Genomic DNA, 57,671 nt, shown 5'->3' with positions numbered 1-57,671 from the left:
GGGGTAAGATCATGCGAAAAGACTGCGGTAAAATCACATAGCGATATAATTGTGTGGTGCTAAACCCCATAGCATAGCCGGCATTGATCTGCCCGGGTGGAATGGCTTCAATCCCGGTACGCACCTGCTCACAAACCCGCGCTGCGGTAAACAGTCCCAAACCAATACTGGCTGAAATCAGCGCCGTGGTATTGGCTCCCAGATCATTGATCCACCAGCTTTGAATGCTGTTCGGCAGAAAATTCGGAACCACATAGAACCAGATAAATAACTGGATCAGTAAAGGCACATTCCGAAAAATGGTGACATAAGCGCTACCAATCGCCCGGGCCGTTGGGCTGGGCAAGGTGCGCATGATGCCCAGCAGGCTACCCAAGAGCATGGCAATCGACCAGGCTACAATCGCAATGACCGCTAACCAGCCGAGGCCAGTCATGATCCAGTTGAGATAGGTGCTATCACCAATCCCGGTCGGTTGTAATAAGACACCCCAATTCCAGTTGTAATTCATGATCACTCCAAAATGGGCTTAAACAGGTGATGCTTAAGCAGATGAATAAGATTCAGAGTCTATTGATCGCGATCATGCGGGGTGCTGATCAGGGCCTTCAAGTCATCAGACATGGCAAAGTTCAGGTTGATATTTTTCGGTGGAATTGGCGACTGGAACCATTTCTGGTACATGCTATTGATTTCACCGGAGCTATATGTGGCTTTAATCGCGTCATCTACCACCTGCTTAAATTCGGGGTCTCCCTTACGTAACATACAGCCATAGATTTCATTGATGGGCGCTGTACCCACAATGTGCCATTGTTGCGGATTTTTAGCCTTGGATTTTTCTCCCGCCAGTAAAATGTCATCCATCATAAAGGCAGCAGCACGGCCACTTTGCAGCATTAAAAAGGATTCTGCATGGTCTTTGGTCGAAATAATTTCACCAATGCCCAATTCTTTTTCATGCTGACGAATATAGCGTTCCGATGTGGTGCCGGCAGTGGTCACCAGTTTTTTGCCTTTCAGATCGCTAAAATCTTGAATACCAGAATTGGTTGCGGTTAATAGACGGGAACCTACTTGAAAAAAGCCGACAGAGAAATCGACCTGTTGCTGGCGTTCCTTATTATTCGTCGTTGAACCACATTCCAGATCAACCGTACCGTTGGAGACCAGTGGAATCCGGTTCTGGCTGGTCACCAAGTTGTAGCGGATTTTTAAATCAGGAAGATTCAGCTTTTGTTTGACGGCTTCGACCACTTTTAGTTGCAGGTCATGGGCATAGCCGACCGGCTGATTCGGATTGTCAGCGATATAAGAAAATGGAATCGAGGAGTCACGATAACCTAATACAATCGTGCCGGACTGTTTGATCTTATTGAGCGTGCCAGAAGTATTCTGGCTGCCTTGCTGATTGCTTGGTGCCTGATTATCACTACAGGCACTCAGTCCCAAGGTCAGGGCACTGGCACACAGCAGCGTAGCGAATTGAGTCTTTGCTTTCATCGTGAAACTCCATTTTTCATTTTCAATTATTATGAGTACGCCCGTTTTCAGGTGCTGCTAAGACAATATTCTGATTATTGCTATAAAGTCTAAGTATTCGTTTATATTCATCTTAGTTGATGATTCAAGCATGACTCAAGCTGAATTTATTGCTGAAATGTTACTGAATCAGAAAAGGAAATCTGCGAGATGCTCAAAGGAATGCAAATAAATAAAGAGATTGAACTACAAGCATAAGAAAGAAAAAGTCATAAAAAAACCTCCAAACTGGAGGTTTTTTTATCGGTTCAAGCTTAATGCACAAACATATCCATCGATTCACGAATTTCTTGAATGGCCGTTTCGACATCGGAACTGAGCCAGGTCGGTTCAAAGAATCCAGCGTAGTGCTCAAGACGATCCGCAGGGACGACTAAGCGTACCGGACAATCCTCTTCCAATAAACGCCATGGAATAATTGGCACTTCATTGTCAAGCCATGCTGTTACATCTCGGATATCGATAATCATTGCGTTGACACAGTCCGGGAAAGGCATCACGGAAAACTCTTCAGTACGACGACGGAAATACTCCAGGTCTTGCCAGCGCAGTGCAAAACTCGGTTTACTGAATTCGATAATCCCGATCAGATGCTGATCGCGAGTATGATGCAAAGTGCATTGGTGGGTGACATCAGTGTCAAGATCCAACGATACACTTTGTTGACGATACGCCATAGAGCTCGATGAAATAAAAAAATGAGGGACACATTATAGCCCATTTTATAGAAACTGAGCAGTGCTATTGTTTAGCGCAAATTTTAGTGTTGGTTCTGCCCTGAGGTCGCGTACTGAAGCTCTTGAATTTCAAAGGACTGCATACCACTCAGGCAACTCAAGCAAACTGGGATTGGAAAAGAATGGAGAAGCTAAACCTCATTATCAGATTGATTATAGAGCCTTTTTCTTTTCTGATACGCTTTATATAGCTCTATAAGAAGGTTTAAGCGAATAGTGTTGCAATTATTCAAGCGATTAGATGTGTTGATCTGCCAGTAATTTTCTATGTCATTCACATGAGGGGAAAATGAATAGCAGGATAATACTGAGTTAAACCCATTCACCATCAACCAGTAGCGATCAGTGAATTAAAAATGAGCACGATTGCTTAAAGATTATTCTAAATATTATTCATACATATAACTTACATCCCGTCACCATCTCACCATGTTTTGTCACAGAAGCTGTTTTAACTGCTTGTTATGCTAAAAATCTACTTATGAATAACAAAGAGTGAGGATGGTTATGGTCGATGATTTCAATAAAAAACCACCTTTAGATCATCAGACAGCAGTGACGCAAAAAAAGCGTATTCCTGTTTATATCTTGATTTTGGTAGGTATCTTTTTACTGGCATTACTGTTCTATATGTTTGCTGACATGAATCCAGACGCAAATGATGCACCTGCTGGACATCCGAACCCTAATGTGCAACCTGCGACACCAAACAATACGACTCCAGTCGGTGAACCTACAGAAGCTACTGCAACGCTAGGCGATGGAACAGAAGCAACAGCAACTGCGACAGATGATGCACAGGCGGCTCGATAACTCAGACATATATCAAAAGCTCTAGTGAAACCACTGGGGCTTTTTTGCAATATATTGTGATGTTTAAGCTAATGATAGCTAGCTGGCTCAAGTCTAAAAACATCAAATCTGAAGGTGAATCCGAAAGAAGAAGGGGCTGAATGTTTCAAGGATAGGCTCCCGATTTCAGATAAATAGCTTAATAACAAAGAGGGTAAAACAACATGAATGATTATATGAGAAGTCCGCGTGGCGGCTTCGACGCCATGTATTATTGGGATCAGTTTCATCCCATTCTGAGTGCAATTGCCATATTAGTCATTGGTTGGATCATTGCATTACTGGTTTCGGCAGCAGTCAAGAAAGTCTTGCAAAAACTTGGAACCAATACACACTTAAATACGGCGACAGGCCATCGCTCTAATATCGAAAGTATTATTGCCCGGGTGGTGTTCTGGATTATTCTGATTATTGCCGTAATTGGTTCACTGAATGTACTCAACCTGACCAGTATCAGTGGTCCTTTCAGTAATATGATTCAGCAATTCCTGTTATTTATCCCGCAGTTACTAGGTGCAATTGCAGTCGGATTCATAGGGTGGATTGTCGCCAACCTGGTGAAAATAGGGCTACAAAAGCTACTTGACCGAACCCAACTAGACGAAAAACTCAGTGCTGAAGTGGGTGTCAGTCCCATTAGTCAGAACATCAGTGAAATTGCTTATTGGTTAATTTTATTACTGTTCTTGCCAATCGTACTGTCTATTCTGGGACTCAACGGTCTGTTGTTACCAGTTCAGAATATGCTGACTGATGTCGTAAGCTACTTACCAAATATCTTTATTGCTGCAGTGATCATTTTTGTCGGTTATATTCTGGCAAAAATTGTTCGCGGTATTGTTGAAGGCCTATTAAACAGTCTGAATGTACAACAACAAGCTGAAAAAGTAGGTATTTTCAAAAATTCCAATGTGGCACAGGTGATTGGTTCATTCATCTTCGCCGTCGTGATCATTACTGCATTGATTATTGCTTTTGAAGCATTGGGTGTCGAAGCGATTTCTCAGCCTGCCACGGCAATGCTGTATGAAATCATGAATGCCATTCCGAATATTATCGCTGCTGCCTTAATTCTGATTCTGGCTTATGTGGTCTCTAAACTGGTCGCACGTCTGGTGGTTGAAGTGGTATCGGGTACAGGTGTTGATGAAATTCCTGCCAAACTGGATGTACAGCGTTTTTTAGGCACCACTAAACTTTCGAGTGTGGTCGGTTATCTGATCGTATTGTTCACCATGTTATTTGCGGTGTCCGAAGCAGCAGACCGTCTCGGCTTTGAACAGGTGAGCGGCCTGATTGCGATGTTTATTTACTTCGGCGCCAACATCTTGCTCGGTGCCGTGATTCTGGTGATCGGTTTCTGGCTGGCAAATATTGTCGCGAACATCGTACAACGCGGTGAATATAACAGCTCACGCTGGTTAGCGAATCTGGTGCGTGTCCTGATTATGGGCTTGGTCGTTGCCATGGGTCTACGTGCCATGGGTATTGCCGACTCGATTGTGAACCTTGCATTTGGTTTAACGCTGGGTGCTGTCGCAGTAGCATTTGCTCTGGCCTTTGGTCTGGGTGGTCGTCAGCCTGCGGAGCGAGTTTTAACAGATCTGATTGATAAAGCAAAACGCGAAGCCAAAGAACCGAATCCAGTCAAAGATCAAGCTGAAAACAGCATATTTTCAGGATTAGGTGCTCAGAGTACTTCAAGTACAACGGACATGGCAGGCACGACAGGTGCAGCGATGGGGATGGGTTCTACAGATACATCAATGGGACAATACTCCGACCGTTCACAAAACATGACCGGTACTGCTGATTCTTCAACCACTACGCCAGGAGCAGGTATTGTGCCAAATCAAGATTCAGACGCAGAGGGTACTACGCCAATGAGTACGGACTTATCGCATACCACACCGGCAATCCTCACCACTGCACCGCAGGATGATGAATCATTGGGTATTGATCCGGTCAATCCGGATGCGGATCAAGCCGTACCTGATTCAGTAAAAGTCGATCCGACTCATCCGCCAGTCAATAATCCATTTGGTTCAACCGGAGAAAAAGAACCAAATGTCGATATTGATCGTTCCACTCAGAAAAAAGATGACCTGAAATAACCTGTCATTTTTAACCAAAATCGGCCACGCTCATGTGGTCGATTTTTTTCAGTCACGAGGAAAAATAAATGAATAGCAAGAAACCCAACAAAGTTCTGGCTCCTTTGGTTATCGCGGGAATTACCATTGGCTTTTTTACCGCGGCCTATCGATTTATTTTTGTGAAGAGCAAACAGGACGAGCAGTCAGAGCGAGCGCTGGATAGGAAAATACCTGATACAGACGAATTTAACTGAAAGAATTCTGCTGAATAACAAACAATAGAATTTGGCCTTTAAGAAATATATAATATTCAGGTGAATACTAAAATGATTTTGGTATTCTTCTTGCATTAAAAATATAAAAAAGGGAGATCAACATCATGTGGCAAACACTATCATATACATTCAAGAACACTTCAGCAGATGAAGCACCGCTATATTTGCGAGAAGCCACTCGAAAAATGCAGCTGACGATTGACCGTTTAGGAAATACGGCCAATCTCAAGCTGTTTAAGACAGATTATCTGGAATGAACTAAATATCAGTCTTGATGATCTATTGATTAAATATATTCCGATGCGGCATGCGCAGATGACCATGCCCATTGGAAATTATAGCCGCCCAAATGTCCGGTAACATCCAGCACCTCACCAATAAAATACAGGCCTTTCTGCTTTTGACTTTCCATGGTTTTTGAAGAAACCTCGCTGGTATCCACACCGCCCAAAGTCACTTCCGCAGTACGGTAGCCTTCTGTTCCGGATGGTTTCACTTCAAAACCATGCAGCCGTGTCGCAATCTGCTCCAGTTGATTATCACTGATATTGCCAATTGCGGTTTCAGTGACGTCAGTCCAGATTAGACTCTGTAATTCAGCCACGACACTTTTCGGTAAAAATTCATTGAGTAAAGTGCGCAATAACACTTTGGGCTGGCTTTGTTTTTTGGTTTTAAAGAAATCCAGTAAATCTACACTTGGTAAGAAATCGACTTGAAAGCTTTGACCGACATTCCAGTAATTGGACAATTGCAGGGAGCTTGGGCCACTTAAACCACGATGGGTAAACAGCAGTGCTTCGGTGAAACTGTTGAGCTCATTGGAGAGTGTCGCTTCTACGGCATTGCCACTCAAACGAGTCGTCACCTCCTTAAATCCATCAGAGAAAGTGAAGGGCACCAAACCGGCACGGGTTGGATAAACATGATGTCCAAACTGTTTTGCGATATCATAGCCAATGCCCGAACCCCCCAGCGTCGGGATGGACAAGCCACCTGATGCCACCACTACAGATTCAACCTCAAAATATCCAATTGACGTGGCGACTTGAAATCCTTGATCATCGACTGGATTGACTGCTTTTACTTCGCAGCTGGTTTTAAGATCGACCAGACCGGTTTTATCACATTCTGCCAATAGCATTGACAGAATATCTTTTGCACCATTGAGGGTAAACAGTTGTCCATGTTTGCGCTCTTCATAAGCAATACCATATTCACAGACCAGGCCAATAAAGTCCCAATTGCTATAACGCGTTAATGCTGAAATCACGAAATGTGGATTATGCGAAATATAATGGCTTGGTTCGACCTCCAGATTGGTAAAATTACATTTACCGCCGCCAGACATCAGGATTTTTTTGCCAACTTTATTGGCTTTTTCCACCACTACGACTTTACGCCCACGTTGTGCAGCCATATACGCCGTCATTAAACCTGAAGCACCGGCACCTATGACGAGAACATCGTATTGCTTGGAAGACATAAAACACTCGAGGGAGAACAAAAGGAAAGCATTATAGACAATTTTATTTCCGCTTTCTCTATTCCTGAGCAATCAACAGGCTGATTGCCGATTCGTATTAGAGTTTAAACATAAAATATTTGTAAGTCGGCTTAAAATCATGCATAGTTTTTGTACAGTTTTACAAAAATCACAATAATAAGGCAGGGCTTATGGCAACGTCAGAGGATCTAAAACAATACAACCTGATCAGTTATATTCTTTATATTCTGGGGTTTTTTCTGGGTGTGACCCCATTTATAGCCATTATCATGAACTATATTAAACGTGATGAAATGCGCGGCACCTGGCTGGAAAGTCATGTGGACTGGCAAATTAAAACCTTCTGGGTCAGTTTGCTGGGTTATATTGTTGGTGGCTTATTAACTATGATCTTGATCGGATTTCTAATCATATTTTTGGTCTTTATCTGGCATATCTACCGCTTGGTCAAAGGGATGATTGCGCTGAATAATAATCAACCGATTCAGGCTTAAGCAATTGTAGAAGTAGTATCCATGTTACGGCCTTGCAACCCACCGCTATGAATCACCAGCAGTCTAGATCCTGCTGGGAAATAATCTTTTTCAATCAAATCAAAGATGCCCATCAACATTTTAGCGGTATAGACCTGCTCTAGTGGAATGGCAAATTCGATTTCAAAATCCCGAATAAACTGCATGAGGGCTGTGCTGGTTTTGGCATAGCCGCCACAGCAATAATCATCCAGAATAGTCCAGTTGGTTTTGCTGGTTAGTTGCGCGACTTCATCTTTTAAAAAAGAGCCTTGCAGCGCTGAAAATCCTAAAACCTGCTGATGCGCCTGACTGGCTTCGATCAGACCGGTGATGGTTCCACCAGTGCCTACTGCGCAGCAAACCACATCAAATTGAGTATCTTGCGGGCTCAAAATTTCCTGACAGCCCTGAATGGCCAAAGCGTTGGTTCCACCTTCAGGAATGAGATAATGCTCAGGAAATTGTTGTGCGATTTCGGCCAGATACTCAGGCTGTTGCTTGCGACGATAGTGTTCACGACTGACAAAATGTAGCTGCATCCCCAACTGCCGTGCGGTGGCTAAAGTCGGATTGAGTGGCCGATGGGCCAGCTCCTCACCCCGAATAATCCCCACACTTTGAAAACCAAACTGCTGTGCGGCAAATGCAGTGGCCGCAATATGATTGGAATACGCACCACCAAAGCTGAGAATCTGCCGATAACCCTGTCTTTGTGCTTCCAGAAAATTGTATTTCAGTTTAAAAAACTTGTTGCCTGAAATTTGCGGATGTACCAGATCCAGACGACGTATTGTTAAAATAATATCGTGAAAATTAATCTGTTGATCGGGAATATTTTGGGCAATCTCTGCAAACATAAAAATTAACACAGTCAGTTATTCGGCCATTATAGCGAAAGCAGTAAAGATCAGGGATTGAGAATAAGTCATTTTCAGGCATGAGATAAAAATTGACGCAGAATGTCACAAATATTCTGCTGATTATTTAAGCAGGGATGCTAATCTAAATACAGGAAACCCTTGAGGAGGGTAGAATAATGAAAATATTGTCCTATGCTATTTTGGTTTGTGTAATGCTCAGTTTGTCGGGCTGTGATGATGCGATGAATAAGCCTAAAACAGAGACCCGTACCATGATTATTGGTGGTGTACCGGTACATGATCAGGATTACCAACTGTTAGACACGCAATTCATTGCTCAGGATCAGTTAAAACAGTAAGCCATTACAGTAACTAAAATTCCTGACCAATACTGAAATTTTTAGAGCAAATGATTCGGTTTTTGCTTAAAATAATCCTTCAATTTTTAAGTCAGGTTATCTCGTGGAATCATTCTGGATTTTAGGCTCAATTGCTGTTGCCCTGATGTTAGGTGCAATGAGTCCCGGGCCGACTTCTATTTATGTGGCAAAAAATTCAATTGCGATTTCACGTAAACATGGTTTATTTACTGCATTGGGGACTGGTCTAGGTGCTGCAATTTTCGGTTTGCTGGCAGTACTGGGTTTGCAGGCATTTTTGCTGGCTGTGCCGTCGGCTTATCTGGCCTTAAAAATTTGTGGGGGGCTATATTTACTTTGGCTGGCTTTTAAAATTATTAAGCATGCCAAAGATCCGATTGAGGCAGATTCGAGCATTACCAAACAGATGTCTTTACGTCGCGCTTTTACCACAGGTTTAATCACGCAGTTGTCGAATCCAAAAATTGCGATTGTGCTGGCCAGTATTTTTACCGCCTTATTACCAAAAGAAATTCCGAACTATTTCTATTTTGCTTTGCCCATTTTATGTTTTTTTATTGATGCTGGCTGGTGCTCACTCGTGGCTGTCGCACTTTCTGCTGAAAAGCCACGCCGTGTGTATTTAAAGTTTAAGGCATTGTTTGATCGGGCAGCAGGTGCGGTGATGACCGTGCTCGGATTAAAACTTATTTTCGGGATGAAATAGTTTCAACAGTTGAAGTCATCATCCTTGGAAAGTGATCATTCTTATTAGCTTTCCAAGGGACAGCTGATCATTTGAACTTAATCTTTAAAATGCACGGGAATCCATTGATAGCTTTTAGCATCTTTAGAATAAACATGCCCAATTCCCGGAAATGGTAAATGTGGTGCTGCCACCGTCTGGCCATTCTTTGCATATTCCGCAAAATACTTTAAGCGGGTTTCAACCGCTTTTTTCGGATCGATATCAAAATCTATAGCGGTCTGTGGACGGTCAAACTGAATGGTATGGGAGTGTACAATATCCCCAATAAATATCATCTCCTGACCCTTGGATTTTAAGCTAAATCCAAAATGCCCCGGTGTATGCCCCGCTGAACTGATCACATCAAAACCATGGATTTTATCGCCAGCTTTAAAGGTCTTTAACTGACCTTTGGCCTGATAAGGTGCGATGGCTTTCTTGATTTTATCGACTGTACCCAAAAAACCGGCCTGTTTTGCTTTTGGTAATTTTTCTACACTTTTAGGATTCATCCAGAAATCCAGTTCGGCTCGCGATACATAAATATTTGCATTGGCAAAATTGGCGACGCCGTTATTACTGATGCCGCAAACATGATCAGGATGTAAATGCGTTAATAAGATCGTATTGACTTGCTCAGGCTTTTGTCCAGATGCCTGTAAATTTGAATAAATAGACCCAAAGTTTGGCCCATTACAGCTAGAAGCACCGCTATCCACCAAGACCAGTTCTTTGCCTGTATTTACCAGGAAAGCATTGACGGAGGTCTGGATGCCTTTGCTTTGGTCAACATAATATTTTTTTAAAATCTGATTCACTTCTGCTTCAGGAATATCCTTAAACAAGGCTTTGGCTAAATAATTGGTGCCATCCAGCAGGGCAGTAATCTGGTAATCTCCAAAGCTGTATTGATAATATCCGGGAACCTGTTTTTGTTGTTCTAAAGTGGAAGGCGTTTGTGCGTGTGTTGGGGAAATACCTGCCAATGAACCTAAAGCAAGGAGTGATCCGACAAGAGAAGAGCTGAGGTATTTCATGGCTATTCTTATGTAATTAAAGTCAACTCTATGTATTAGCATGGATATTGATAAAAAAGAATATGAATATATTTACTATTTTTTTAAATCGAAATGGCGATTTAGCATCTGTACTAAAAATTCAGTGTGAATCTGTATATTGATTTTTTGAAAGTAAAGAATGTGTTTTTTGTAAAAATATTATTATAAATAAAATGCTTAGATGTATTTCACTTTTTATTAAAAGCTCGTTAACATAGGGTATTACGAACAAGCTTTGGGTGTCGCGATGAGTTTTTGGAAAAGAAAAAACAATGCCAGCTTTGTATTTTTCATTATTACCTTATATTCACTACTTGGTTTTGGACTGGGCTATGTGATTTGGGAATTTGTGTTGCAAGGCTAAGTGACCCAGCAATAAAAAAGCCTCTAGAGATAGAGGCTTTTTTATGTATTGATTAAGCCTTAAAGCATAGATGGATTGAGATAGTTTGTTCCATCAAGTAGTGCAATGATTTGGTGGTGGTAGTAACCAGCAACTTGTTTTTTTAGGGGATTAATTCGGTTTCTTGAGCTTGGGGTAGAGCTATAAATAAGCTAAGCGTTAATGCTGTTATGACGATTTTTTGATTGAATATTTTCATCGTTATTTTTATCTATTATAAAGACGTGTTTTTTAGCATGCTTCGACTGGGTCTTATAGGCAATAAATAAAAAAATTCTCAATTTAATAATAGAGTGTATACATGAATATTTTTTTAAGAATTAGCATATCAGGACTTTACTCAGTGTTTTTATAATTATTTTATAGAAAAAATCCTGTTATTACCAAGTTTTACTCGGTTATACAGGTGTATTTATTGACTATAAAGAAGAGTAAAGTTAATTATTTAAATGAATAAAAATTATAAAAAAATATTGTTAATTTGTTTATTATGTGGAGATATTGTTTATTTATTGTTAAGATTATTTTGAATTAATAAAAATTTTTTTAAGTCACAAGGATTAATATTTTGAAAAAAACAGCACTCGTTTGTTCTTTAACCTGCTTAGCTTTAACAGCGTGTTCAACAACTGAAACCTCAAAAACAATACAAGCACCGCAAGTAACAGCTGCAACCGCACAAGTAAAATATACGGGCGCTAAAACTGCAGTTTCTATTGGGAAATTTGATAACCGTTCAAGTTATATGCGCGGGATTTTTTCTGACAATGTAGATCGTCTGGGGGGGCAAGCAAAAACAATTTTAGAAACTCATTTGCAGCAAACGGGTTATTTCTCTGTTTTAAATCGTGATAATTTATCTGAATTGCAACAAGAAGCAGGATTTGGAAAATCAACACAATCAATTAAAGGCGCACGTTTTGTACTAACAGGGGATGTTTCTGAATTTGGTCGTAAAGAAGTAGGTGATCACCAATTATTTGGTGTATTAGGTCGTGGTAAAACGCAAATCGCTTATGCAAAAGTTAATCTTAATGTAGTTGATGTAAAAACTGCAGAAGTGGTTCACTCAGTACAAGGTGCAGGTGAGTATGCGTTAAGTGAGCGTGAAGTGCTTGGTTTTGGTTCGACCGCATCTTATGACTCAACATTAAACGGTAAGGTTTTAGATTTAGCTGTACGTGAAGCAGTGAATAATCTTGTGCTTGATTTACAGACTGGTAAATGGTCAAACAAGTAATAGGATTATTCTGTGAAAAATATTTTTTTATTACTTGGTGCTGTGATGTCACTAAGTTTGGTTGGTTGTGCAAGTGGTCCTAAATCTTTATATAGTTGGGGTACATATCCGCAACAAACTTATTTGTTGTTAAGTGTTCCTGAAAAAACCTCTCCTCAAGAGCAGATTGCTAAACTTGAAAAAGATATAGAGAAGGCTAAAGCTAAAAATGCGGCTGTGCCCCCGGGTTTATATGCACATTTAGGGCTATTAAATTTAAATCTTAATAATGGCCCACGAGCAGTAGAGTATTTTGAGTTAGAGCGTCAGGTTTATCCAGAATCAACTGTTTTGATGGATCGTTTACTGAAAAAAATGACAAGTCAAACTATTATTGCAGGAGCGAAAAAATGAAACAGTTAAAACATTTATTCGCTTTAGTTGCAGTAACATTGTTAGTTACAGGTTGTGCAGTAGCCCCTAAAAATACGCGTGATTTAAGCAGCTACACCGCGCATATGCCAAAGTCTATTTTGGTGATGCCACCTGTGAATGAATCTCCTGATACACGTGCAATTTATAGTTATTGGTCAACAGTAACTGTTCCTGTTGCAGAGGCAGGTTATTACGTTTTCCCTATTAGCGTTGTCGATACGATGTTTAAGGAAAATGGTATTTATAACGGTTCTGATGCTCAAACAGTAAGCACTCAAAAGCTACAAGAGATTTTTGGCGCTGATGCTGCTTTGTATGTGAAAGTAAAAGAGTATGGTTCGAAGTATCAAGTGATTCAAACGGTAGCTACGGTAGCTGTAGAAGCTAAATTGGTTGATTTAAAAACTGGTCAACTTCTTTGGGAAGGTTCAGAAAAGCAGATCCTTGCTAACAGCAATAATAATGCTGGTTTAGTGGGTATGTTGGTTGGTGCTTTGGTGGATCAAATCTCGAATCATTTAAGTGATAAGGCGTATGTACTATCAGGTACGGTAAGTCAATTGTTGTATTCGCCACGGTTGAATCAGCAAAAAGGTTTGTTATATGGACCAAGATCTCCGAATTTTTCACAGAATTCGATAAGTCCTCAGCAGTAAAAAATCCCCTCAATTGAGGGGATTTTTATATTTAGGTCTAAAAATTAAGACACTTTATCACCCGGTTGAGCACCAGATTCAGGTGAAATCACCCAAACGCCGTCGCCATTACCCGCAGCTAACACCATACCGTTCGAAATACCAAAACGCATCTTACGTGGAGCAAGGTTAGCCACCATCACCACCAATTTGCCTTTTAGGTCTTCAGGTTGGTAGAACTCACGAATACCACTGAATACATTACGTGGTTCAGCTTCGCCTACATTTAAAGTCAATTGAAGAAGTTTGTCAGAACCTTCAACGTGAGCTGCTTCTAAAACTTCAGCCACACGCAGGTCAACTTTCATAAAATCATCAATATTAATAATTTCAGCTTCGCCCACTTTCGGTTCAGGTTTAGTCGATGCTTTCTTCTCTTTTTTCTTTTCCGTTTTTGCTGTTTCAGCAGGGGCAGCCAAAGAATCTTTAGACGCATCGACCATTGCGGCAACCGCTTTTGGATCTACACGTTGCATCAATGGTTGGAACAATGCAATTTCGTGACCGACCAGAATCGTTTCACGAGAAGCGAAGTCGAAAGATTCTAATTGCAAGAAATCTTGAACTTGTTGCGCCAGTGTTGGCAACACCGGAGCCAAATAAACAGCCAATTGACGGAACAAGTTAATACCGACAGAACATACGTCATGTACTTGTTGTTCCTGACCTTCCTGCTTCGCCAGCGCCCAAGGCTTTTTCTCATCGATATATTGGTTCGCTTTATCTGCAAGTGCCATGATTTCACGAATCGCAGCAGAGAATTCACGTGACTCATATTGTGCTGCGATTGAATCACCCGCATCAATGAAGCTTTGAACCAATTCAGGCTCTGCACAGTTTGCACTTAACTTGTTATCAAATTTAGTATTGATGAACTTCGCACAACGGCTGGCAATGTTGACCACTTTACCAACCAAGTCAGAATTTACTTTTTGAACGAAATCATCCAGGTTCAAGTCCGAATCTTCAACTTTGTCAGAAAGTTTAGAAGCAAAGTAATAACGTAAATATTCTGGGTTTAAATGCTCTAAATAGGTTTCAGCTTTAATGAAGGTACCACGAGATTTTGACATCTTTTGGCCATTTACGGTCAAGAAACCATTCACGAATAAACCTGATGGCGTACGGTAGTTAGCACCTTCTAGCATTGCCGGCCAGAACAGCGCATGGAAATACACAATGTCTTTACCAATGAAGTGATACACCTCATTTTTAGAATCTTTTTTCCAGTAGTCATCAAAGCTTAAATCAGGACGTTTGGTTTTGATATAGTTTTCAAAACTCGACATGTAGCCAATTGGCGCATCGACCCACACGTAAAAGTATTTGTTGGGTGCGTCTGGAATTTCAAAACCGAAATATGGCGCATCACGCGAAATATCCCAATCATTCAGGCCATTTTCAAACCATTCATCTAACTTGTTGGCAATCGAGACCGGTAAGCGGCCTTCATCACGTGTCCATTTTTGCAGGTATTCACCAAAATTCGGCAACTTAAAGAAGTAATGGTCAGATGATCTTTCGACGGGTGTTGCACCGCTTAAAGTCGAATGTGGGTTCAATAATTCGGTTGCATTATAAGTTGCACCGCAAACTTCACATGAATCGCCATATTGATCTTCTACTTTACATTTCGGGCAGGTGCCTTTAATGAAACGGTCGGAGAGGAACATGCCTTTTTCAGGATCGAAAAGCTGGGTGACAGGACGAACCGCGATATTGCCGGCATCACGGTTTTTGATATAGATTTCAGATGCACGTGCACGGTTGGTATCGCTATGGGTAGAATCATAATGATCGAAGTGCACCGCAAAACCGTCAAAATCACGGATATGTTCCTTTTGCACGTTGGCAATTTGTGCTTCCGGTGAAATTCCGTTGGCTTCAGCACGTAACATGATGGCTGTGCCGTGAGCATCGTCCGCGCAGACATAAGTCACATCATGACCCATTGCACGCATCGCACGTACCCAAATATCAGCTTGGATATAACCGAGTAGGTGACCCATATGAATCGGGCCATTGGCGTATGGAAGGGCGTTAGTGACTAAGATATTACGCACGGATATGACTCTCTCATTCGTATATTATGCAAGGTGGATGATTTTACCTGATGCAGGTCCGAATACAAAGCAATCCTTTAAGCGAATCAATTCCATTTCACCGCGAATTCGTGTCGAAAGGTCTTTGTATTTACAGAATGTCTTGGAAATGTAGATTTCCCTATATTGCGTTGCCAATAACAGCGATAATAGGCCATTGATCTAAAAGCTTTGAGCTAGAAAACCATGATTGACGAAGATGATTTTGATTTTGACCAACCTGTCACGCGTATTAAACAAAATGCAGCGAGTCAAAAACAGTTGGGCAGTCAGATTTTAAAAGATGCAGAAGCTTATCTTGAAGACATCTCGGCAGATGAACATACACTTTTAATCAAAAACTTATCGGGTTTAGTCGCGCAAGATGCTTATTTCCAAGTACTGGCAGATCAGCTCGATCAACCGATTGGCGCGAAGTTTGCCAATGATGCTTTAAATTTGATGCATTTTTGGCCGGCCATTCACCAGCTTGAAGATATTGAGCAATTTAAGCTACTCGATATGATCAATAGCGAATATTTCCAGACTGAAATGCTGAAAGCCTTCGATGCCTTAGAGATTGATGAAGACATCAAAGCCAAGCGCCGTTTGGTGCTGCTTGAAAGCTTGAAAATGTACAAACTTGGCTTTTACAGCGGTTGTATTCCAAATGTTTATGCGCAGCTCGAAGGTATTTTGACAGATATCCTGATCAAAGCAGGTTTCCTCAAGCAAAATGGCACCAAGTTTGTCGATGTCTATAAAATCGTACCGGGTTTAAAAGGCAATGAAATTAAAAGCCTGTGGCATAAGTCTAAAATTGCGATTGAACTGAATCCGTATTTTGCTGAACTTACTGCCTATAAAATGGATTCAAGCTCAAATGTGACCATGAGCCGTCATAACATGCTACATGGCACAGATGTCGACAACTTCAATCAAGCACGCAGCTTCATTCTGTTGATCTGGTTGTTCTCTGCGCTCAGCTTTATGAGCACCTTGCGTGTCTGACTTGAAATAATATCTCCTGATGCATTTGCATCCTATAAACATCTGCTGTGAATTGGCAACACTGATTCTTTGGCTTTGGAAACTATGCTATAACGGCATTTGAATGAGAAGCCAAAGAAAATGTGCTGACAGGTTTACCAAGCCAGACTTTGTCGAAACCCCAAGTAATCGATGGACTTGAATCGCCAGAATCCAAAAGAGTTGGATTATTGACTTTGCAATACTGATTGGGCGCAGCTCATGCTACAGACTGCAAACAATAGCAACAACATGTACAGGCTTTGTTGCAGTTTGCTTACTGCGCCCGATTTGCCCCCACGCTTTGTGCTAAAAAATGGCTGATTGTTTATATGATATGCCTAAGGAGGGTACCTCATGACTCAGCAGAACCAGAGCAATAGTTCAAAGCAAAATCAAGACAAAGAACAACATGAGAAACAATTAAATCAGAAAGCCAAAGAAGAGCAAAAGCAAAACCAGAATGACCAGAAGCACAATCAGTCGCATGATACACAAGATACAAAGCCACACCAGACTGATGAAAATTCTGATAGCAAACAAAACTCTAAAGATACAGGCGCTGACTCGGAATCGAAGGATGAAGCCTCTAAAGAGCAGCCATCTGATCAAAAAGATAATTCGAAAAATGAGCAATCAGATAACAAAACTGAAAGCTTTAAGATGGATGATTTAAAAGCGAAGGCCATTGCGATTGGTGAGGAGCTATTACAAAAAGGCGAAAAACTTCTGAATGAGCTAAAACATGGCAAGTCCAACGGTCAGAAAAATGATGATCAAGGTTCAGATGACGCAAAAAAGGCAAAAGCTGATCATAGCACTGAAGATAAATCATCGAATCAGTCAGATAAACAAAATGCTAAAGAAGCTCAGACCGATCAACAGGCAAGCATGGCCAATTTAAAAGATGAGGCTGTACATAAGTTTGAAGATACAAAACAGAAGATTACTGAGTTAGTCAGTGAAGCCTCTACCAAGCTGGGTGAGCTGAAACAGATGGCGGCTGATAGCATGAATAAAATGAAAGAAAATCAATCTCAGGGCAATGATTCTGATCAGCAAAAAGATGCCAAAGCTCAAAATTCAGAATCGAAATCAGGTCAGTCTGACAAGAGTGAATCTAAAGAAGATCAGGATAAAAATGCCAAGGATCAGCAGCACAAGTCTGAAAATAATAAAAATCATAAATAGACTGTGATTATTGTAGAGCCACTTTAATCAAAGAAGGTTAAAGTGGCTTGCTACACCTAAAATCAATAAAAATTCTTTTCACATCAAAAAGAATCCAGTTGGCTTTACTTTGATTGATTCACTTTTAGCATGCCTATCCGCTACAATCCAACAAAACCAAGTAAAATGGTTGGAAATTGCAGATATCTCCTCGATCTTCTCGGCAGAGTGCTTAACCTTAAGCGAAAACCCCGTTAAACTATGCCATTCGGATATCTATCTATAGTTTTGGAGTAACCTATGTCGTGGCTTTCTTCGCTCAAATCGGTCTTTTCACCTTCGCAGGAGGTGAACGAAGAAGCTGTGCAAAAAGTATTGCAAAACTATCTGTTGCCAAATTCAAATGATCCGCTCAAACAGCGTATTACTCAGGTCAATGTTCAAGCTGAGATCCTACAAATCACCTTAAATACTTATCCTGAAGAAAAACAAGATCTGCAACAAATCCATGATGAACTGGCGCAAGCTTTGCAAAAATGTGGTATTCAAGAACTGAATATGCATGTGATTCAGCAAAAAACTGGGCCTAAAAGTCATAAATCGGATGGCTGCGGGCATAAGCATGCCAAAGGTGAAAGCTGTTCCAGTCAGCCTAAAGCAGAAGCAAAACCCAATCTTCCCCCTGTGGTGGATGCCTCCGCCCAGCCTGCAAAACAAGAAGAAGCTGATCCCAATAATCCACCGATTCAAAAAGCTGCACCTCAGCAACGTGATGTACCAAAACATCCACGTATTCAAAATGTGATTCTGGTGTCATCCGGCAAGGGCGGTGTAGGTAAATCGACGACTACAGTGAATCTGGCACTGGCTCTGCAAAAATTAGGCTTAAAGGTCGGTGTGCTGGATGCCGATATTTATGGTCCGAGTATTCCGACCATGCTCGGTAATGCGGGCAAAACGCCGATGATCGAAGCGGAACAGTTTGTCCCTATCGAAGCCTATGGAATGGCAGTGTTATCGATTGGCCATTTAACTGGTGATCACAATACTCCAGTGGCTTGGCGTGGACCGAAAGCCACCGGTGCATTGATGCAATTATTTAACCAGACCTTATGGCCAGATCTTGATGTTCTGATGATTGATATGCCACCCGGTACAGGGGATATCCAGTTGACGTTGGCACAGCGCATTCCGGTAACCGGGGCAGTGATTGTCACCACACCACAAAACGTGGCCCTACTCGATGCGACCAAAGGCATTGAACTGTTTAACCGTGTGCAAATTCCGATCATGGGCGTGATTGAAAATATGTCGACCCATATCTGTTCAAATTGTGGTTTTGAAGAACAGATTTTTGGCACAGGCGGTGGAGATAAACTGTCTGAGCAATATCATATTCCATTATTGGGTCGCTTACCTTTAGATGCTGAAATTCGTGAAAATGCCGATGCTGGCACACCTTCAGTCATTGCCGGAGATGATGCAGCCGAAAGCTATATGCTGATTGCAGAAAAAATTGCAGCGCAGCTACCTAAGGCCGAAAAAGATCAGAGCCGAATTTTCTAATTGACCCATTAAATAGAGAGTTCACATATTTAAGCCCTAATTCAAGTTAGGGCTTTTTTATTAATAATTCACGGAAATAAACAGCTTTAAATTAAGAAAATTGACTGAAATGACTGTTGCGTATTGGTTCCCAAAATGGTTTCAAGTGATTGAATTAAATTGATTTAATTCAGTGTGAATTCTGATTATATGTTCTCTTACAATTATTTTTTTGCAGCATTGACCGAACTATTCTATGCTACGCGGATTAGAGCGAGGTCAAACTATGATTTCATGGTTTTTTATTGGTTTAGTGGCAACCATTCTTTTAACACCAGGCCCAACCAATACCTTATTGGCATCTTCAGGCATACAGGTCGGATTTAAAAAAACATTTCGTTTAATTCCTGCTGAAGCCTTTGGCTATCTGATTGCCATTAGCTTTTGGGGCATTCTGATCGGAAAAATTTCCGTTCATCTTCCGCTTTTGCCGACCATTCTCAAGCTGTTTAGTGCCGGCTATATCCTTTTTCTGGCTGTGAAATTATGGCGCACGGCAGAACTCAGTGAAAATTTTGAAAATGTCTCGATTCGTGCACGAGAACTATTTCTGGCAACCTTGTTAAATCCTAAAGCACTTTTATTTGCTTCAGCGATCTTTCCGGTGATTGTCTGGAAAAGCAGTCAGCACTATGTGACTCATATGTTAGTATTCCTGGTTTTGCTGATTCCGATTGCATTCTTCTGGACTTTCCTCGGCTCAATACTGGCTAGAAAAAACAGTCGCTGGCTCAATCAAAAAAACCTGCAAAAAACCGCATCACTGGTGTTAATGAGCTTTTCGATTCCTTTAAGCTATTCTGCACTTTTAAGTTTATAAGCTGATATCCATCAGCAATTTTTTATCCACTTTGGCTGCAAGCACTTCACTTATTTTCATTGAGGGCAATTTCAGTTAAAGTACGTCGCAATAACTTGTTCTTAAGATTTTTGGATTATATCAATGGCAATTAAGTCTGATCGTTGGATTCGCGAAATGAGCGAAAAACACGGCATGATTGAACCGTATGCAGAAAACCAGGTACGTTTGGATGAAAATGGTCAAAAGCTGATTTCGTATGGCGTATCGAGCTATGGTTATGACGTGCGTTGTGCACGGGAATTTAAAGTATTTACCAATGTGCATTCTGCAATTGTCGATCCGAAGAACTTTGATGAACGCAGCTTTATTGATATTGAATCGGATGTTTGTATTATTCCACCGAACTCATTTGCATTGGCCCGTACCATCGAGTATTTCCGTATTCCACGTAATGTACTGACGGTTTGCCTGGGCAAGTCGACTTATGCGCGTTGCGGTATCATTGTCAACGTCACTCCGCTTGAGCCAGAGTGGGAAGGTCATGTAACTTTAGAGTTCTCGAATACCACCAACCTTCCTGCGCGTATTTATGCAGGGGAAGGCGTCGCACAAATGCTATTTTTTGAGTCTGATGAAGTGTGTGAAACCTCATATAAAGATCGTGGCGGAAAATATCAAGGTCAAACTGGCGTTACTTTGCCGAAGACCTAAGTAGTTTAAGATATTGAATAACGGGACTATATGTCCCGTTTATTTTTTTGAGATTTTCATTCATCGGAAACTCAGGTTTTTGCTTCAATTGACTTTGGCATCTGTATTAAAAGTCAGCATAATAGATTCCGAATAACCATAAAAAAGATGCAATGCATCATAAAAAACAAAATGTAGCGGCTGGGAAGCTGAAACATAAAGATGCGGAGCATCGGATAAAAAGGAAAGAGTGAGATGACTCAGATAAAAGATCTATTTAAATTTCGCAAAAATTATTTAGCAATGACAATTGGTTTAATCCTGTTGCCTTCTGCGCATGCGATGCAGGAATTATCAGATTCTTCTCTTTCTGACACCACGGGTGAGGGGGTTGCGCTCGTACTTGATGATTTTAAAATGGTGTTTCAAGGCCCTAAAGATATTTCTGCTGGTTCCAGTTATGCCAGAGGTATTGAAAATCCGGGACAGGCGGATACGGGTTTTATTCGCATTATTCCAACTGGTGAAAACTATGAAAAGCTAGGGGAGCGTTTATACGATAAAGTTTATAGCAATACTTACCATAATGCTTATCTAGCTGAACGTGCGAGAATCTATAACCATGTATATGGAGATACGTATGCATCAAGCCGAGATGCTTATATTACAGACAATCGTACCCGCGTAGCGAGTGAAATTACAGCTGAATATGCTGCTAGCTATCGTGGTAGTCTAGTCCAACAATATCTCGATTCACCAATTATGAAACAGTATTATGATCAGCGTTATGCTGATTATTATAATGGTAGTTCAGCTGGCTTGAATTTTGTAAATGATGGTACAACAAAAGAGTCAATTACCCCATGGTTAACTGATCGGTCGAAAGCAGCTGCACTTAAAAATACTCTGGAAATGATTGAATTGTTATACGGAAATAATTATGCAGCGAATCTTCCAAATTCACCTTTTTACCAAAGTTTTAAACAGCAGTTTCCAAGCTATGTTCGTGCAAATGTCATTAAAAATACAGTAGATAGTCAGCTTGCAGCCAAGACCACTGAAATGCTAAATCAGTTGGCTGCAGATTATGCGAAAGAACAGGCAACAACAGCCAGTAATACCGTGCATGATGAAGTTGTACGAAATGCAATAAATATGGCAAAAGCTGCTGCACAAAATGCCAATATTGGAAGCCTGCGTACCAAGGCAGATGTTTTCATTTATGGTCTGGCATTATCAAAAAGTGATGACTCGCTGAGCACGCGATACAGTAATCAGGGTTTTAGTTGGGGATCTGCAGATAATCCTTGGTTATTCCGGGCAGGAACTGAAAGCGTCAAACAGTTTAAGGACGCTGCTAAAGATGTAGGCTATATTGCTCTAGAAGCGCCTCTTGCCAAGATTGCTCCAGATGAAAGTGATAATAATATTAAATTGGGGTTTTGGAGTGATATTTTTGCACGTGAGCTTAATTCCTCTAATGTTGTCGATCCTATAACAGGTGGGCCCACTTCAGGGCTTGATACAAATTACCGATTAAGAACGCAATTTGTTGCCAATGGTCTCAGTTTAAATGGTTCGCAAGTTCGGTTATTCCAAACCTTGGAATCGGATAATAAGGACTATAATCAAACTTTAGGAATGGCAAGTATCGTTCGTTTAAATACCAATGATCGGCCAGAAACTCTAAGCAGTAGCGATAGCAATCTTAACAGTAAAGGTATTCGTCTAAGTACCGCAGCAAAAACAGATGCACTTGATGGTAATGTCCCGACCCCAGCCTTAAATGGAAGTGCTGCTCCCATATTTCATGATTCTGAGGGTTTATATTTATATAGTCCAAATATTAACCTGGTGCTCGGTAATATGTATCAGCCTTTTGTGGTCGGTTCAGAAGGCAATAATATTATTTTAGAAGTGACACGTATTCCAAATATTCCTGCTATCTATAATCAAATTTATCAGAATTATGGGGGTGGACTAGGAGAATCTGATTTAAAAGGTTCAACCTGTAATGTCTATAGTTGTGGTACGCCGATTAAAAATAATGCTTCAGATGCGACCGTGCTTTATCAAGGCCGTAACGCCACTCACAGTAGTATTTCAATAGGGACTACAGAGCGTATCCCAGGAACAAATTTGCTGCGCGCCAAAGATGGCCCCAACTCCACGGGAGTCGTATTCAAGAGTACTGATGGTATAAGTAAGAATTTTGGGTCTGCAGTCATTGATGGCGTACTGATTCAGCATTTAAAAATTAGAACAACTGGTCTGTAAGGGAGTATAAAAATGTCCAAATTATTGACCCTCTGCGCATTGATATGTACCTCTATGCTCAGTCAAGCCGGATTGGAAGTCCTTAATCAGCAAGAGTTAACTGAGACAGTAGGACAGGGCGGAGCAGACCTTAACTGGACTTTATCCTTAAATCATATTTACGCCACAGATTTAACCAAAGATACAATTTCTCGACTTGATGGAAATGATAATCCACTAGAAGTATTTTATGTTTTAGATCCGACAACATGTGGTGCAACAAAACAGTTTTGCCGTTTGGCAATAGCCCCAAATAATCATGTCGATGCCAATGGGAATAAAAAATGGTTAGTATTTAAAGGTATTCAGGGCACGATTCAGATTGACAAGTTTTCTATCGATGGAACAACCATCATTAATCATCGTAATGAACCGCAAACAGCGATGAAAGTCAGCTTTTATGATGACAAACCTTTGAAAATCAGAAACTTGGGTTTCAGTACAGTGTCGATTGAAACGGGTACAGGGGGTGGTGCACTAGAAGGTTATGCCAATACAGGTACTTATGACACTTATACAGCACGCACCTATAATACCGAAGGCGGTTTTTCTACCTCGACACAAGATGTGCCTTCATTTGATAAGGGGGCCGAAAAAGGTTTTATGGGATTGAATGTTCATGGAAATCTGCATATGTCCGGTAATTTGAAAATATTTGGTTATAACTGTACAGGTGGGGCACAAAGTCGTTGTTAATCGCAGCGTCAAGTACAGCATAAGGATATAAAAATGAAAAAAACAACAATAAAGTTGAAGTTACTAACGGTATGCATGTGTCTTATACAGCAAGCTTATGCACTTGAAACCATTGAAGAGCAGGTATTGAGCGAAGTCACTGGACAAGATGGTATGGTGATTACTCATGAAATTTCTAAAGCCAACATTGCTCAAGTCAATTGGTATGATCCCAATCCAACTGCCAGTACTAAAATGGGTTTAGGTCTACATAATGTTGAAATTATTGGAAAAGATAATAAGCCAATTATTAGTCAACTTGAAATAGATGTAGGTGCTACTTCACAAGGGGCAGGACTTCGGCTTGCTGCAAGTGTTTCACCATTTCAAGCCACTGCAGATTTAAAACTGGTAAAGACAGCCTGTACGACCAATCCATGTAGCCAGTCTGCGAATAGTATTCGGACTGCTGGCGTACAATCTAGTCAAAGTCTAGGTGCATTAGGGATTAGTACCTCTACGCCGCTTAGTGTTCTATTACAAACTACTGCAGGTTTATTTAATAAAGAGGCAATTGCCAGTATCGATTTTCAACTTAAAAATGCCACCATTAGTCATAAACTAGGTGAAAATAGCCTGATTTTAAATGACTTTAACTTTAATTTTGCGGGTCAGGGCTATATGTACATTGACCCCAATGAAGGTGTTGTACTCACTACCCGAAATGGCAATCAAGACCATTATGTGGATTTAAAACGTGTTGAGGATACCACTGATATTGCTGTTGGCCGGGTTAATCCGACCAATCCTGGCGTTAATATTGACTTGCGTTATAACACGCCAAATAACGAACGTAAAAATATTATGCGTCTTGGGGCTTCAGGTGCGGTGACCAATGCCAGATTATCCATGAATGCCGATCAAACCCAGATTGGTACTTTTGATGTAAGTAACAAGTTAAATGGTGTTTTACAGCGTCAAGACAAAACTGCAGCAGGATATAGCGATCTGGTGGGTGAAGGGGGGTTGCATCTGGGCTTATCTGCCGACTTTACTGGTGCTGCTAGTGGTCACCCAAGCAACATCGTGCCTACCGTGCTTGAAATTGGTCATACTGGCCATGGAAGCTATGCAGTCCAATTCTCCAATATTAGGCCCCTGACAACACGGAATGCTGATGAAAATTTACATGGTAAAAATGCCTATATCGATTTTGGTGATATTTATATAAATACTATTACGGCTAAAAGTCTCGATTTTATCATCAATGAAAATATGCGAAAAACCTTGGGGCATAGTAGTGATGTACTGAAACAGACATTGAGTACAGCAGGAGATGGAGAGGATTTTGCTTTTATTGCAGTACGAGGAATGGACTTTCAGGCAATTGCTGCGAAAGCACGTTTTATTTCAGATAACTCCTTGACAGAACTTGGTGGGGATGGCGGTTCATGGGGGATTGGTATTCCTATTTATAATTTAAATGCCAATGTCGCGTTGTCTGGAACAACTTATGGAACAGATAATAAGCAGGCAATTGCTTATAACATCATGGCCTCTACTGAAGGATACGGGGTCGACAAGAAAACCGGTTTGCCAAGTACAACTTCAATTATATTGATTGATGGTCAGGACGGTGTACAGGGTGAAGCTGTTAACTATTATGCAGGCTTTAGAAATATCGATGCTTTGATTAAATCTGAAGGGATTATTGGCTATGAAGATGAAGGGATTTATATTCGTGCCGATAAATTACTGATTGCAGCAAAAGCAGAGCTCGCAATGGGGCAATTACCAGGATCTAAATATAACTGTAGCACTGCATCAGTCAGTAAATGCGGAGGCTATGTGCCTCACGATAACTTTTCTAAACGTGATGATGTACTGACCAATATTGCCTTTAAGCTCGATGGAAATGGTGAGCTTCTGATTATTCCTGGGGTAGATCCAACCGCAAGTTCACCAGATACCAACTTTTTGTCATTTGATGCAAACTTTAAATTTAGGCCACTCACATCAGAAGAAAGTGCAGATAAAGCTAATCTGGGTAGCTACTTCAGTATCTCCAATGAAGATATTGATTTAACAACAGAAGCATTAAACGTTTCTTCGATCAACTTTAACCGGATGGAAGGTCATTTGGGTGTTAATGGGAAAGTTCGTGTCAGTGCTGATACCGTAACGTTGGATAATCAGGTCAAACTCAATTATGAAAATAATATCGCGACACCATTTAAAACCAATTTTGCGATGGCGACCAATGGCAATATGCAAAACATGGCAAGTATTGCACTGACTGGTGGCACTATTCGTAGCACGCTGGGAATCACACCACGCTAAATTCAGGATGAGAAAAATGAAAAAAATAATATTAAAGAGTCTAGTTGCGGCGATGGTGGGATTGAGTGGTCATGTATCTGCATTAACCTCATTAGAAGATCAGGAGCTTTCAAATATTAATGGACAAGCTTTATTGTCAATGGAGGTTCAGGCCGGATTTAACCAAGTTGATAATTTGGGAGAGGCATATGACCAGAGAAATATCTCATTTTATAAATTGGGTCTAGAAGCTGAAATGGAAATTAATGCCAATATTAAAAAACTGCAACTTGGTTGTGGAGGAATTAATGGTGCAACTGGTTGTGATATTGATATTGATCATATTTCCTTAAGTGGTAATTCTGCAAATGGAATGGATCGTGCTGCGACCTCTGCTTTGATTACTAATCCTTTTGTTCAATTTGCTATAAAAAATCCAAATCAGGCATCTACACGTGAAGTTTTGGGTTTCCGTTTAAGTGCAGAAAAGATTTCAGGTCTACTGACTATGGGTACAGAAAATACGGCCACACCAAATGGTATTAATAGTTTTAGTGGATATATGAAGACTAAAGAAGCCAAAGGAACAGCTGTAACTAATCCAAGAACAATGACCTATGCATCAACTGGCAATAAATATATTGAAGGTGCTGTTACGGGAACAATATTGGGGCAGGATCTGGAACTTCATTATAAATCGAATGATTATACTTTTAATTTAACAAGTACCAATGCGCCATTTGTGATTCCAGCCACTATAGTTTCAGGAACACGAATGAGTGAAGTTAAATTAAAGGGGACTGGTACAGTTGACAGAATTGATTTTAGTGGCCCATTAAAGGCCATTTTAAAGCCACTGGATTTATTTGAGCTTACACTGGATAAACAAATTACAGGCTATATGACAGGCCTTAGAACAGATATTACAGTGGATCAAGATCTTGGCTTAATCCATGCATTGTATTTGAATAACCCAGCATCTTTATCATTACAATCGCAAAAAATACTTTGGCCGGGTGCTGCCGTTGCTGCTAATCAAGGTTGGTGGATGGCAATCGAGGATGAGGTAAATCTTGGTGATATTAGTCCAAATAAAGGTGTGGATATTACTAATGCGGTATTAGCACAAACCATTGCAGGGATTAATCATGATTTAACATCAAAACCCAGAGCATGTGGAAGTCTTTTGAATTGTGTATTTGATGGAGCTTTAGATGTGAAAGAAATTAAAAACCCGGCACTTCTTGATTTTCCTTTGAAAAATTTAGAGCTTAAAGGCCAGAACTTTCAACCGAACTGCTTCGGTGGACATAAATTCTGTTAAGTTAAAAAGAATAAAAAATCCCGCACTTGACGGGATTTTTTTATTAAGAAAGCAAAATTATTTAGCGATTTTAGCCAACAACTCTTCTTTGGAAATATTTACAGATTCAGCATCACGGCGACCTTTATATTCAAAAGTACCTGCATCCAAGCCTTTTTCACCAATCACAATACGGTGTGGAATACCGGTCAACTCAAGGTCAGAAAATTTAACGCCTGGACGTTCGTTACGATCATCTAGAATTACGTCATAACCCGCAGCAGTGAGTTCAGCATAAAGCGCTTCAGCTGCTTCTACTGTGCGTGGTGATTTATGTGCATTCATCGGTACAATGGCCACTTCAAACGGGGCAATGGCAGTTGGCCAAATAATGCCTTTCTCGTCAAAGTTTTGTTCAATGGCAGACGCAACCACACGTGTTACCCCAATACCATAACAACCCATGGTCACAGTGAATGGTTTGCCATCTTCACCCAAGACTTTACAGCCCAATGCTTCAGAGTATTTCTGACCCAACTGGAAGATATGACCCACTTCGATACCACGTTTGATTTGCAGTGTGCCTTTGCCATCTGGAGAAGGGTCACCTTCAACTACATTACGCAAGTCATAAACTTCAGTGAACTGTGCATCACGTTCCCAGTTTACGCCGGTTGCATGCTTGTCAGCTGCATTAGCACCGGCCACAAAGTCAGAAAGAACAGAAGCTGCACGGTCAACAATGACGGTGACACCTTTTTCAACCAGACCTTGTGGGCCTACAAAACCAGCCGTCAAGCCAAGTGCTGCGATTTGCTCTTCGGTTGCAAAAGTGAGTGGAGCTGCAATTTGTGCATGCTTCTCGGCTTTAATTTCATTCAGTTCGTGATCGCCACGAAGGAATAAAGCAACCACAGGAACAGCACCATCCTCTTTTGCAATGCCTTGAACAAGCAATGCTTTTACTGAGTGAGCTGGATCCGTGCCCAAGAAGGCAGATACATCCGCAATGGTTTTTTGATTTGGCGTATCAACCAGTTTAAGTTCTTGAGTTGGTGCCGCACGTTCGCCGACCAGAACGGCTTCAGCCATTTCAATATTGGCGGCGTAGTCTGATTCGGTCGAAAATGCGATATCATCTTCACCGCTTGAAGCCAGTACATGGAATTCGTGTGAACCTGAACCACCAATCGAACCGGTATCTGCTTGAACTGGACGGAAATCTAAACCAAGACGAGTAAAGATTTTGCAGTAGGCTGCATACATGTCGTCGTAGGTTTGTTGCAATGATTCCTGATTGGCATGGAAAGAGTAGGCATCTTTCATGATGAATTCACGTGAACGCATTACCCCAAAACGCGGACGAATTTCGTCACGGAATTTGGTTTGCACCTGATAGAAGTTGGCAGGGAGCTGCTTATAACTTTTTAGTTCATTGCGTGCTAAATCAGTGATGACTTCTTCATGGGTTGGACCCAGTACAAACGGGTTACCGTGGCGGTCATTGAAACGTAACAGCTCAGGACCGTATTGTACATAACGACCTGATTCTTCCCATAAAGACGCAGGTTGAGTCACCGGCATATAGACCTGAAGTGAACCGACCTTGTCCATTTCTTCGCGAACGATCGCTTCAACTTTATTTAATACGCGAACGCCCATCGGCAGCCAGGTGTACAGACCTGAAGCCAACTTACGAATCATACCGGCACGAAGCATCAACTGATGGGAAATAACCTCAGCATCGTTCGGGGTTTCTCTTAACGTTGCAAATAAAAAGCGACTCGCGCGCATGGAAACTGTCCTAAAAAATTAAGCGTTAAAGCAGAGATTATACAATAAAAAATGAGATGAGCATTTGGGAATGTCACCTCATTGTGTTGCATTAAATTATGCCATGATTTTACGCATCTGACGCAGCATAAAATTCTTAAAGTCATCCAGGTAGGTAAAGATCACGGGGACAACCACCAAAGTGAGCAGGGTTGAGGTGATCACCCCGCCAATCACGGCATGGGCCATCGGCGCACTTTGTTCACCGCCTTCACCCAGCCCTAAGGATAAGGGCACCATACCCATGACCATGGCGCTGGTGGTCATTAAAATGGGACGCAGTCGGGTTTTCCCCGCGGCAATAATCGCATCATAACGCTCTTCACCGCGATCCATGGCTTTTTTAATAAAGTCGATCAGCAGAATCGCATTCTTGGTCACCAGTCCCATTAGCATGATAATCCCGATAATCGAAAACAGGTTCATGGTGGAATTAAACAGGAACAGCGCCAGGAACACACCAATCAAGGATAATGGCAAGGAGGCCATAATCGCCGCAGGATGGATAAAGCTATTAAACTGTGAACCCAACACAATGTAGATAAACACAATCGACAGGGTGATGGCGGTCAGGGCATAGCCTGCGGATTCTGCCATATCGGCATTTGAACCTTGGGTATCAAAGCTATAACCTGGCGGCATATCAAAATTGGCTTGTAGCCGGCTGATATCCGTGCCGATATCTCCTGTAGGACGACCAGCGGTATTGGCTTCTATCAGAACTTCACGTGCCAGATCACGGCGGTTAATTTGTGAAGCACCGAGTTTTTCTTCAAACTTGGCCACACTCGAAAGTGGAATCAGAATCGGCTGATGATTGGCATCGGTTTTATTTGAAGTGATATACATGTTCTGTAAATCACGTGGCAAGCTGCGCTGGTCTTCCGTCAGGCGCAAATTCACATCATAAGTTTCGCCTTTTTCATCCTGCCAGGTGGTGACATCATCACCGGCAATCAGTGGACGAACCACATTGGCAATCTGATTCACGGATAATCCTAAATCACTGGCCAAGACACGATTGATCTGCACGCCGAGTGTCGGCTTGGGTTCTTTCAGTGAGGTTTCCAAATCGACAATACCGTCAATCTTGGCAATCTCTGTCATAAAACGATCGGAAATTTTTTGCAGTTCATCCAGGTCGGGGCCCTTGATCGAGATCATAATTGGCTTTTGACCACCCGAAACGGTTTCATCGGCAGATGCAACCGAGGTAATACTGATCCCGGCAACCGATTGCAGGCGTTGTCGAAACTCATTGTTGAGCTCGGTCAGGCTTTTTTCGCGTTCGATCCGTGGTGTCACGGTCACTCGCAGGCTGACGTGGTTTTTACCACGGTCAGTTACACCATTAATTACGCCATAAGTTGCTTTAACATCAGGGTGTTGACGGATAATCTGATCGACTTGTTGCAGTTTGGCTTGTGAGTATTCAAGCGAAGAATCTACCGGTGTTTCAAACTTAATGCGGATTTCGCCTTTGTCAGGAACCGGTACAAATTCGGTGCCAATCAGTTTCGATAATCCCAAGGCACCAAATAATGAAGCTACGGCAATCATTAAGGTAATGAATCTGAAGCGCAGCGCCAGTTTGAGCAGCTTTTCATAGACATGGCTTAAATTGTCCAGCTTGCCAGAAATCCAGCTAAAGAAACGTTTCACCCGTCCGGGTCTTTTATTTGGATCTTTTTTCTTTTCGGCCCAATGTGCAGAAAGCATCGGATCTAAAGTAAAACTAACAAACATCGAAATCAGCACAGCCACACTAACTGTAACCCCGAACTGATAAAAGAAACGACCAATAATCCCGCCCATAAAGGCCACCGGCAGAAACACGGCGACAATGGTCAGGGTGGTGGCCAGAACAGCTAAACCAATTTCTTTGGTGCCATCCAGTGCGGCAGTCACATGATCTTTGCCCATGTCGGCATGCCGGACAATATTTTCTCGCACTACAATCGCATCATCAATCAACAGGCCAATACTCAAGGATAACGCCAGCAAGGTCATCATGTTGATACTGAAGCCAAAGGCCCAGATGAAGGTCAAAGTACCTAATAATGCAATCGGCAGAGTTAAACCGGTAATCACAGTGGAGCGGAATGAACCAAGGAATAGCAGAACAATCAGCACGGCAAGTACCGCACCTTCAATAATGGTGCGGGCTACATCGCCAATGGTGCCACGGATACTTTTGGAAGAATCCACCACCACTTGCAAGGTCGTCCCCTGAGGAAGCTGGGTCTCAATACTTTCTAAAGTTTTGTAAGTTCTATCGACGACCTCAATCACGTTAGAGTCCGAGCTACGCAGGATATCAATCGCAACTGCGGTTTTGCCATTTAAAAAGGCAGCAGATTCTAGTTCTGCCTGACTGTCTTGGATCTCTGCGACTTGTCTCAGGAAAATTGGTACGCCATTTTTATTGGCAATGATGAGATCGCCGAAGGCCAAGGGATGCAGCACTTTAGAATTGATCTCAATCACCAGTTCCGAGTTGCCAGATTTGAGTGTGCCGCCTGGAACTTCAATATTTTCAGCCTTTAAGGTATTGATGACACTGTCTACACCAAGGCCAAAAGCTTGCAGTTTTTGTGGTTCTACCTGAATCCGGATCTGGCGCTGTGCATCGCCGAGTAAATTCACCGTTCCCACGCCAGCAACTGTGCGCAGTTGGGGTACAATCCGCTGATCCAGATAAGAACTGAGTGCTTTGATATCCATGTTATTGGATTCAAATACGATCGACATGACCGCATTTGCGGTTGGATCATAACGTTCGACAATCGGATCCTGAATTTCATCACGAAATTCAGCAGTCACCGAGGCAATTTTATCCCGTACATCCTGAGCAGCCGTGGTGGATGGTACATCCAGGTTGAATTCAGTCGTGATCATCGACAGGCCTTCACTGGACTGTGAAATCACCTGTTTTAAACCAGAAATGGTATTGATCTGATCTTCGAGTTTCTTGGTTATTTCTGACTCGACCGTTTCTGGAGAAGCGCCCGGGTAGTTGGTATACACCACCACAAAGGGAAAATCGACATCGGGAAATTCTTCAACGCCCATCCGCTGCCAGGAAGCCAGTCCCAATACCATCAGACAGAACATCATCATGATGGTGAAAACTGGATACTTCACACTAATTCGGGTAAACCACATGTCAATGATCCTGTGTGAGACGCTTTAGTTCGAGCGAAGTGTGACAGTTTTTTGTAGATCGGCTTCGCTAAATTTAATTCGGCTGACCCGATCGGTGCTTTCCAATCCTTTGACCACCGCAATATTGTCGTTATAGCGCTGTTCCAGTACCTGCACATTGACCTTGATAAGTTTATTCTGGCGAATCACCCAGACATAGGGTTTGTTCTGGATATCCTGCAGCGTATCTAGGGGAATAATCTGCCCACTGATTTGGCGTGAACTCAAAATATTGCCTTCTACAAAGGAACCGATACTTAAAGAAGGAATCGTTTCATTCGGTGTAGCAAAGAATTCGATCTGGCGACTGGCCTGATCGGCGATCGGGGAAATCCGGCTCATCACTGCAGTGAGCCGATTGGGATTGCCTTGAATGCTGTATTCGACTTGACTGCCTAGCCTTAAGTTTGATTGTAGGTCACTAGGCACGCGTGCCTGAATTTCCAGCTGTTTAGGATCGACAATTTCAAACAGGGTTTGTCCAATCGCCACGGTTTGGCCAGGTTCCACCTGACGCTGGGTAATCACGCCACTGATCGGACTGGTCATGGTTCCGTCACGATCTGCTTTCTCGGCAATATCGACATTGGCTTGCTGGGCACGTACATTTTCCAGCTGTGCCTGATAATCGACCTGACTCTGTTCATATTCTACTTTTGAAATAAAGCCCTGATCGAGCAGACGCTTTTTACGTTGCATCATGTTTCGAGCCTGATTGGCCTGAGCTTGAGTAGAGGCCAGATTGGCACGTGCCTGTGCCAGTCGGGCAGCATTGTCCTGATTGTTTAGCCGTACCAGCACCTGACCTTTGGAAACGGTCTGACCGACTTGGGCATTGACACTGGTGGCGGTGGCAGACACCTGCGCCTGAATACTGCTTTGATTGACAGCCCGAATCGTGCCGGTAAACGCAGTTTTTTGAACTGAGTTGCCGGACTGTACTGCAATCAGGTCTTGAGGAATGACTTCAATGGATGTGGGTGTTTCGGCTTGCTGTACGGGTTCATTTTTATCACAAGCCACTAACAACATATTTAAGCAAAGTGCACTCATGATCAGGAGAGAGCGCGGAGAAGGCATATTTAAACCATGAGCATGTGGTGCAGTTTGCATAAGAGTCCTTGTAGCTTATTGTGGTTTAAAACCAACACAAGCTATCTGTATTTATTCAAGTGCTTTTAAACGGGCGATAATTTTGTCGTATTCTGCTTCCAGGTTTCGATAGCGACTTTGTAAAGATTGAATATTTTCTTTTTGGGAAATGAGATTTTTATGATTATTCTCAAGTGTGGTTTTCAGGTGTGCCGGTGGAGCCTTACCTTTACGTAAATATTCACGTTCTTGGCGTACAAACATCACTCGATCTTTTTGCAATTGCTTCATTTGTTCTTGCTGAAAATCAATTTGCTTTTTTAACTGTAGCAGACTGTCATTTTTTTTCTGTAAGGCGGTCTGACTATTGTTGTACGCTCGCTTCAGTCTATTGTCTTCAGCGATCCGCTTGGCCTGTTGAGCACGTTGGGGAGCCTGTCTGATATCGGCTTCGGCATTATAAGGACGAGCACGTTTAATGACCTGCATATTCTGGTCAAGCGCTTCATAACCGTAACGGATATGATTGGGCGTCACATTAGTGCTGATATTGGCCACGCCTTTACTATCATAATAGCGGTACCAAGTGGCCTTTTGCTGGATTTGGTTATTGTTGGCACAAGCTAAGGTCACCTGTAATAGTAACAGCACAGCAACAATGAATTGACCAGTCATTTTATTTTTATCAATGACAGCAAGTTTTTCTGAAAACTGACCCATCATTGGCTCCCTAAATTTAAAGTTGACTAAATTACTTATTTTAAAGTAATAATCTTGTTATATTAGACTTAAATTTACGAATTAAAAACTACCGTTAGTCAAAAAAAAAACATCGGCGTGGGTAAAATGTGAAGCTGTTGTTAAAAATAACTGATTTTGTCTACTTGTGTAGAAAATGTTCGTTGATAATACAAGTGACTTTATGTTAAAAATGTTTATCGATCGTAATAAAATAATCCTATGAGCCTTATGGCATAATAGTTTCTAAAATGGGAAGGGTTAAACAAATGGACGATAAATTCCAAAATCTAAAAGTTATGGTTATTGATGACTCAAAGACCATTCGTCGTACCGCGGAAACTCTTCTTCAGCGCGAAGGTTATGAAGTGATTACTGCCGTCGACGGATTTGAAGCTTTGTCAAAAATTGCCGAAGCAAATCCAGATATCGTGTTTGTAGACATCATGATGCCGCGTCTAGATGGCTATCAAACTTGCGCGTTAATTAAAAATTCTCAGAATTACCAGAATATTCCTGTGATTATGCTATCAAGTAAAGATGGTTTATTTGATCAGGCCAAAGGTCGTGTTGTGGGTTCAGATGAATACCTGACCAAACCTTTTAGTAAAGATGAATTGCTGAACGCAATCCGTAACCATATTAGTGCTTAATATTTGATTTTTTTTTTGGGGAATTGGCATGGCACGTATCCTAATTGTGGATGACTCACCGACAGAAACTTTTCGCTTTAGAGAAATTCTTTCTAAACATGGCTTTGAGGTGATTGAAGCAGCCAATGGGGCCGATGGCGTCACCATGGCACAGGCTGAATTGCCTGATCTGGTCCTGATGGACGTTGTGATGCCGGGCGTAAACGGCTTCCAGGCGACCCGTCAGATTGCGCGTGGGGCGACCACCAAACACATTCCAATTGTGATTGTCAGTACCAAAGATCAGGCCACTGACCGCGTGTGGGGCAAGCGTCAGGGTGCAGCAGACTATCTAACAAAACCAGTAGATGAAAAACAATTAATAGAAGTAATTAAGCAACACCTCAATGCAGGATAAGCTCTATGGCAGCAAATGGATTTATCGAATTGCTTCGCATTGCGAAACGGGGAAATAAAAACTACGTTTCCAATGACAATGAAGTGAACCGATGGTCGGGCATTGCTTTTGAGATGATGGGGCAATATTTTGTTGCTCCGCTGGGGGAAGTATCAGAAGTGATTTATCCCCCAAAATATACGCCGGTACCCAAGACACAAGCATGGGTGTTGGGTCTGGCGAATATCCGGGGAAGATTGTTATCCGTTTCTGATCTCACTCAATACGTATCAGGGCATAGCAGTCAGTTTTCACCGACTCAAAAAGTATTGTGCATCAACCATAATGACCAGTATGTCGGTTTGGTCGTAGATCAAGTTTTGGGTATACAACATTTCAATAAGAAAAGTTTCTTTTCGAAGAAATCTGAATTAGATGAAAACTTACAAGAATACTGTCAAGGATTTTTTCATCAGCACAACCAGCAGTGGCATGTGTTCTTATTCAGTCGTCTGTTGCAAAATCCAAATTTTATGAACGCATCTATAAAATTTATAAATTAAATGTCGCGCACGAAAGTGATCAAGGCGTCAACCGGGGAGAGGCTGCATGGGCTTTAAACTTAAAAAGAAAAATACAGGTGAAAGCACTGGCCGCAAAGGCGGTAATGCTTTTTTCACTAAGATTCAATCGCAAATAGATCAATTATCACGTGTATTTGGTGATAGTGAAAAGTCAAAACCGCTGATCTATGGGGCAGCAGGCTGTCTTTTAGCCGCACTGATCACTTTATTATATCTTTTTTATAGTGTGCCACGTAGCAACGAACTCACTCAAAGTCTGGGTGATTTACGTCTCCTCTCGCAAACGATTTCGCGCCAAGCAACTGAAGCAACCGCTTCGGGTACACCGGAGTCAATGAAAAACCTAACTGACTCGCAAAAATCTTTTGCTGAGAACCTTGAAACAGTTAAAAATATTCATTCAGATAATGAGGCGCTACAAGCTGTTGATAAACAGTGGACAGAAGTTTCTAGCGGTATTGATCTGATTACCTCGCAACAAAAAATCATTAACCAGTTATACGACACCAACATTGCCATTGGTGAAGCAATTCCCGGGATTCAGGCGGAATATAACTTGATGGTTGACCAGATGGCGCGTCAAGATATGCCATCGAGCCAGGTGGTGATTGCCAAGAACCAGGTATTTATTGCAGAACGTATTTTACGTTCCATCAGTCTGGTATTGACGGGTAGTGATGGCTCTCGTGAATCGGCAGATGACTTTAGTGCCGATACCGAAACTTTCGGCTCTTATTTAAATGCACAATTGAATGGTTCTGTTGAACTGGGCGTACAGCGTATTGCTGATCCAGCAATGCGTGAATCTCTAGAAGGTATTAAGGCTGAATATGATGAAGTACTCGAATCAGCATCAGCAATTATTCTGAAGAACTCGACTGAAATTGTAAAAGTTCGTCAGGCCGCTGCGTCTATTTTTGCCCAGTCTGATGTGCTTTTAGATAACCTGAACAAATTATCAGGTAACTCAGGTCTTAAAACCGTTATTCCAGCCATCCTGTTGATTGCCTTGTTACTTGGTTTCTTGCTTTGTGTATTCAAATTGCTTTCTTTGCGTGGTGTATCGGATAAGCAGCGTGTAGGCCGTTTACAAGAAGAATATGACCGTAACCAGAATGCGATTTTACGTTTACTGGATGAAATCGCCGATCTTGCAGATGGTGATTTACGTTCATACGCAACAGTATCGGAAGACTTTACCGGTGCGATTGCCGACTCGATTAACTTTGCAATCGACCAGTTACGTGACCTGGTATCGCGTATTACTGAAACTTCACAAGAAGTTGCGCAATATACCGCAACCACACAGGGCATTACCAACCAGTTGGCTGAAGCTTCTGAACATCAGGCTCAGGAAATTGCCGGTGCTTCTGCGGCAATTAACGAAATGGCCATGTCGATTGATCAGGTATCTGCCAACGCCGATGAATCTGCTGTGGTAGCAGACCGTTCGGTACAAATTGCTGCAAATGGTGCGGATGTCGTACAACGCTCGATTGAGGGGATGGACACGATTCGTGAACAGATTCAGGAAACCTCAAAACGTATTAAACGTCTGGGTGAATCTTCTCAGGAAATTGGTAACATCGTTGCCTTGATTAACGATATTGCCGACCAAACCAACATTTTGGCATTGAACGCAGCCATTCAGGCGTCGATGGCGGGTGAAGCCGGTCGTGGTTTCGCAGTTGTAGCCGATGAAGTACAGCGTCTTGCAGAGCGTTCTGCGTCTGCAACCAAGCAGATTGAAGGCCTGGTAAAAACCATTCAGACCGATACCAACGAAGCGGTTATTTCGATGGAGCAAACTACAGCCGAGGTTGTACGTGGTGCGAACTTGTCTAAAGATGCCGGTGTGGCACTGGATGAGATTCAAACCGTATCGAATAACCTGGCGAAACTGATTGCGAACATTTCCGATGCAGCGAAACTGCAGTCTGCATCTGCAGGTCATATTGCGACCACGATGAATGTCGTACAGGAAATTACTTCGCAAACCACCAGTGCCACCTTCGATACAGCACGTTCGGTATCTGAACTGGCAAATATGGCCGATGCATTACGTGAATCTGTAGCTGACTTTAAACTACCAGAATAAAGTTAGCGATGATGGGGAGAATGTGCCTTGATTACGATTGAGGCACATTCAAAAAATACAGATAAAGCCTCGACAAGATGTACTTAACCTCAAACATTAGGTATTGCGTGACGGTCACAATTAAGTTTGAGCGCCCTTCTTGGCGGCATAACGTAAGAAGCATAAGCTATGAAAGAAATATTAAAAAATTTAGTTGAAACGACAACGCTTCCTGAAGATAGTTATCTTGATCAAGATGCAGAAATTCTTGAAATTTTTGTTGAGGAAATCGAAGAAATCTTCGTTGAGTTAAATGCTTTATTTCCAGAATGGCTGGTCAATCCAGATCATCAGGAAAATCTGAAGACCATTCGCCGTCATTTTCATACCCTGAAAGGTTCAGGTCGTATGGTGGGTGCAAAATCGGCAGGGGAAATGGCCTGGGCAGTTGAAGATACCCTGAACCGGGTCTTGTCCGGTTCAATTCAGCTGACAGCGATGGTGCAAAAATTTGCCCAAGCGGTACTGAATGTCTATCAATATGCTTTATATCCAAAATTCAAACATGTACAGGAAATCGATCTCGACCTGCGTCCAATGCTGCTGTTGGGACAACAATTACAACAAAACCTTTCACCTGAACCTGCGCTAGAAGAATTATTAGCATTGGCCGATCATTTGACTGCCGAAGGTCAGACCACAGGGCTGGAAATTGCAGATCATGACCTAAGTGAATCTGCTGCTATTATCGAAACAGCGCCGGTAGAAGTAGCGGTTCGCACTGATATTGAAGAAACCGTGGCCATCTTCATTGAAGAAGCCGAAGAGCATCTGGAAACGATTGCCACCTTCCTGCGTACTGAAGATGAAAAATCACAAGATTATAATGCCCTGATTCGTGCCATTCATACCTTGCGTGGCAGTTCATCGATGGCGCAGATTGAACAGATTTTTGAAGCCAGCTCTAAAGTTGAACAGTTATTTAAGACCTTGTTACAAGATGAAATTGTCTCGACCTCAAAAGAAACAGCCTTACTGATTCAATATGCCGAATTTATCAGTGATTATGTGCATTTATTAGGTCAGGGGGATACCGAAAAACTAGATGCGGTCTATGCCACTTTTGAAGCAGTCTGGAGTGATTATGGCTTTGCGGTCATTGAATCAGATGCGGTTCAAACCCAAGGTCTGGTGTCCAAACTGGTTGAACTGGATATTGACCTGTTGCTCGATGCTGAGTTTGAATTCGATAAACGCGCACAAGTCGATTATCCGGAATATATCCAGGCACTGAGTCAACAGGCTGCAGAATTACTGGCGCATACTGATAGCCGCGCGGCCAAAGGAATTCATGAATTCACGGCAGATCTGAAATCGGCTTATGATGCCCTGCTTAAAAAGCCGGTGCTGTTAAACAGTAATTATGCTTATGAACTGTTTGCACAGGCACATCAGGAATTTATTCATTTATTTGATACCCTGGCTGCAGGACAGCGCGTCATTCTAAATGATGACATTCAAAAAACTTTAAGTGAACTGTCGGCATTTGTACAACAGGATCTTGAGATCTTTGCTGAAGAGACTGAAAAGTCAGGCGTTGAGCCGACCACAGATATTATCCCAACGGCTGACACCTTAAGCACAGGCAGCGTAGATTTCGCTGCCTTGAGCCAGCGTATTGCAGCCGATCGTCAACAGCGCGAGAGTGCTGAAACCAACCGTGATTTCGATGAAGAACTGTTAGGTATCTTTCTGGAAGAAGCCGATGAATTGCTGGCAGGTATTGATGAAGATCTGAATACCTGGAGCAAAAAACAGGATGATACGACTTCACTGAACAATCTGATGCGTCATTTGCATACCTTAAAAGGTGGTGCAAACATGATTGCGGCTTCGCATATCGGTTTGATTGCCCATGAACTGGAAAGTATTTATGAACGGGTGATCCGTCAGCAGATTGCCGTAACACCTGCTTTAATCCAGATTGTCCGTCTGGTACAGGACAATGTGTCCGACCGTATTCAGTCCATTCGAGATGATGGCATTGATTATCCGGCGACAGAAGCGGTGGCAATTTTACAAAATATTCAGGCACTACTTTCTGGGCAAACGCTGGCTGCTGTTGAAAGCACAACTGCTGAATTCAACGTGACCGCGTTAGAGACGCTATCAACTCCTGAAGTGCCATTCGAAGAATCAGTGGCGACAGAACAGCCTGCAACTGATCTGGCTGAAACAGAAAAATTAGTTGAAACTGTTGAAACCCCTGGATTTACTGAAAATCAAGTTGAACGCTCTGAAGAAGATGAGCTGAAATCAATCGTTGAAGAAACCTTCCTCGAAGAGTCTGAAGAAATTCTGGCCAATGCCGAGAAGCTGCTCAATCAATGGTTTGATCAGCGTAGTGACCGTAGTTTATTACTTCAGTTACAACGTGCTGCCCACAGTATTAAAGGTGGTGCACGCATGATTGAAACTGAAGAGGTGGCCAGCATTGCCTATGAACTGGAAACCACTTTCGAGCAGTTTGCAGTTTATCAATTCAACTCGAATGCCTATGATGGCTTATTGCAGAAAACACTGGCCTGGTTAAAACAGGCAATTTTCCAGCGCGACTATAGCGGTTTTGAGCAGCTTCAAAGCAGTCTGAAAAAGATTGCTTATGTGGACGTCACTGCGCAATTGCCTGAGCGTCTGGCAAAAACAGAACATCTGGTGGTCAGTACCGACTTTGGTTTTGTTGAGGGTGATGGTACTGAACCGCCACAGATGATGGGTGAGTGGGCGAATACAGGCAGTAGCGATAGCAATAACGAGATGATTCGTATCTCTGCTGATCTGGTCGAGAAGATGATTGACCTGTCGGGTGAGAACTCGATTAACCGTTCGCGGATCGAGATGGATCTGGGTCAGCTCGGCAATACCCTGAACGAGATGGAACTGGCGATCAAACGACTTGCCGACCAGTTGCGTCGAATGGAAGGCGAGCTTGAATCACAGATTATTGCCAAGCATGGTTCAGAAAATTCGCGCTATGCCGACTTCGATCCGCTGGAAATGGACCAGTATTCATCGTTGAACCAGTTATCTAAATCTCTGGCAGAATCGGCATCGGATCTGGTCGATTTCAAGAGCACCTTGGCCGACAAGATTCGTGAAACTGAAGGTTTATTATTACAACAATCGCGTATTCAGGCCGAGATTCAGGAAAGCCTGATGCGTACCCGTCTGGTGCCGTTTGACCGGATGTTGCCGCGTTTACAACGTATTGTGCGTCAAACCTCAACCACCTTGAACCGTCCTGCCGAACTGATTGTGCAGAATACTGAAGGTGAATTGGATCGTAATATTCTGGAACGTCTGGTTACGCCATTTGAACATATGTTGCGTAATGCGATTGACCACGGTCTGGAAGATACCGCAGATCGTCTGGCATTGAACAAGCCGGAAGTGGGTTCTATTGTATTGAACATCAGCCGTCAAGGAACCGATGTCATCGTTTCTTTCAGTGATGATGGCAAGGGGATCGATGCGGAGAAAATTCGTGAGAAAGCCCTCAGTCTGGATCTGATCAAAGCCGACCAGCCGATTGATCAGGATGAAATACTACAATATATCTTCCATCCTGGTTTCACTACCGCAAAAGCAGTCACCCAGATTTCTGGTCGTGGCGTTGGTCTGGACGTGGTACAAAGTGAAATCAAGTTGCTCGGTGGTCATGTTTCGGTCAGCTCGGAACTGGGTAAGGGCACGGTCTTTACGATTCGCGTACCGACGACAGTGGCCGTTAGTGATGCCTTGATGGTGAAAGCGGGCGATCAGCAATATGCAATTTCTCTGGCGCAGATTGACCGAATCGTGCGGATTGCGCCGACCACATTGGAAACTTACTTTAACAGTAAAGACGATTACTTCAAGATTGATGGTGAAAACTACAAGCTGCGTTATCTGTCTGAATTTGTCGGTACTCAGCCGATTCCACGTCTGAATAATGTCGGTCATTCATTGCCGGTGCTTCTGATTAAAGGCAACAGTGGCCAAACCATTGCCTTGCTGGTCGATCAACTGGTGGGTTCACGTGCACAGATTGTGGTGAAACCGATTGGACAGCAGTTTGCCAACATCGGGGTAGTGGCGGGTGCTACAATTCTGGGTGATGGTCAGGTCTGTCTGATTCTCGATGGCCAGAATATTGCGCGTCAGATTCAGGCGACACAGCGTGTGAAACAGATGCATGATCAGCGTGATGGTTCGCGTCATTCCAATGCACGTCGTCTGGTGATGATTGTCGATGACTCGGTGACAGTACGTAAGGTAACTTCGCGTCTGCTTGAACGTCAGGGCTATGACATTGTGACCGCCAAAGATGGTGTAGATGCGATCGAGCAGCTAGAAAATGTCAGACCGGATCTGATGCTGCTGGATATCGAAATGCCACGTATGGATGGTTTTGAAGTCACCAACCTGGTTCGTCACCATGATATTCACCGTGACTTGCCGATTATCATGATTACGTCGCGTACTGGTGAGAAACATCGTGAACGTGCATTCAGTCTGGGCGTGACCCACTATATGGGTAAACCGTTCCAGGAAGCTGAACTGCTGGCCAATATTCAACAATTAATTGCCGAAAAACAGGGGTAATCGATGAGTCAGAGCAATTCGACGAGCAAGATGGCTGATCAGATTAGCCAGCAGGAACTTCAGCATCTGATTACGGTATCGACCGGATTTATTGATGCCTATATTATTGACTGTCATGGCAAAGATCCGATGTTATTGCCACAAAACATTGTGCTGTCAGCGCTGGACAGCACTACCCAGGTCAAGACAGTGGAATGGCATGAAGCACAATTGCCAGTCTATGCCATCAATGAGCCTTCACGTCAACATGGCGTGGCACTGGTGATTGAAGGTGATGAGATCAATCAGCGTTTTGCCCTAATGTGCAATGAAATGCCGAAAACCATCCGGATTCGTATTTCTGAAGTGGTCGATGTCGATCAGCCGGTGAATGACCCTGCAATTTTCCAATATGTACGAATGAATGAACAGCTGTTCCATATTCCGAATATGACGAATATTCAGGCTACAATCGGGCTGTAATGCAAACTATCAAATATCAAAAAGGAACTCCATGGAGTTCCTTTTTTATTGCGTTATGAATTTACTTAATTGGCGAGTAAATTTACCAAAATCTGTTCATAAATTTCAGCCAGTGGCTCCAGATCGGCAATATCAACATGCTCATTGATCTGGTGAATAGTGGCATTTAACACCCCAAGTTCCAGTACCTGTGCGCCTGTAGGTGCAATAAAGCGGCCATCCGAGGTTCCACCAGAAGTAGAAAGCTCGGTTTCAGTGCCTGTGACATTTAGAATAGCGGTTTTAGCTGCATTGACCAGCTCGCCGACCGGGGTCAGAAATGGCAAGCCAGATAAAGTCCAGGAAATATCATAATCCACACCGTGACGATCCAGAATTTCCACAGTACGTGCTTTAAGTTCTTCGGCAGTCACTTCAGTTGAATAACGGAAGTTAAATAGCAGATTCATGCTACCCGGAACAACATTGGTTGCGCCTGTACCTGAATTGATATTGGAAATCTGGAAAGTGGTTGCCGGGAAATATTCATTGCCATGGTCCCAGACGGTGTCACACAGCTCGGCAATCGCTTTAGAGGCGCTATGAATCGGGTTTACTGCCAGATGCGGATATGCCACATGGCCTTGTTTGCCTGTTACCGTGAGATTGGCATTTAAAGAACCGCGACGGCCATTCTTGACAATATCCCCCAGTTTATGGGTACTTGACGGTTCACCGACCAGACACCAGGTAATTTTTTCATTACGCGCTTCCAGGGTTTCAATGACCTTGACTGTACCATTAATTGATGGGCCTTCTTCATCTGACGTAATCAGGTAAGCAATTGAACCTTTATGATTTGGGTATTTTTCTACAAAACGTTCTGTCGCCACGATCATGGCTGCCAAAGCCGTTTTCATGTCGGCACTGCCACGACCATAAAGTTTACCTTCACGGATTTCGGGTAGAAATGGGTCTGAGTTCCAGTCATCCAGGTTGCCCGTTGGCACCACATCGGTATGGCCAGCGAAACAGAAGACCGGACCTTCTGTGCCTTTGCGTGCCCAGATATTATCGACATCTTCAAAACGCATGGATTCAATATTGAAACCAATCTTTTTTAAACGTTCCGCCATAATATTCTGGCAGTCATGATCAATGGGGGTGACAGAAGGCTGACGTAATAGTTGCAGGCTTAAATCGAGAGTAGCGGAAGAGCTCATGCGGTTTTCAACAGTCGATAATTTTCTCGGCTCTATAATAGGCGAATATCGGCTTGAATGTGAACGATCGATATAAAAAAACCCTATCTGAGATAGGGTTCTATGACCATTTAAGAAAAAACTAGTTTTGACGGATTTCGTCAGAGGTTTTTTCAGCAGTATTGGTTACCGCATCGCCCGCCTTAGACACGTCTTTGCCCATACCTTTTACGGTGTTACAGCCAGTTAATACAAAAGCCATCATTAATGAAGCAGCAAGAATTTTTTTCATCATCATCTCCGTATAATCAATAATAAAATTATTATGATGTGGAACTTAGAGTAGAAAATATACGCACTAAAAAATATGTGGTTTTCATAGTGCTTCGGTTAATAAATGTAATGCTTTATAGGGGCTTATGTGATGGATACTGGCTTAGTACCGGTTGGCGATACATATAGAAGTCATTGCGATCGATTTTTTTATAGAGACCATCCGTCCACCAGGTCGCAGTCAAACTGCTTGGCTGGGCTTGCGGATAAATCCATTCATGCCGCTGCAGGCGATAGAACGCGTCTTGTGCAGCAGGAATATGCTGTCCCCATAGACCTAGGCGACGCTTGGTATTAATCCAGGTGGGAATAGGCTGGTCAGCATGATGGGTCGGCAGATACAACTGTCCCTTCATCACACAAAAACGTTTTTGAATAGAATGTGCTAAAGCTTCATCAAATTGGAACTGTTTTTGTGTGAAATGGTTCATTTTTCTGATTAAGGTATCGGTGCGGTTCAGGCCGTACCAATGCGGCAGACTAAAATCTGCTTCGGCCAGATAATATTTCAGGGCAATTTCCCAGTGTTCAACCAGTCCGGTATCGGTATTAAGGACTAGGAAATCCAGTTCACCCAAGGTTTTTGCACCCTCAATTTGCTGAATACTATGACCGAGTAGCTGATAGGGATGATAAGTATCGTCGAGTAACCAGAACCAGACCAGCATTTCAAAGCGTAGCCCCAAACGCGTGCTTTTCAGTTGCTGCACAAATTCGATTAATTCTTCTGGATGCTGATCGAGAAATTCCAAACGCGGATGATACTGGCTAAGATATTGCTGCCAGGTCTGGCTGTCATGTAGCTCAAAGCGATGTATGAGTTCAAGCTCCTCGGGAATACCGGACAGGATATTCGGACTGCCGACAGCAAATGCCAGTTGCCGTACCAGAGGATGTTGATAACGATGCCATGCTTCTACAAGATTTTGGTTTAAACTGGAAAAAGACATGGTACAACCTGTGAAAAGTGCAGAAATACAACGGACAGTATCGGAAAACGCTTTATACTACCTGAATTCTGCGGTTAGGGTTGATGTATGAAAGTGTTGTTTTGGCGGAGTCTGGTGGTGCTGTTTGTGATCCTGGGCTTTATCGGTGCAATCCTGCCGGGTATGCCAACAACGGTCTTTTTGATTCTGGCTGCTTGGGCGGCATCTAAAGGTTGGCCACAAATGGATAACTGGTTATTGAACCATCCCAAATATGGCTCGACTTTAAGAGATTGGCGGGCACATGGTACTGTACCGCGTAAGGCCAAATGGCTGGCCAGTATCATGATGCTGATCAGCGGGATTATCATGCTGTTTACTACCGCACCCTTGGCAGTAAAAGCCTTTACCAATATCACCATGCTGATTGTGGCCATCTGGTTATGGCGACGTCCTGAACCGGATCAGGTGATGCTTCATCAAGAAACGATTCATCCTGAAAAGACAGAGATAAAGTTAAAGAAAACAGAGTCAAATAAAGTAGATTCAGAGAATAACAAGTCATGAATACCTTGCATCTGGATCAAGCAGATATCCTGATTGATCTCGCCCAACAAAAGCTGTATTTGCCACGTCTAAACAAGCAATATCTGATTTCCACTGGTAAAAATGGCATTGGTGAAACTGAAAATAGTGGCAAGACCCCACGTGGCTGGCACAAGATCGCTGAAAAGTTTGGTCAGAATGCACCTTTAAACAGTGTATTTATTGCACGTCAGGCGACGGGTGAAATTTATGATGCTGAACTGGCAGCAGAGTTTCCGCAACGTGACTGGATCTTGACCCGTATTTTATGGTTGAGTGGGCTTGAAGCCGGTTTTAATCAAGGCGAGGGCTGCGATACCTATCAACGTTATATCTATATTCATGGCACGCCAGAAACAGAAATGATGGGAGAGCCGCTTTCTCATGGCTGTATTCGTATGCGGAATCTGGAGGTCGCTGAACTCTTTGACCTGGTGGGTGAGAATGCTTTGGTGTATATCTCGGAACATGCATTAGATTCAAAAATGCTGAAGGGTGTGCATACTGAATAATGAATCGATCTTTAATGTCATGTGAAAATGATTTTGTTTTTACGGGCGGGATGAGATGATTTAATACAGTTTAAGACATTTATTAATCTGATCCAGATCCTATTTTTACAGCATGAAACGGGTTGAATCATCGTCTAAAGCTAAACTTTATCGCTATTTTTCACATAAAAATAAATGACAGTTGAAAGATTACATGAACACAACGCCGAGTAATTTTAAAGCTTTGTATAATTCTTGATCGGAACTAAAGCATATTGCCTGAGTGAGTCTGAAATCTTGCAAGAGAAGACAGGAAATTTTGTTGTGATTTTCATTTTGGAAATTAAAAAATTTCGGTAGAGACTTAAAAAATAAACAAAAAGTGTTGTTTTTTTTAACAAACAACCTATTTTTTAATCACTCACACCTAAAAAGTGGAAAACATTCCGAAAAGCGTTTGACAGGCTGTGCAGATTCTCTATAATGCACCCATCAAACGATGATAGACGTTTAGAAAGGGCGCTTAGCTCAGTTGGTAGAGCGTCTGCCTTACAAGCAGAATGTCGGCGGTTCGATCCCGTCAGCGCCCACCAAGCTCTTTCATGTTGAGACCTTATAGTTGCAGCGGTAGTTCAGTTGGTTAGAATACCGGCCTGTCACGCCGGGGGTCGCGGGTTCGAGCCCCGTCCGCTGCGCCACTTTAAGATCTTGATTCTCGTTTGCCACAATAGCGACATTGTGTAAATGCAGCGGTAGTTCAGTTGGTTAGAATATCGGCCTGTCACGCCGAGGGTCGCGGGTTCGAGTCCCGTCCGCTGCGCCATTTATACGATAGACCTTTTGAGGGCGCTTAGCTCAGTTGGTAGAGCGTCTGCCTTACAAGCAGAATGTCGGCGGTTCGATCCCGTCAGCGCCCACCATAATCTTTTGCGATGCAGCGGTAGTTCAGTTGGTTAGAATACCGGCCTGTCACGCCGGGGGTCGCGGGTTCGAGCCCCGTCCGCTGCGCCATTTCAAAAGAAATTAAATTTAGGTCCCTGAGCTTAAATTTGATTAAACTAAAGATTGACACTCTTTATCAGGGCGCTTAGCTCAGTTGGTAGAGCGTCTGCCTTACAAGCAGAATGTCGGCGGTTCGATCCCGTCAGCGCCCACCAGATTCTTACGATGCAGCGGTAGTTCAGTTGGTTAGAATACCGGCCTGTCACGCCGGGGGTCGCGGGTTCGAGCCCCGTCCGCTGCGCCATCCTAAGATGAGAAGCTTGGATTCCTGAGATCTGAGTGTTCAATATACCAAGACATTCCTTGTCTTGCGTCATTAAAAACAACGCTGTTGTTTTTCTCAGGGCGCTTAGCTCAGTTGGTAGAGCGTCTGCCTTACAAGCAGAATGTCGGCGGTTCGATCCCGTCAGCGCCCACCATATCTTTCTTGCCTAAACACTGAACATCTCATAGAATTTGAAGTCTATAATAATTTGAAGGTTTCACGACGATGAGAAATCCATATCAGCGCAAGGCAGCGACCAAATCTCAAACTACATACGACCCTCAACACCTTTATAAACAGTATATTGAATCGATTGTCGCGAATGCCGGTATTTTTGCGCTTTATCAGGATGGCTGGGCTTTGTGTGCGACCCCTACTGGACAGCGTGCATTTGCTTGCTGGCACAGTAAAGGTCTGGCTCGTCTGCTGATTAAAGACAATTGGGTGAATTACGATATTCAGGAAATTGGTCTCAAGGATTTTGTAGAGAAAGTGATTCCGTTTTTACGTCAGGAAAGTACCATTGTGTCTCTTGATCTGACGCCAGAAGGGCAGAATATTCTGGTGGCACCGGAAAAATTATTACTGGATATCAAAAATTATCTGTATCAGATCTATGTGCAAAAGCCGGAACTTTTTAAAAATCCGGATATGCCTTTGCCAAGACACATTCGTTTAAATTAATGTTCTTGTTGTTAAATAGCTTGTTTATTGGAACAGTGAATATTCATTCAGCAGCCAGCCATTAATCAACGCAAAATATTCACGTAGCCATGAATGGTAGCGAGCATTCTGAGGAGTGCTGGCACTCAGACTGATCACTTGCTGATAGCCCTGATGTCTGGCAATGGCATGGGCACGCGGGCTATGAAAATCGTTGGTCACAATCACAATGGGCTCATTTCGGCCAATATTCTGTTGTTGCAAGATCGCCTGAGAATATTGCAGGTTCTGTTGGGTGCTTCTGCTTTGATCTTCTAAGCGAATCGGGTTTTTGAGCTGCGGATAGGTCGTATGAATATAATGTTGCATGACTTCAGCTTCGCTTTGTCTTTCCCGGAAATTTCGTCCTCCGGTCATAATCATCAACGTATCTGGATATTGTTCTGCATATTTTGCTGCAGTATCCAGACGATTTTTTAAGATGGGTGAGGGTTGACCCTGGTTAATCCCACTACCTAATACCAGAATCGCTGTAGCCGGTTGTGCAGGAATATTCGAGTTAATCGACATCTGGATATAAGCGAAAAAAATCGCAACACTGATCATCCAGAGTAAAAATCCGCCCCAGAGACTGTTCCAGAACAGTGTTCTGAGTCGAGAATTTTGTTTCCAGCGCTGAATAGATGAAAAAAGCAGGGCATACAGGATCAGTGTCACACCAATGATGATAGACAGCATGATACCAAAATGCCTTTGATCCTGATTCAGTAACCAGACGCTATTGATACAGAGGATCAAGCCAAAGATCAGACTGAGACTTCGTTTAAGTTGATTGAGCATCCAAGTTTCCTTTTTTCTTATTCATATTTTTCTTATTACTTTTGTATTTTCAAAAACCGGGCTATTGCGCCCGGTTTTTAGTATATCAGTTCATCTTAATATACATCACGGCGATAACGGCCATCCAGACGTAATTGATCGAGCAGCGTTTCACCAAGTATCTCGGTCAGGGCCTGATCGACATCACTGGCCATGCCATTGATGCTACCACAGACATAAATCACTGCGCCTTGGGCAACCCAGGTTTTCAGCTCTTCAGCCTGTTCCCGTAATTTATGATGCACATAGACTTTTTCCTGCTGGTCACGAGAGAACGCAAGATCCAGCCGTTTCAGGGTTCCCATTTGCAACCAGGCCTGAATGGTTTCTGCAAAGAAAAAATCATGTTCACGCTGACGTTCACCGAAGATCAGCCAGTTTTGGGTGTATTCCTGACGGTTACGGGAGCTGAGCAGACTCATTAAACCAGCAATACCGGTACCATTCCCAATACAAATGATCGGACGGTTATCATCAATCAGGTGGAACGATTCGTTGCTGCGAATGCGTAGCGCAATCGGTGCATTGAGTGCGGCATGCTGGGTTAACCAGCCTGAACCCAGACCTAGATTTCCATTCGCATCAGCTTGCTGACGTACCACCAGACGCAGGACTTGCTGACTTGGAATGCTGGCAATCGAGTATTCACGTGATGCCAAAGCCGGTAATTGCTTGAGGAGCTGATCCATTGAATCAAAAGGTTCTGCCTGAGTCAGATCACGATCCCAAAGCGCGCGCTCAATGCTTTGCTGCATAGAAGGCACTTGTGTGCCGGCAGCAATATTGTGTTGTTGCATAAATGCCTGAATACGTTCCGGACTGTTAGCTGGCTGAATCTCGGCAATATCACCTGCTTGCCAGATTGCTTCATGCTCAGGAATCAGTTCGATATTAAAGGCAGGAGCACCCAGACTACCTGGATTGAGGATTTCACGTTGAGTCAGTGTCCACTGATCAAAGGTTTTATCGATACCCATGGCTTGCAGTTCAAGGCGAGTTACTTGTGCCAGTGCAGTATTCCATTGCTGGATGTGCTCATTATTGGCATTATCCACTTCAATGGTAGTGAATAACTGCTGGGCACCATTTTGCTGCAACCACTGGTCAATACGGTGACCAAAACTGCAATAGCTATCCGGATATTCTTGAGAACCGAGCGCCAACACCGCATAATTTAAATGCCGCAAATCAGCTTTGCCAGACAGGATTTTTTTCTCAAAAGAAGAGGCCAGATCAGGTGCTTCACCTGTGCCATAAGTACTGGCAACAAATAATACCTGCTCAGTTTGCTGTAAATCGGCAAGCGTCAGTTGTTGTACCGCTTTTACTGTTGCCGGTTGACGTGCTTCCTGCAGGGCAGTTGCTGTACGCCAAGCCAGTTGTTCTGAGACACCTGTTTGTGATGCATAAGCAATTAGCCAAGGTTTGGCATTTTCATCTAAGTCAACTGGAGTGACACCCTGACGCGCTGCCAGCGTTAAGCGCTTCTGTTTACGACGTTTCAGATACAGCATCCAGCCTGTCACAAAGAATAATGGCATTAACAAGGCTGCGACCATGGCAAAGAACTGGTAGATCGGGCCGAAGAAGCTGCCACGATGCACCGGTAACATGCTGCTCATGATCTTTTCATTGAGCTTTTTATCTTCATAGAGCTCAACTTCTGTAAATTCGGCTGTCTGGTAATTATAAGTGGCACTGTTCCGCGCACGTTCATGTTGGGCAACCGGATCGACAAAGCTGAGCTGCATGCTGCCGTCGGGTTTTTTGGGAAGATTAAAGGTTACTGTGGAATATTTATCTGAAAATTCAGTATTAAAGCCAGTCCAGCTCAAATCTAGCGCGCGGCTAATCTGTTCTGGATTCATGCCTTCTTCGCGTCCTTCACCACGTGGGCCGCGTTCGCCACCTTGACGTCCTTCACCACGATTATTGCCCGCATTGGCTTGCATGGTAGGCTGTGGACGTTCAACGCCGAGAACTTTAAACATCCCGCTACGCCACCAGTCATAGGACCAGTACAGGCCGGTACAAGCCAGAATCAGGTAGAAAATCACCACCCAGGTTCCCACAACAGCATGCAGATCCCAGATAAAATTACGGCCTTTCAGCTTGGGTTTTACAAAGAACCATTGCTTGATCGAATGACGCTTTGGCCAGCGCAGGTAAAGACCGGACAAGACGAAAAAGATCAGCATTAAAGTACAAGCACCGGTAATCTGTTTGCCGACCGGGCCAACCGTTAAATTACGATGCAGTTGCTGAATAAACTGGAAAAATTCCCGACCCTTAATTTCAGGCAAAACTTCGGCAGTATAGGGATTGATCAGGATGTTATGACCACGCCGTGCTCCCTCTTTGGCAATATTTACAGTACTTGAAGCACTTGGATCTTGTGCCACGCTAATACTGTTAATCTTCATCTCTGGAGTGGTATTTTGAAAATGCTGATACAGCTGAGCAGGCGTAAGTTTGTCACCTTGCTGAACCTGAACCGTATAACTGTCGTTATTTATCCATTTTAAGATTTGTTGTTCATAGGAATAAATTGCGCCAGTGACGCCCATCAAAGAGAGGATTAAACCTGCTGTAATCCCCAGAAACCAGTGGATTTGGAAAAATGTTTTTTTAAACATGGTCGTCAGATTAAGGGTGAGCTTTATAAAAGTGGCCAAATTATAACTGAACTTTAATACTGAATTATAGGTGTTGAGGATAATATTTATTCTCATTATCATTTATTGTTTTAGGATTAAAAAAAACCTCCATGCCGGGGCAGGAGGTTTTTGGTTGAAACGTGTACAAGTTTAGATTTGTTTGGCTGCGCCAACTTCTGCTTCTAGATGCTTACGAATCGTGTTAAAAGAAAAGTTTTTGCTGTCCAGACGTTTAGGCAGGATATAAGCACCTTGCTGGCCTTTTACCTTGAAATTGACCAACATGAATTCTGGTGTGTTGTACCATTCATAAATGTCTTTCCAGCTGATCGCACCCACACCTTCCTGCATGCCCATTTTCTGACGCATGATGATACCGTGCGGTTGTACGCCCAGACGAACACCTTTGATTTCCTGTACCGGAAATTCATTCATCTTGCGTTTAACATACCATTCCAGACCAAAGGTACGGATCAGGTAATACAACACCACACAGGCAATCGCCACCCAGCAGAACACGGTTGAATAGTTCTTGAGAAGCAGAAGGCCCAGAATAGAAAGTGCAACAACAGCACCCATGATCAGCCATGCTTTCATGCCAATTTTATTGGTACTACGCCAGATCACCAGCTGAGCATGACGCTGCTCGGCTTCTGAAATTTCATAGTTCACAGGCTGTAGGGTATAAGCGTATAAATTTTTCGCGGTCATAGTGAAACTAGCAGATTTAAAACTGTAAAAAGTTTAGCATTAATTGTACCAATTCAGTGAGTATATTGTTCCAAAATCATCCAAATTATAATGAACCGAGTTCTGTTGCCTGTTCATCACGCTCATGGCTCAAACTTTGTTTCAATTGGCTCAACTGGTTTAAAATACTGAACATTAAAGACAGCTGCTGCAAAATGATCAGAGATTTCTGATCTTGTTCCTGATCATGTGATAGACGCTGTCGAATATGGACAATCATATTTTGCGCCCTGAAATCGGGCGTTTCGTCTCGTAATAATGCACCGCGAATGTTCTCTAATGCATTATCCAGTAAATTCAGAATGTCCTGATCTTCAATTTTCCCCCGGTGTGCCCCCAGCGCGGCGATGTAACTGATAAAGGTATGGTTCAGACACAGGAACTCAAAGGCCAGCGATTTTTGTACCGGATCAATATCCGGTTCAGTGGCCAGGGTCGAAATGAGTGAAGCCACCTCGGCATCGGTATTGTGGGCAGCACGGCGCACAATCCGATATTTCAGGCCATTATTACGCCCCGATTTATATTGCTCGATCACTTCACTTAAATAGTCCGCTTCTGCCTGCAAGCTGCGTTTGATACTGCGCGGCAAACGTCGGAACTTCCAGTCCGGGAAAATAAAGCTGACCCCGAACCAGGCAATGGCACAGCCAATCAGGGTATCAATCATCCGCGGGATAGCCGCAGCAAAGCCCATACCATCCAGATTGAAGTTGATCAACGCAAGAATCGTGATAAAGGCCGTGGCTTGGGCATACTGTTTACTACGCAATTCAAAGAACAAGATCCCGCTGAACACCAGCAGTAATAATTGTCCTTCGACAGAAGGTACAAAATATAAAATGGCATAACCGAAAATAATACCGACCAAGGTACCGACAATCCGCAGACGTAAACGCCGCTTGGTGGCGTTAAAGTTTGGCTGGCTGACAAACAGTGCAGTTAATAAAATCCAGTAACCATATTCAATATTGCTGACCTGTACAAAGATATAGCTGATCAGCAGCACAATCGACAGGCGGATGGCATGCCGGAACAGCACCGATTCTGGAGTGAGATGCTGTTTAATTCGAACCTTGATGTCGTCCCAGCCTTTCAGGTCATCATCTCTGAGCTGGTTTTCAATATGTTTAAAACGCTCAGCTTTGATACTTTGCTCGGTTTCCAGGTTACGTAACTGGGCATCAATCGATTTCAGGTTCTGAAATAGTGAAAATAAAGCATTAATCCAGACCTGATCATAATGCTGATCCTGACGTAATTTCTCCAGAGACAGCCGAAGATTGTCAAAAGCATGCTTGAAGCGTTTGTTATGTACATAAGGCTTGCGCAGCAGCAAACTTTCACTCAGGTCCTTGCAGGCTTTGCCCTGAATCGACATGATGCGCTGAAAGCGGAACAGGATGTCGCTGTGCTGGAAAATCTTGGCCAGTTTCTGATAATCAATATGGGCTGAATCGGCACGTTCATGAATATCCTGCGCCACAAAATAATATTGCAGACTGCGACGGGTATCTTTTTGCCCACGGTCGCCTTTTAGACGGGTCAAGAGCGCCGTTTTCATTTCGTTAAAAATGGCAATCAGTTTGCCATTTTCAAGAGAAAGATCAATCATGCTCTGCTGATAACTGGTCGGGGTCATGTCCACATCAAACAGATTGGACTTGGCATATAAAAAGTCACCAAGCGAAGCATAAGAGGTGGCAAGCTTGTCTTGTGCCAACCGGGCAGGGAAGACCAGGAAGCTGAGCGTCGACAGAATGCCGTACCACATCGCACCGATGACCAGCAAGCCGGCCTGCTTATACCATTCATCGAACAGTTCGACACCCAGCATGGCATAGACGGAAACCACCAGACAGCCATAAGAAATTGTGGCATAGCGCCTGCCAAGGGAGCCAAGCAGAATCAGGCCAATACAAGAAACAATCAAGGCCAAGGCGAACAGCGGCGGATAAGGATAGAGCAGATAAACGCCAACCGCAGTAATAAAGAAACCCATGTAGGTATATAGCAGATTCAGAATACGCACCGAAAAGCGGTCATCAATATCGCTTAAACCGGCTGCGACCACACCTAAAGTCAGAGGAATCGTCATCAATTGTTGCCCCATAAAATAGGGAACAAAGGCGGTACCTGCAAATGCCGTCATCATACGCAGGTTATACATCAAGGTCGTATTATAGGTGGTTTGCTTGAGACGAGTGAGCCAAGATTTCAAAAGTCGTCCTTTATACTGCAGTCTTACAGATGAATCTGAATATGCCAATGAAAAATAGTAGGTTTATAAAATTTCATTTCAAGCTAAATCATACTATGCACTGTGTTAACTTGTCTGCATATTAGCGCTTTAAATCTTCATGCTTATGCCATCGAATAAAATCGTACAACCACCTTATGCCATGTCCTGGATTGTTTTGCTAGCGGCACTGAGTGCGCTCGGACCTTTATCCATTGATATGTATCTTTCTGCCTTGCCGGCGATGGCAGCAGATTTTGGCGTCAGTACCCAAATGGTCTCGAATAGCTTGCCGGCTTACTTCTTCGGTCTGGCTGTGGGGCAACTGATTTATGGGCCGATCAGTGACCGGATTGGGCGTAAACCACCGCTGTATTTTGGGCTGTGTTTATACATTGTGGCAAGTCTGCTGTGTGTGTTTGCGCAGGATGAATGGAGTCTGATCGCTGCACGGATTCTGCAGGCTTTGGGTGGTTGTGTCGGGGTGGTCATGGCCCGTGCGGCCATTCGTGATCGTCTGGATATGCATTCAGCAGCTCAGGCTTTTGCCAGCATGATGATTGTGACCGCGATTGCCCCCATTCTCGCGCCGAGTCTGGGGGCCTGGGTGTTGATGTTTTATGAGTGGAATGTGATTTTTTTGGTGTTGATGGGCTGCGGTCTGCTGAGTCTGGCCTGTGTACATTTTCTCTTTAAAGAAACTCTGGAACCAGAACGCCGTCTCAAGCTGAACGTTCAACAGGTTCTAAGTTTGTACCGTAGCATTTTTCAGGATCAAAGCTTTCGACATCCGCTTTATGCCGGCTGTTTTTCCAGTGCGGTGATGTTCTGTTATATCAGTGCATCTTCGGCCATTTTGATGGATCGTTATCAACTGACTGAGCAGCAGTTTGCCTATGCCTTTGGTGCCAATGCTGTCGGGATCATGTTATTTTCGACCTTGAATAAACGTCTGGCTGGGCGTTTCTCGATATTGCAACGCCTTAAAATCGGCATTGTTCTACAGTTAGTGGGTGTTTTCGTTTTAGTATTGCTTGGCTATCTGGATGTAGATTCTATTGCATTGGTCTTGCTGGGCATGTTTGTCGTGGTGGCGTCGATCGGTTTTACTGGCCCGAATGCTATGGCATTGGCTATGGCGAAGCAGGGTGCACGTGCAGGAACTGCTAGCGCGATTATGGGCAGTATGCAATTTGTCTGTGGCTTATTGGGCGGGCTTTTACTAAATTTTCTGGTTTGGAATGCTTTATTAAATATGGCATTGATTATGCTGGTTTTTGTTTGTATTGCCGTCTGGGCAATTTGTCAACTTGAGCTGCCAGTATTCAAACATGAATAAATGCCTGATCTGGCTCTGGCCAGATAAAATCTAAAGATCTGAAAATAAGGCCAAGTCGATAGACTCAGCCTTGATTCAATCACTCATCAATAAATACAGCGAATTCTTCTACCGGGACACGCGGCGTAATAAAGCTGTTAATGATCTGCTCTGGATCGGCATAGCCCAAGGCCATGCCACAGACCAGTTCTTCATGTTCAGGTGCACCGACCAGATCGAGTACGATGGGATGGAAATGATTCCAGGCGGCCTGCGGGCAAGTGTCCAGACCGCGGGCTTTTGCTGCAATCATGACATTCTGGATCATCATCGAAATATCCATTTTCGAACCAATGGCCAAAGAGCGATGGACGGTAAAAAACAGTCCCACCGGTGCATCAAATAATTCAAAATTACGCAGCTGCTGCCGTGCCATTTTTTCTTTTTCGCCTTTTTGAATATTTAGCAAACCATATAAGCCCCAACCATTTTCACGACGACGTTCAATAAACGGCGAGAGCCATTGTTCAGGATAATAGGCAAAGGTTTCTTGGTATTGTTCCGCCAGCTCGGGATTGGCATAGATTTGCATTTGGGCCTGACAGACGCGTTCTACCAGTTCATCGCGTTTTTTACCTGTCACCACATAGACTTTCCAAGGTTGGGTATTGGTGCCCGAAGGTGCGCGGCTGGCCACAGTTAAAATCTGTTTCAAGATGTCTGTACTGACCGGCGTATTTAAAAAAGCGCGCACCGAATGGCGAGAAGTGATGGTGTGATCTACAGCATGAACAAGATTTTGATCCATTATGGGGTCCAGTCGAATATCCTTATTGAGTTTGCAATGACTATAAACTAAACAAACAGAACGGGGGATAGGAAAATTTAATTCTTCGCCAGCTGAAAAAACAATTTATCAGCAAAATGACTTGAATAATGAAATTTCGCATTCTTTTAGCTGAGCATAAATCGCCTAAGTGATAGCAATGGATTTAGTCATAAAGTTGGTCTTTGATTTAAAAAATGGCTTAAAACCCAAGTGCTTGAACCATTCAACAATAACAATTTCACACAGAGAACTGGTTTATTTTGACTGAAAATCAAGATAATTTAATTTCAAGATCCCTGTTTCATTTTGTGTCGAGTAAAAGATTAATATTTTTTTTGAATTAAAATATAGATTAATCTTCATATAAAAATGAGAATTTATAATTATTTTTTATAGGTAAATTAACTATTGCTAATAAAAAGAAATAAAACCTGATACGAAGAAACAGCATAATGTACGACTTTTCATCTTAATTCTTTTTGAACCAGTTCCGAGGTTTTAAATTCCATATTCCCCAGCTCAGGATATTGATGAATATGCTGGCGTAATTTTATGGTGTGCGCTTCAGCCGTTTGTACAGAATCATCAATCCAGTC

The 57,671-nt window shown here is 42.9% G+C and carries 49 protein-coding genes, 8 tRNA genes and 1 pseudogene (1 of these 58 running past the window's edge); 38 read left to right on the top strand and 20 right to left on the bottom strand.

Features of this window, described 5'->3' with window-relative positions; all coding sequences use genetic code 11:
* The 3 genes from FTV48_RS06745 to FTV48_RS06735 form a co-directional block, all read right to left on the bottom strand.
* Positions 1-511: the 5' portion of an amino acid ABC transporter permease gene (locus FTV48_RS06745; protein WP_179999766.1), read on the bottom strand. 233 nt of this gene lie to the left of the window's left edge; the window shows 511 of its 744 coding nt (coding positions 1-511); it begins with the start codon at positions 509-511; the stop codon falls past the left edge of the window.
* A gap of 59 nt (positions 512-570) precedes the next feature.
* Positions 571-1,503 (bottom strand): transporter substrate-binding domain-containing protein, encoded by a 933-nt coding sequence (locus tag FTV48_RS06740; protein WP_074383456.1) that lies wholly within the window; start codon positions 1,501-1,503, stop codon positions 571-573.
* Positions 1,504-1,796: 293 nt separating this feature from the next.
* Positions 1,797-2,219: a hypothetical protein gene (locus FTV48_RS06735; protein ID WP_005097893.1), complete on the bottom strand. Its 423-nt coding sequence runs from the start codon at positions 2,217-2,219 to the stop codon at positions 1,797-1,799.
* Between the two features lie 567 nt (positions 2,220-2,786).
* Here FTV48_RS06735 and FTV48_RS06730 point away from each other — a divergent pair.
* From FTV48_RS06730 to FTV48_RS06715, 4 genes are all read left to right on the top strand, one after another.
* Positions 2,787-3,092 (top strand): hypothetical protein, encoded by a 306-nt coding sequence (locus FTV48_RS06730; RefSeq protein ID WP_005097890.1) that lies wholly within the window; start codon positions 2,787-2,789, stop codon positions 3,090-3,092.
* Positions 3,093-3,295: 203 nt separating this feature from the next.
* Positions 3,296-5,245, top strand: a complete 1,950-nt coding sequence (locus FTV48_RS06725) for a mechanosensitive ion channel (protein WP_100358012.1) — start codon at positions 3,296-3,298, stop codon at positions 5,243-5,245.
* Positions 5,246-5,313: 68 nt separating this feature from the next.
* On the top strand, positions 5,314-5,481 hold the full coding sequence (locus FTV48_RS06720) for a hypothetical protein (RefSeq protein ID WP_005097883.1): 168 nt from the start codon (positions 5,314-5,316) through the stop codon (positions 5,479-5,481).
* 125 nt (positions 5,482-5,606) lie between these two features.
* Entirely contained in the window at positions 5,607-5,759 is a 153-nt protein-coding gene (locus tag FTV48_RS06715) for a hypothetical protein (protein ID WP_167381268.1), read from the top strand.
* A 29-nt stretch (positions 5,760-5,788) separates the two neighbouring features.
* Here FTV48_RS06715 and FTV48_RS06710 read toward each other — a convergent pair whose 3' ends face one another.
* A complete protein-coding gene (locus tag FTV48_RS06710) occupies positions 5,789-6,988 on the bottom strand; it encodes an NAD(P)/FAD-dependent oxidoreductase (RefSeq protein ID WP_179999764.1) in 1,200 nt (399 codons plus the stop codon).
* A gap of 191 nt (positions 6,989-7,179) precedes the next feature.
* On the opposite strand from FTV48_RS06710, the gene FTV48_RS06705 reads away from it, so the two are divergent.
* Positions 7,180-7,503 carry a hypothetical protein gene (locus tag FTV48_RS06705; protein ID WP_005169649.1) on the top strand — a complete coding sequence of 108 codons (324 nt, stop codon included), beginning with the start codon at positions 7,180-7,182 and terminating at the stop codon, positions 7,501-7,503.
* On the opposite strand, the gene FTV48_RS06700 is transcribed toward FTV48_RS06705, so the two are convergent.
* Entirely contained in the window at positions 7,500-8,381 is an 882-nt protein-coding gene (locus FTV48_RS06700; protein ID WP_179999763.1) for a 1-aminocyclopropane-1-carboxylate deaminase/D-cysteine desulfhydrase, read from the bottom strand. The genes FTV48_RS06705 and FTV48_RS06700 overlap by 4 nt on opposite strands.
* Before the next feature lie 179 nt (positions 8,382-8,560).
* Here FTV48_RS06700 and FTV48_RS06695 point away from each other — a divergent pair, with 179 nt between their 5' ends.
* Positions 8,561-8,743: an NF038215 family lipoprotein gene (locus FTV48_RS06695; RefSeq protein ID WP_179999761.1), complete on the top strand. Its 183-nt coding sequence runs from the start codon at positions 8,561-8,563 to the stop codon at positions 8,741-8,743.
* Between the two features lie 103 nt (positions 8,744-8,846).
* Positions 8,847-9,470, top strand: coding sequence for a LysE family translocator (locus FTV48_RS06690; protein WP_005097872.1), 624 nt, complete (start codon positions 8,847-8,849; stop codon positions 9,468-9,470).
* A gap of 77 nt (positions 9,471-9,547) precedes the next feature.
* Here FTV48_RS06690 and FTV48_RS06685 read toward each other — a convergent pair whose 3' ends face one another.
* On the bottom strand, positions 9,548-10,528 hold the full coding sequence (locus FTV48_RS06685; protein WP_100329140.1) for an MBL fold metallo-hydrolase: 981 nt from the start codon (positions 10,526-10,528) through the stop codon (positions 9,548-9,550).
* A 268-nt stretch (positions 10,529-10,796) separates the two neighbouring features.
* On the opposite strand from FTV48_RS06685, the gene FTV48_RS15190 reads away from it, so the two are divergent.
* From FTV48_RS15190 to FTV48_RS06670, 4 genes are all read left to right on the top strand, one after another.
* Positions 10,797-10,913, top strand: coding sequence for a hypothetical protein (locus FTV48_RS15190; RefSeq protein ID WP_086044934.1), 117 nt, complete (start codon positions 10,797-10,799; stop codon positions 10,911-10,913).
* Between the two features lie 607 nt (positions 10,914-11,520).
* Entirely contained in the window at positions 11,521-12,192 is a 672-nt protein-coding gene (locus FTV48_RS06680; RefSeq protein ID WP_005097869.1) for a CsgG/HfaB family protein, read from the top strand.
* 45 nt (positions 12,193-12,237) lie between these two features.
* Entirely contained in the window at positions 12,238-12,585 is a 348-nt protein-coding gene (locus FTV48_RS06675; protein ID WP_171304303.1) for a DUF4810 domain-containing protein, read from the top strand.
* Complete coding sequence (locus tag FTV48_RS06670; RefSeq protein ID WP_005097867.1) at positions 12,582-13,262, top strand: GNA1162 family protein; 681 nt, start codon at positions 12,582-12,584, stop codon at positions 13,260-13,262. Before FTV48_RS06675 ends, FTV48_RS06670 begins: the two co-directional genes overlap by 4 nt.
* Before the next feature lie 44 nt (positions 13,263-13,306).
* On the opposite strand, the gene metG is transcribed toward FTV48_RS06670, so the two are convergent.
* Positions 13,307-15,364, bottom strand: a complete 2,058-nt coding sequence (gene metG, locus FTV48_RS06665; protein ID WP_179999759.1) for a methionine--tRNA ligase — start codon at positions 15,362-15,364, stop codon at positions 13,307-13,309.
* A 225-nt stretch (positions 15,365-15,589) separates the two neighbouring features.
* On the opposite strand from metG, the gene FTV48_RS06660 reads away from it, so the two are divergent.
* From FTV48_RS06660 to FTV48_RS06620, 9 genes are all read left to right on the top strand, one after another.
* Positions 15,590-16,393 carry a hypothetical protein gene (locus FTV48_RS06660; protein WP_179999757.1) on the top strand — a complete coding sequence of 268 codons (804 nt, stop codon included), beginning with the start codon at positions 15,590-15,592 and terminating at the stop codon, positions 16,391-16,393.
* A gap of 375 nt (positions 16,394-16,768) precedes the next feature.
* The gene (locus FTV48_RS06655) at positions 16,769-17,602 is read left to right on the top strand and encodes a hypothetical protein (RefSeq protein WP_005097864.1); all 834 of its coding nucleotides are present in this window, start codon (positions 16,769-16,771) and stop codon (positions 17,600-17,602) included.
* Positions 17,603-17,881: 279 nt separating this feature from the next.
* On the top strand, positions 17,882-19,147 hold the full coding sequence (gene apbC, locus FTV48_RS06650) for an iron-sulfur cluster carrier protein ApbC (RefSeq protein WP_074383443.1): 1,266 nt from the start codon (positions 17,882-17,884) through the stop codon (positions 19,145-19,147).
* Between the two features lie 265 nt (positions 19,148-19,412).
* Positions 19,413-20,006 (top strand): LysE family translocator, encoded by a 594-nt coding sequence (locus FTV48_RS06645; RefSeq protein ID WP_100329137.1) that lies wholly within the window; start codon positions 19,413-19,415, stop codon positions 20,004-20,006.
* Between the two features lie 123 nt (positions 20,007-20,129).
* Positions 20,130-20,699: a dCTP deaminase gene (gene dcd, locus FTV48_RS06640; protein WP_004280726.1), complete on the top strand. Its 570-nt coding sequence runs from the start codon at positions 20,130-20,132 to the stop codon at positions 20,697-20,699.
* Positions 20,700-20,933: 234 nt separating this feature from the next.
* Entirely contained in the window at positions 20,934-22,955 is a 2,022-nt protein-coding gene (locus FTV48_RS06635) for a hypothetical protein (RefSeq protein WP_159138282.1), read from the top strand.
* A gap of 12 nt (positions 22,956-22,967) precedes the next feature.
* Positions 22,968-23,690 carry a hypothetical protein gene (locus FTV48_RS06630; protein ID WP_005097859.1) on the top strand — a complete coding sequence of 241 codons (723 nt, stop codon included), beginning with the start codon at positions 22,968-22,970 and terminating at the stop codon, positions 23,688-23,690.
* 33 nt (positions 23,691-23,723) lie between these two features.
* Positions 23,724-26,009 (top strand): DUF6160 family protein, encoded by a 2,286-nt coding sequence (locus FTV48_RS06625; RefSeq protein ID WP_179999755.1) that lies wholly within the window; start codon positions 23,724-23,726, stop codon positions 26,007-26,009.
* Between the two features lie 16 nt (positions 26,010-26,025).
* A complete protein-coding gene (locus FTV48_RS06620; RefSeq protein WP_159516130.1) occupies positions 26,026-27,312 on the top strand; it encodes a hypothetical protein in 1,287 nt (428 codons plus the stop codon).
* Positions 27,313-27,369: 57 nt separating this feature from the next.
* Here the strand turns inward: FTV48_RS06620 and FTV48_RS06615 are convergent, their stop codons facing one another.
* The 4 genes from FTV48_RS06615 to FTV48_RS06600 form a co-directional block, all read right to left on the bottom strand.
* Positions 27,370-29,085 (bottom strand): proline--tRNA ligase, encoded by a 1,716-nt coding sequence (locus FTV48_RS06615; protein WP_179999753.1) that lies wholly within the window; start codon positions 29,083-29,085, stop codon positions 27,370-27,372.
* Between the two features lie 96 nt (positions 29,086-29,181).
* On the bottom strand, positions 29,182-32,289 hold the full coding sequence (locus tag FTV48_RS06610; protein ID WP_005169687.1) for an efflux RND transporter permease subunit: 3,108 nt from the start codon (positions 32,287-32,289) through the stop codon (positions 29,182-29,184).
* Between the two features lie 24 nt (positions 32,290-32,313).
* Positions 32,314-33,441: an efflux RND transporter periplasmic adaptor subunit gene (locus FTV48_RS06605; RefSeq protein ID WP_179999751.1), complete on the bottom strand. Its 1,128-nt coding sequence runs from the start codon at positions 33,439-33,441 to the stop codon at positions 32,314-32,316.
* Between the two features lie 51 nt (positions 33,442-33,492).
* Positions 33,493-34,140 (bottom strand): hypothetical protein, encoded by a 648-nt coding sequence (locus FTV48_RS06600; protein WP_005097852.1) that lies wholly within the window; start codon positions 34,138-34,140, stop codon positions 33,493-33,495.
* Positions 34,141-34,427: 287 nt separating this feature from the next.
* On the opposite strand from FTV48_RS06600, the gene pilG reads away from it, so the two are divergent.
* From pilG to FTV48_RS06570, 6 genes are all read left to right on the top strand, one after another.
* Positions 34,428-34,811, top strand: a complete 384-nt coding sequence (gene pilG / locus FTV48_RS06595; protein WP_005097851.1) for a twitching motility response regulator PilG — start codon at positions 34,428-34,430, stop codon at positions 34,809-34,811.
* A 28-nt stretch (positions 34,812-34,839) separates the two neighbouring features.
* Entirely contained in the window at positions 34,840-35,208 is a 369-nt protein-coding gene (locus FTV48_RS06590; protein ID WP_005097847.1) for a response regulator, read from the top strand.
* A gap of 5 nt (positions 35,209-35,213) precedes the next feature.
* Complete coding sequence (locus tag FTV48_RS06585; protein WP_005097846.1) at positions 35,214-35,750, top strand: chemotaxis protein CheW; 537 nt, start codon at positions 35,214-35,216, stop codon at positions 35,748-35,750.
* 46 nt (positions 35,751-35,796) lie between these two features.
* Positions 35,797-37,869, top strand: a complete 2,073-nt coding sequence (locus tag FTV48_RS06580) for a methyl-accepting chemotaxis protein (RefSeq protein ID WP_005169698.1) — start codon at positions 35,797-35,799, stop codon at positions 37,867-37,869.
* A gap of 168 nt (positions 37,870-38,037) precedes the next feature.
* On the top strand, positions 38,038-42,492 hold the full coding sequence (locus FTV48_RS06575; RefSeq protein WP_179999749.1) for an Hpt domain-containing protein: 4,455 nt from the start codon (positions 38,038-38,040) through the stop codon (positions 42,490-42,492).
* Positions 42,493-42,495: 3 nt separating this feature from the next.
* A complete protein-coding gene (locus tag FTV48_RS06570) occupies positions 42,496-42,954 on the top strand; it encodes a hypothetical protein (protein WP_005169706.1) in 459 nt (152 codons plus the stop codon).
* A gap of 65 nt (positions 42,955-43,019) precedes the next feature.
* On the opposite strand, the gene dapE is transcribed toward FTV48_RS06570, so the two are convergent.
* From dapE to FTV48_RS06555, 3 genes are all read right to left on the bottom strand, one after another.
* Complete coding sequence (dapE, locus tag FTV48_RS06565; RefSeq protein WP_005169709.1) at positions 43,020-44,156, bottom strand: succinyl-diaminopimelate desuccinylase; 1,137 nt, start codon at positions 44,154-44,156, stop codon at positions 43,020-43,022.
* Positions 44,157-44,277: 121 nt separating this feature from the next.
* Positions 44,278-44,430 (bottom strand): entericidin A/B family lipoprotein, encoded by a 153-nt coding sequence (locus tag FTV48_RS06560; protein WP_004280704.1) that lies wholly within the window; start codon positions 44,428-44,430, stop codon positions 44,278-44,280.
* Between the two features lie 112 nt (positions 44,431-44,542).
* A complete protein-coding gene (locus FTV48_RS06555) occupies positions 44,543-45,418 on the bottom strand; it encodes a DUF1853 family protein (protein ID WP_179999747.1) in 876 nt (291 codons plus the stop codon).
* A gap of 87 nt (positions 45,419-45,505) precedes the next feature.
* Between FTV48_RS06555 and FTV48_RS06550 the strand changes: the two genes are divergently transcribed.
* From FTV48_RS06550 to FTV48_RS06500, 11 genes are all read left to right on the top strand, one after another.
* Positions 45,506-45,964, top strand: coding sequence for a YbaN family protein (locus FTV48_RS06550; protein WP_100329126.1), 459 nt, complete (start codon positions 45,506-45,508; stop codon positions 45,962-45,964).
* Positions 45,961-46,494, top strand: a complete 534-nt coding sequence (gene elsL, locus FTV48_RS06545) for a cell wall-recycling L,D-carboxypeptidase ElsL (protein ID WP_005097834.1) — start codon at positions 45,961-45,963, stop codon at positions 46,492-46,494. Before FTV48_RS06550 ends, elsL begins: the two co-directional genes overlap by 4 nt.
* A gap of 496 nt (positions 46,495-46,990) precedes the next feature.
* A tRNA-Val gene (locus FTV48_RS06540) sits at positions 46,991-47,066 on the top strand.
* A gap of 28 nt (positions 47,067-47,094) precedes the next feature.
* Positions 47,095-47,171, top strand: a tRNA-Asp gene (locus tag FTV48_RS06535).
* A 48-nt stretch (positions 47,172-47,219) separates the two neighbouring features.
* Positions 47,220-47,296, top strand: a tRNA-Asp gene (locus FTV48_RS06530).
* 21 nt (positions 47,297-47,317) lie between these two features.
* Positions 47,318-47,393: transfer RNA gene (locus FTV48_RS06525), tRNA-Val, on the top strand.
* A 14-nt stretch (positions 47,394-47,407) separates the two neighbouring features.
* A tRNA-Asp gene (locus FTV48_RS06520) sits at positions 47,408-47,484 on the top strand.
* A gap of 70 nt (positions 47,485-47,554) precedes the next feature.
* Positions 47,555-47,630, top strand: a tRNA-Val gene (locus FTV48_RS06515).
* A gap of 12 nt (positions 47,631-47,642) precedes the next feature.
* Positions 47,643-47,719 (top strand) — tRNA-Asp (locus tag FTV48_RS06510).
* A gap of 99 nt (positions 47,720-47,818) precedes the next feature.
* Positions 47,819-47,894, top strand: a tRNA-Val gene (locus FTV48_RS06505).
* A gap of 71 nt (positions 47,895-47,965) precedes the next feature.
* Positions 47,966-48,424, top strand: coding sequence for a DUF2750 domain-containing protein (locus FTV48_RS06500; protein WP_005097833.1), 459 nt, complete (start codon positions 47,966-47,968; stop codon positions 48,422-48,424).
* Positions 48,425-48,448: 24 nt separating this feature from the next.
* On the opposite strand, the gene FTV48_RS06495 is transcribed toward FTV48_RS06500, so the two are convergent.
* From FTV48_RS06495 to yccS, 4 genes are all read right to left on the bottom strand, one after another.
* Positions 48,449-49,243, bottom strand: a complete 795-nt coding sequence (locus FTV48_RS06495; protein WP_179999745.1) for a YdcF family protein — start codon at positions 49,241-49,243, stop codon at positions 48,449-48,451.
* Between the two features lie 95 nt (positions 49,244-49,338).
* Positions 49,339-51,918 (bottom strand): sulfite reductase flavoprotein subunit alpha, encoded by a 2,580-nt coding sequence (locus tag FTV48_RS06490; RefSeq protein ID WP_179999743.1) that lies wholly within the window; start codon positions 51,916-51,918, stop codon positions 49,339-49,341.
* Between the two features lie 171 nt (positions 51,919-52,089).
* Entirely contained in the window at positions 52,090-52,650 is a 561-nt protein-coding gene (locus tag FTV48_RS06485; protein ID WP_005169724.1) for a YcxB family protein, read from the bottom strand.
* An 85-nt stretch (positions 52,651-52,735) separates the two neighbouring features.
* Positions 52,736-54,910 carry a YccS family putative transporter gene (gene yccS / locus FTV48_RS06480; RefSeq protein ID WP_179999741.1) on the bottom strand — a complete coding sequence of 725 codons (2,175 nt, stop codon included), beginning with the start codon at positions 54,908-54,910 and terminating at the stop codon, positions 52,736-52,738.
* 139 nt (positions 54,911-55,049) lie between these two features.
* On the opposite strand from yccS, the gene FTV48_RS06475 reads away from it, so the two are divergent.
* Entirely contained in the window at positions 55,050-56,267 is a 1,218-nt protein-coding gene (locus FTV48_RS06475) for a multidrug effflux MFS transporter (RefSeq protein ID WP_100355565.1), read from the top strand.
* Positions 56,268-56,346: 79 nt separating this feature from the next.
* Here FTV48_RS06475 and FTV48_RS06470 read toward each other — a convergent pair whose 3' ends face one another.
* Entirely contained in the window at positions 56,347-57,054 is a 708-nt protein-coding gene (locus FTV48_RS06470) for a nitroreductase (RefSeq protein WP_218945887.1), read from the bottom strand.
* 488 nt (positions 57,055-57,542) lie between these two features.
* Positions 57,543-57,671, bottom strand: a pseudogene (locus tag FTV48_RS15185) (hypothetical protein); the annotation flags it as partial.

Origin of the sequence: Acinetobacter sp. YH18001 (assembly GCF_013416975.1) — a bacterium.
Lineage (GTDB): Bacteria > Pseudomonadota > Gammaproteobacteria > Pseudomonadales > Moraxellaceae > Acinetobacter > Acinetobacter pseudolwoffii.
This window is presented reverse-complemented; position numbering and strand designations above follow the sequence as displayed.

Coding starts and splice junctions, on each gene's coding strand:
- FTV48_RS06740 (WP_074383456.1), bottom strand. CDS start 1,503: ATGAAAGCAAAGACTCAATTCGCTACGCTGCTGTGTGCCAGTGCCCTG.
- FTV48_RS06735 (WP_005097893.1), bottom strand. CDS start 2,219: ATGGCGTATCGTCAACAAAGTGTATCGTTGGATCTTGACACTGATGTC.
- FTV48_RS06730 (WP_005097890.1), top strand. CDS start 2,787: ATGGTCGATGATTTCAATAAAAAACCACCTTTAGATCATCAGACAGCA.
- FTV48_RS06725 (WP_100358012.1), top strand. CDS start 3,296: ATGAATGATTATATGAGAAGTCCGCGTGGCGGCTTCGACGCCATGTAT.
- FTV48_RS06720 (WP_005097883.1), top strand. CDS start 5,314: ATGAATAGCAAGAAACCCAACAAAGTTCTGGCTCCTTTGGTTATCGCG.
- FTV48_RS06715 (WP_167381268.1), top strand. CDS start 5,607: ATGTGGCAAACACTATCATATACATTCAAGAACACTTCAGCAGATGAA.
- FTV48_RS06710 (WP_179999764.1), bottom strand. CDS start 6,988: ATGTCTTCCAAGCAATACGATGTTCTCGTCATAGGTGCCGGTGCTTCA.
- FTV48_RS06705 (WP_005169649.1), top strand. CDS start 7,180: ATGGCAACGTCAGAGGATCTAAAACAATACAACCTGATCAGTTATATT.
- FTV48_RS06700 (WP_179999763.1), bottom strand. CDS start 8,381: ATGTTTGCAGAGATTGCCCAAAATATTCCCGATCAACAGATTAATTTT.
- FTV48_RS06695 (WP_179999761.1), top strand. CDS start 8,561: ATGAAAATATTGTCCTATGCTATTTTGGTTTGTGTAATGCTCAGTTTG.
- FTV48_RS06685 (WP_100329140.1), bottom strand. CDS start 10,528: ATGAAATACCTCAGCTCTTCTCTTGTCGGATCACTCCTTGCTTTAGGT.
- FTV48_RS15190 (WP_086044934.1), top strand. CDS start 10,797: ATGAGTTTTTGGAAAAGAAAAAACAATGCCAGCTTTGTATTTTTCATT.
- FTV48_RS06675 (WP_171304303.1), top strand. CDS start 12,238: ATGTCACTAAGTTTGGTTGGTTGTGCAAGTGGTCCTAAATCTTTATAT.
- FTV48_RS06670 (WP_005097867.1), top strand. CDS start 12,582: ATGAAACAGTTAAAACATTTATTCGCTTTAGTTGCAGTAACATTGTTA.
- FTV48_RS06660 (WP_179999757.1), top strand. CDS start 15,590: ATGATTGACGAAGATGATTTTGATTTTGACCAACCTGTCACGCGTATT.
- FTV48_RS06655 (WP_005097864.1), top strand. CDS start 16,769: ATGACTCAGCAGAACCAGAGCAATAGTTCAAAGCAAAATCAAGACAAA.
- apbC (WP_074383443.1), top strand. CDS start 17,882: ATGTCGTGGCTTTCTTCGCTCAAATCGGTCTTTTCACCTTCGCAGGAG.
- FTV48_RS06645 (WP_100329137.1), top strand. CDS start 19,413: ATGATTTCATGGTTTTTTATTGGTTTAGTGGCAACCATTCTTTTAACA.
- dcd (WP_004280726.1), top strand. CDS start 20,130: ATGGCAATTAAGTCTGATCGTTGGATTCGCGAAATGAGCGAAAAACAC.
- FTV48_RS06635 (WP_159138282.1), top strand. CDS start 20,934: ATGACTCAGATAAAAGATCTATTTAAATTTCGCAAAAATTATTTAGCA.
- FTV48_RS06630 (WP_005097859.1), top strand. CDS start 22,968: ATGTCCAAATTATTGACCCTCTGCGCATTGATATGTACCTCTATGCTC.
- FTV48_RS06625 (WP_179999755.1), top strand. CDS start 23,724: ATGAAAAAAACAACAATAAAGTTGAAGTTACTAACGGTATGCATGTGT.
- FTV48_RS06620 (WP_159516130.1), top strand. CDS start 26,026: ATGAAAAAAATAATATTAAAGAGTCTAGTTGCGGCGATGGTGGGATTG.
- FTV48_RS06615 (WP_179999753.1), bottom strand. CDS start 29,085: ATGCGCGCGAGTCGCTTTTTATTTGCAACGTTAAGAGAAACCCCGAAC.
- FTV48_RS06610 (WP_005169687.1), bottom strand. CDS start 32,289: ATGTGGTTTACCCGAATTAGTGTGAAGTATCCAGTTTTCACCATCATG.
- FTV48_RS06605 (WP_179999751.1), bottom strand. CDS start 33,441: ATGCAAACTGCACCACATGCTCATGGTTTAAATATGCCTTCTCCGCGC.
- FTV48_RS06600 (WP_005097852.1), bottom strand. CDS start 34,140: ATGGGTCAGTTTTCAGAAAAACTTGCTGTCATTGATAAAAATAAAATG.
- pilG (WP_005097851.1), top strand. CDS start 34,428: ATGGACGATAAATTCCAAAATCTAAAAGTTATGGTTATTGATGACTCA.
- FTV48_RS06590 (WP_005097847.1), top strand. CDS start 34,840: ATGGCACGTATCCTAATTGTGGATGACTCACCGACAGAAACTTTTCGC.
- FTV48_RS06585 (WP_005097846.1), top strand. CDS start 35,214: ATGGCAGCAAATGGATTTATCGAATTGCTTCGCATTGCGAAACGGGGA.
- FTV48_RS06580 (WP_005169698.1), top strand. CDS start 35,797: ATGGGCTTTAAACTTAAAAAGAAAAATACAGGTGAAAGCACTGGCCGC.
- FTV48_RS06575 (WP_179999749.1), top strand. CDS start 38,038: ATGAAAGAAATATTAAAAAATTTAGTTGAAACGACAACGCTTCCTGAA.
- FTV48_RS06570 (WP_005169706.1), top strand. CDS start 42,496: ATGAGTCAGAGCAATTCGACGAGCAAGATGGCTGATCAGATTAGCCAG.
- dapE (WP_005169709.1), bottom strand. CDS start 44,156: ATGAGCTCTTCCGCTACTCTCGATTTAAGCCTGCAACTATTACGTCAG.
- FTV48_RS06560 (WP_004280704.1), bottom strand. CDS start 44,430: ATGATGAAAAAAATTCTTGCTGCTTCATTAATGATGGCTTTTGTATTA.
- FTV48_RS06555 (WP_179999747.1), bottom strand. CDS start 45,418: ATGTCTTTTTCCAGTTTAAACCAAAATCTTGTAGAAGCATGGCATCGT.
- FTV48_RS06550 (WP_100329126.1), top strand. CDS start 45,506: ATGAAAGTGTTGTTTTGGCGGAGTCTGGTGGTGCTGTTTGTGATCCTG.
- elsL (WP_005097834.1), top strand. CDS start 45,961: ATGAATACCTTGCATCTGGATCAAGCAGATATCCTGATTGATCTCGCC.
- FTV48_RS06500 (WP_005097833.1), top strand. CDS start 47,966: ATGAGAAATCCATATCAGCGCAAGGCAGCGACCAAATCTCAAACTACA.
- FTV48_RS06495 (WP_179999745.1), bottom strand. CDS start 49,243: ATGCTCAATCAACTTAAACGAAGTCTCAGTCTGATCTTTGGCTTGATC.
- FTV48_RS06490 (WP_179999743.1), bottom strand. CDS start 51,918: ATGTTTAAAAAAACATTTTTCCAAATCCACTGGTTTCTGGGGATTACA.
- FTV48_RS06485 (WP_005169724.1), bottom strand. CDS start 52,650: ATGACCGCGAAAAATTTATACGCTTATACCCTACAGCCTGTGAACTAT.
- FTV48_RS06475 (WP_100355565.1), top strand. CDS start 55,050: ATGCTTATGCCATCGAATAAAATCGTACAACCACCTTATGCCATGTCC.
- FTV48_RS06470 (WP_218945887.1), bottom strand. CDS start 57,054: ATGGATCAAAATCTTGTTCATGCTGTAGATCACACCATCACTTCTCGC.